Origin of the sequence: Hymenobacter setariae (assembly GCF_007713685.1) — a bacterium.
Classification (GTDB): Bacteria; Bacteroidota; Bacteroidia; order Cytophagales; family Hymenobacteraceae; genus Hymenobacter; species Hymenobacter setariae.
The window spans coordinates 402474-459362 of record NZ_VMRJ01000005.1 but is presented as its reverse complement, the minus strand read 5'-3'; the positions used below and the strand labels follow the sequence as shown (position 1 = coordinate 459362).

At 60.7% G+C, this 56889-nt stretch carries 47 protein-coding genes and 1 other RNA gene (2 of these 48 running past the window's edge); 18 read left to right on the top strand and 30 right to left on the bottom strand.

Going from position 1 to position 56889, the window contains the following annotated elements:
• From FNT36_RS20495 to FNT36_RS20475, 5 genes are all read right to left on the bottom strand, one after another.
• Positions 1–2257, bottom strand: the 5' portion of a protein-coding gene (locus FNT36_RS20495) for a S9 family peptidase (RefSeq protein WP_233636106.1). 83 nt of this gene lie to the left of the window's left edge; 2257 of the gene's 2340 nt are visible here — the first part of the coding sequence; the start codon lies at positions 2255–2257; its stop codon lies beyond the left edge, outside the window.
• A 142-nt stretch (positions 2258–2399) separates the two neighbouring features.
• A complete protein-coding gene (locus FNT36_RS20490) occupies positions 2400–3989 on the bottom strand; it encodes a serine hydrolase (protein WP_144851558.1) in 1590 nt (529 codons plus the stop codon).
• A 27-nt stretch (positions 3990–4016) separates the two neighbouring features.
• Positions 4017–5846 (bottom strand): DUF885 domain-containing protein, encoded by a 1830-nt coding sequence (locus FNT36_RS20485; protein WP_144851556.1) that lies wholly within the window; start codon positions 5844–5846, stop codon positions 4017–4019.
• A 133-nt stretch (positions 5847–5979) separates the two neighbouring features.
• Positions 5980–8154, bottom strand: coding sequence for a M3 family metallopeptidase (locus FNT36_RS20480; RefSeq protein WP_144851554.1), 2175 nt, complete (start codon positions 8152–8154; stop codon positions 5980–5982).
• Between the two features lie 103 nt (positions 8155–8257).
• A complete protein-coding gene (locus FNT36_RS20475; protein WP_144851552.1) occupies positions 8258–9748 on the bottom strand; it encodes a M28 family peptidase in 1491 nt (496 codons plus the stop codon).
• Positions 9749–9947: 199 nt separating this feature from the next.
• Here FNT36_RS20475 and bshA point away from each other — a divergent pair, with 199 nt between their 5' ends.
• A complete protein-coding gene (gene bshA / locus FNT36_RS20470; RefSeq protein ID WP_144851550.1) occupies positions 9948–11084 on the top strand; it encodes an N-acetyl-alpha-D-glucosaminyl L-malate synthase BshA in 1137 nt (378 codons plus the stop codon).
• 137 nt (positions 11085–11221) lie between these two features.
• Here the strand turns inward: bshA and FNT36_RS20465 are convergent, their stop codons facing one another.
• On the bottom strand, positions 11222–11752 hold the full coding sequence (locus FNT36_RS20465) for a 5' nucleotidase, NT5C type (RefSeq protein ID WP_144851548.1): 531 nt from the start codon (positions 11750–11752) through the stop codon (positions 11222–11224).
• Between the two features lie 45 nt (positions 11753–11797).
• Entirely contained in the window at positions 11798–12334 is a 537-nt protein-coding gene (locus FNT36_RS20460) for a DUF7935 family protein (RefSeq protein ID WP_144851546.1), read from the bottom strand.
• 223 nt (positions 12335–12557) lie between these two features.
• Between FNT36_RS20460 and FNT36_RS20455 the strand changes: the two genes are divergently transcribed.
• A complete protein-coding gene (locus FNT36_RS20455; protein WP_144851544.1) occupies positions 12558–12905 on the top strand; it encodes a HesB/IscA family protein in 348 nt (115 codons plus the stop codon).
• A 309-nt stretch (positions 12906–13214) separates the two neighbouring features.
• On the top strand, positions 13215–14591 hold the full coding sequence (locus FNT36_RS20450) for a sigma 54-interacting transcriptional regulator (RefSeq protein WP_144851542.1): 1377 nt from the start codon (positions 13215–13217) through the stop codon (positions 14589–14591).
• Positions 14592–14709: 118 nt separating this feature from the next.
• Here FNT36_RS20450 and FNT36_RS20445 read toward each other — a convergent pair whose 3' ends face one another.
• From FNT36_RS20445 to FNT36_RS20410, 8 genes are all read right to left on the bottom strand, one after another.
• On the bottom strand, positions 14710–15540 hold the full coding sequence (locus tag FNT36_RS20445) for an amidohydrolase family protein (RefSeq protein WP_144851540.1): 831 nt from the start codon (positions 15538–15540) through the stop codon (positions 14710–14712).
• A gap of 12 nt (positions 15541–15552) precedes the next feature.
• Positions 15553–16710: a hypothetical protein gene (locus FNT36_RS20440; RefSeq protein WP_144851538.1), complete on the bottom strand. Its 1158-nt coding sequence runs from the start codon at positions 16708–16710 to the stop codon at positions 15553–15555.
• Positions 16676–17812: an aminotransferase class I/II-fold pyridoxal phosphate-dependent enzyme gene (locus FNT36_RS20435; protein WP_144851536.1), complete on the bottom strand. Its 1137-nt coding sequence runs from the start codon at positions 17810–17812 to the stop codon at positions 16676–16678. Before FNT36_RS20435 ends, FNT36_RS20440 begins: the two co-directional genes overlap by 35 nt.
• A gap of 204 nt (positions 17813–18016) precedes the next feature.
• Positions 18017–20092: an 8-amino-7-oxononanoate synthase gene (locus FNT36_RS20430; RefSeq protein ID WP_144851534.1), complete on the bottom strand. Its 2076-nt coding sequence runs from the start codon at positions 20090–20092 to the stop codon at positions 18017–18019.
• Between the two features lie 49 nt (positions 20093–20141).
• Positions 20142–21416 (bottom strand): hypothetical protein, encoded by a 1275-nt coding sequence (locus FNT36_RS20425; RefSeq protein WP_144851531.1) that lies wholly within the window; start codon positions 21414–21416, stop codon positions 20142–20144.
• 51 nt (positions 21417–21467) lie between these two features.
• Positions 21468–22364 (bottom strand): hypothetical protein, encoded by an 897-nt coding sequence (locus FNT36_RS20420; RefSeq protein ID WP_144851529.1) that lies wholly within the window; start codon positions 22362–22364, stop codon positions 21468–21470.
• A 186-nt stretch (positions 22365–22550) separates the two neighbouring features.
• Complete coding sequence (locus tag FNT36_RS20415; protein WP_144851528.1) at positions 22551–23372, bottom strand: hypothetical protein; 822 nt, start codon at positions 23370–23372, stop codon at positions 22551–22553.
• A gap of 165 nt (positions 23373–23537) precedes the next feature.
• Positions 23538–24857: a DUF2254 domain-containing protein gene (locus FNT36_RS20410; protein ID WP_144851526.1), complete on the bottom strand. Its 1320-nt coding sequence runs from the start codon at positions 24855–24857 to the stop codon at positions 23538–23540.
• Positions 24858–25030: 173 nt separating this feature from the next.
• Here FNT36_RS20410 and FNT36_RS20405 point away from each other — a divergent pair, with 173 nt between their 5' ends.
• Positions 25031–25222 (top strand): hypothetical protein, encoded by a 192-nt coding sequence (locus FNT36_RS20405; protein WP_144851524.1) that lies wholly within the window; start codon positions 25031–25033, stop codon positions 25220–25222.
• Positions 25223–25243: 21 nt separating this feature from the next.
• Here the strand turns inward: FNT36_RS20405 and FNT36_RS20400 are convergent, their stop codons facing one another.
• From FNT36_RS20400 to FNT36_RS20380, 5 genes are all read right to left on the bottom strand, one after another.
• Positions 25244–26278: a hypothetical protein gene (locus FNT36_RS20400; protein ID WP_144851522.1), complete on the bottom strand. Its 1035-nt coding sequence runs from the start codon at positions 26276–26278 to the stop codon at positions 25244–25246.
• A gap of 95 nt (positions 26279–26373) precedes the next feature.
• Positions 26374–27318: an MBL fold metallo-hydrolase gene (locus FNT36_RS20395; protein ID WP_144851520.1), complete on the bottom strand. Its 945-nt coding sequence runs from the start codon at positions 27316–27318 to the stop codon at positions 26374–26376.
• Between the two features lie 13 nt (positions 27319–27331).
• Positions 27332–27967: a hypothetical protein gene (locus FNT36_RS20390; RefSeq protein ID WP_144851518.1), complete on the bottom strand. Its 636-nt coding sequence runs from the start codon at positions 27965–27967 to the stop codon at positions 27332–27334.
• A gap of 56 nt (positions 27968–28023) precedes the next feature.
• On the bottom strand, positions 28024–28926 hold the full coding sequence (locus FNT36_RS20385; RefSeq protein WP_144851515.1) for a ChaN family lipoprotein: 903 nt from the start codon (positions 28924–28926) through the stop codon (positions 28024–28026).
• A 97-nt stretch (positions 28927–29023) separates the two neighbouring features.
• Positions 29024–31894 carry an alpha-amylase family glycosyl hydrolase gene (locus FNT36_RS20380; protein ID WP_144851513.1) on the bottom strand — a complete coding sequence of 957 codons (2871 nt, stop codon included), beginning with the start codon at positions 31892–31894 and terminating at the stop codon, positions 29024–29026.
• 209 nt (positions 31895–32103) lie between these two features.
• Between FNT36_RS20380 and FNT36_RS20375 the strand changes: the two genes are divergently transcribed.
• The 4 genes from FNT36_RS20375 (at position 32104) to FNT36_RS20360 (ending at position 35317) form a co-directional block, all read left to right on the top strand.
• Positions 32104–33297, top strand: a complete 1194-nt coding sequence (locus tag FNT36_RS20375; protein ID WP_233636105.1) for a Smr/MutS family protein — start codon at positions 32104–32106, stop codon at positions 33295–33297.
• 67 nt (positions 33298–33364) lie between these two features.
• Positions 33365–33811: a hypothetical protein gene (locus FNT36_RS20370; RefSeq protein WP_144851511.1), complete on the top strand. Its 447-nt coding sequence runs from the start codon at positions 33365–33367 to the stop codon at positions 33809–33811.
• A gap of 101 nt (positions 33812–33912) precedes the next feature.
• Positions 33913–34836, top strand: coding sequence for a metallophosphoesterase (locus tag FNT36_RS20365; protein WP_144851509.1), 924 nt, complete (start codon positions 33913–33915; stop codon positions 34834–34836).
• A gap of 136 nt (positions 34837–34972) precedes the next feature.
• Positions 34973–35317, top strand: a complete 345-nt coding sequence (locus tag FNT36_RS20360; protein WP_144851507.1) for a cupin domain-containing protein — start codon at positions 34973–34975, stop codon at positions 35315–35317.
• A gap of 6 nt (positions 35318–35323) precedes the next feature.
• Here the strand turns inward: FNT36_RS20360 and FNT36_RS20355 are convergent, their stop codons facing one another.
• Entirely contained in the window at positions 35324–36751 is a 1428-nt protein-coding gene (locus FNT36_RS20355) for an alpha/beta hydrolase (protein ID WP_233636104.1), read from the bottom strand.
• Positions 36752–36915: 164 nt separating this feature from the next.
• Here FNT36_RS20355 and rnpB point away from each other — a divergent pair.
• Positions 36916–37316: RNase P RNA component class A (rnpB, locus tag FNT36_RS20350), an RNA gene on the top strand.
• 143 nt (positions 37317–37459) lie between these two features.
• Positions 37460–38629: a sigma-54-dependent transcriptional regulator gene (locus tag FNT36_RS20345; protein ID WP_144851503.1), complete on the top strand. Its 1170-nt coding sequence runs from the start codon at positions 37460–37462 to the stop codon at positions 38627–38629.
• A gap of 109 nt (positions 38630–38738) precedes the next feature.
• Here FNT36_RS20345 and FNT36_RS20340 read toward each other — a convergent pair whose 3' ends face one another.
• Positions 38739–39737: an acyl-CoA synthetase family protein gene (locus FNT36_RS20340; RefSeq protein ID WP_144851501.1), complete on the bottom strand. Its 999-nt coding sequence runs from the start codon at positions 39735–39737 to the stop codon at positions 38739–38741.
• A 113-nt stretch (positions 39738–39850) separates the two neighbouring features.
• Here FNT36_RS20340 and FNT36_RS20335 point away from each other — a divergent pair, with 113 nt between their 5' ends.
• On the top strand, positions 39851–40417 hold the full coding sequence (locus tag FNT36_RS20335) for a hypothetical protein (protein ID WP_144851499.1): 567 nt from the start codon (positions 39851–39853) through the stop codon (positions 40415–40417).
• Between the two features lie 211 nt (positions 40418–40628).
• On the opposite strand, the gene FNT36_RS20330 is transcribed toward FNT36_RS20335, so the two are convergent.
• Positions 40629–43055 (bottom strand): alpha-ketoacid dehydrogenase subunit alpha/beta, encoded by a 2427-nt coding sequence (locus FNT36_RS20330; RefSeq protein ID WP_144851497.1) that lies wholly within the window; start codon positions 43053–43055, stop codon positions 40629–40631.
• Positions 43056–43258: 203 nt separating this feature from the next.
• Between FNT36_RS20330 and FNT36_RS20325 the strand changes: the two genes are divergently transcribed.
• The 3 genes from FNT36_RS20325 to ald all read left to right on the top strand — a co-directional run bounded on the left by FNT36_RS20325 (position 43259) and on the right by ald (position 46211).
• A complete protein-coding gene (locus tag FNT36_RS20325; RefSeq protein WP_144851495.1) occupies positions 43259–44029 on the top strand; it encodes a DUF1573 domain-containing protein in 771 nt (256 codons plus the stop codon).
• Between the two features lie 468 nt (positions 44030–44497).
• Complete coding sequence (locus FNT36_RS20320; RefSeq protein ID WP_144851493.1) at positions 44498–45004, top strand: VOC family protein; 507 nt, start codon at positions 44498–44500, stop codon at positions 45002–45004.
• Positions 45005–45083: 79 nt separating this feature from the next.
• Complete coding sequence (ald, locus tag FNT36_RS20315; protein WP_144851491.1) at positions 45084–46211, top strand: alanine dehydrogenase; 1128 nt, start codon at positions 45084–45086, stop codon at positions 46209–46211.
• Positions 46212–46329: 118 nt separating this feature from the next.
• On the opposite strand, the gene FNT36_RS20310 is transcribed toward ald, so the two are convergent.
• The gene (locus tag FNT36_RS20310; protein WP_144851489.1) at positions 46330–46686 is read right to left on the bottom strand and encodes a winged helix-turn-helix transcriptional regulator; all 357 of its coding nucleotides are present in this window, start codon (positions 46684–46686) and stop codon (positions 46330–46332) included.
• Between the two features lie 165 nt (positions 46687–46851).
• Here FNT36_RS20310 and FNT36_RS20305 point away from each other — a divergent pair, with 165 nt between their 5' ends.
• Positions 46852–47724 carry an SDR family oxidoreductase gene (locus FNT36_RS20305; RefSeq protein ID WP_144851487.1) on the top strand — a complete coding sequence of 291 codons (873 nt, stop codon included), beginning with the start codon at positions 46852–46854 and terminating at the stop codon, positions 47722–47724.
• Between the two features lie 76 nt (positions 47725–47800).
• On the opposite strand, the gene FNT36_RS20300 is transcribed toward FNT36_RS20305, so the two are convergent.
• Entirely contained in the window at positions 47801–48664 is an 864-nt protein-coding gene (locus tag FNT36_RS20300; protein ID WP_144851485.1) for a fumarylacetoacetate hydrolase family protein, read from the bottom strand.
• Between the two features lie 69 nt (positions 48665–48733).
• On the bottom strand, positions 48734–49195 hold the full coding sequence (locus FNT36_RS20295) for a type I restriction enzyme HsdR N-terminal domain-containing protein (RefSeq protein WP_144851482.1): 462 nt from the start codon (positions 49193–49195) through the stop codon (positions 48734–48736).
• Between the two features lie 190 nt (positions 49196–49385).
• On the opposite strand from FNT36_RS20295, the gene FNT36_RS20290 reads away from it, so the two are divergent.
• Positions 49386–50156, top strand: coding sequence for an AMP nucleosidase (locus FNT36_RS20290; protein ID WP_144851480.1), 771 nt, complete (start codon positions 49386–49388; stop codon positions 50154–50156).
• A gap of 250 nt (positions 50157–50406) precedes the next feature.
• Positions 50407–51975 (top strand): amidohydrolase, encoded by a 1569-nt coding sequence (locus tag FNT36_RS20285; protein ID WP_317129622.1) that lies wholly within the window; start codon positions 50407–50409, stop codon positions 51973–51975.
• Between the two features lie 112 nt (positions 51976–52087).
• On the opposite strand, the gene FNT36_RS20280 is transcribed toward FNT36_RS20285, so the two are convergent.
• Positions 52088–52606: a DinB family protein gene (locus FNT36_RS20280; protein ID WP_144851476.1), complete on the bottom strand. Its 519-nt coding sequence runs from the start codon at positions 52604–52606 to the stop codon at positions 52088–52090.
• 33 nt (positions 52607–52639) lie between these two features.
• Complete coding sequence (locus FNT36_RS20275) at positions 52640–54052, bottom strand: MFS transporter (RefSeq protein ID WP_144851475.1); 1413 nt, start codon at positions 54050–54052, stop codon at positions 52640–52642.
• Between the two features lie 116 nt (positions 54053–54168).
• Between FNT36_RS20275 and FNT36_RS20270 the strand changes: the two genes are divergently transcribed.
• The gene (locus FNT36_RS20270; RefSeq protein ID WP_144851473.1) at positions 54169–54654 is read left to right on the top strand and encodes a hypothetical protein; all 486 of its coding nucleotides are present in this window, start codon (positions 54169–54171) and stop codon (positions 54652–54654) included.
• Between the two features lies 1 nt (position 54655).
• Here FNT36_RS20270 and FNT36_RS20265 read toward each other — a convergent pair whose 3' ends face one another.
• Entirely contained in the window at positions 54656–55258 is a 603-nt protein-coding gene (locus FNT36_RS20265; RefSeq protein WP_144851471.1) for a nucleotidyltransferase family protein, read from the bottom strand.
• A gap of 180 nt (positions 55259–55438) precedes the next feature.
• Positions 55439–56889, bottom strand: partial view of a xanthine dehydrogenase family protein molybdopterin-binding subunit gene (locus tag FNT36_RS20260; RefSeq protein ID WP_144851469.1) — the 3' portion only. The gene runs 877 nt beyond the window's last position; only the last 1451 of its 2328 coding nucleotides appear in the window; the start codon falls outside the window, past its right edge; its stop codon occupies positions 55439–55441.

The following is a 56889-nucleotide window of genomic DNA, read 5'->3' as shown; positions in this document are numbered from 1 at the left end:
AGTAATCCCAGCGGCGGCGCGTCATGTAGGGCGAGTACTGGCCGTAGCCGTGGTGCGCGTTGGGAAACACTACTAGGTCGTAGCTCTTGTTGGCTTTGGTGAGGGCTTCTACTACGAGCATGGTGTTGTAGGGCGGCACGTTGTCGTCCATGAGGCCGTGGGCCAGCATCAGCTTGCCTTTGAGGTTCTTGGCGAAGGTGGCGTTGGCCTGGTTGTCGTAGTTGGTGGTGCCGTCGGCGTTGGTTTTGAGCAGGCCGATGTAGCGCTCAGCCCAGTCGTCTTCGTAGTTGCGGTTTTCGTGGTTGCCCGATTCTGAGATGCCTACTTTGAAGAAATCGGGGTAGCGGAACATGGCCGCCGCCGTGGCGTAGCCGCCGCCTGAGTGCCCCCAGATACCCGCCCGCTCTAGGTCGATGTAGGGGTACTTTTGGGCTAGCTGCCGCATGCCGCTCACCTGGTCACCTAGGGTATTTTCGGCCATATTGCCGTAGCAGGCATCGTGGTAGCTCTTGCTGCGCAGGGGGTTGCAGCTGCCCTCAATCACGACCACCACAAAGCCCAGCTCGGCCAGCGCCTGGTGGTCGTTGCGGGCCGCCGAAAACGACCAGTTGCCCACGCCCCCACCCTGCGGGCCGGGATAGATGTAGTTGATAATGGGGTACTTCTTGGTCGGGTCCAGCGCAGTGGGCGTGAACATGAGGCCGTAGAGGTCATCTTTGCCATCCTGGGCTTTCACCGTGATGGGCGTGGGCGCTTTCCAGCCAGTTGCAGTGAGGCGCGAGATATCGGTTTTCTCTAGGGTAGAAATCAGCTTGCCATCGGCCCCGCGTAGTACTGTCGCGCCCGGCTTATCAGGCTGCGAGTAAGTGTCGGTAAAATAGCGGCCTGAGGGCGCAAACGCCACTTGATGGTTGCCGGCCTCGGGCGTGAGCAGGGTTAGCCCCTTGCCATCGAGCCCGATGCGGTAGAGGTGCGCGAAATACGGGTTGCCGGGCTCGCGCCCATCGGCCAGGAAGTAAAGCTGGCGCTTGGCCTCGTCTATTTTCAGCAGCTGTGTCACCACGAAGTTGCCCTTCGTAATCTGGTGCTTCACCTTGCCGCTGCCGGCGTCGTAGAGGTAGAGGTGACCCCAATTGTCGCGCTCTGAGTACCAGATAATCTCTTTGCTCTTAGGTAGGTAGTACCAATTGATGGCGTGCTGACCCGATTCATATTGCGTGGGCACTGTTTCCTCAAACACCTCGCGCACCGCGCCGGTGGCAGCGTCAGCCACGCGCATTTTCTCCTGCTTGTGGTCGCGCGAGGTCGATACGAAGGCCAGTTCGCGACCGTCGGGGCTCCAGTCCACGTCGTCGAAGGTGCCGCTGCTCGAAATATCATCCGAGAGCGAGCCACGGTGCGGGTCGGGGGCCACTTGCAGACGCACCACTTTCGGGCTGTTTACTTCCACAATTACCCGCTCAATCATCGCGATGTCTTTGTCGCCGGGCAGCGGATATTTCCAGGCTTCCAGCTTGGGATGGCCTACGTTGGTGGTCACTAGGTACATGTCGCCCACCTTGCGCTGGTCTTGCCGGAAGGTGGCGATTTTGCGCGAGTCGGGCGACCAGCGCAGCACTGGGGCGTCGCTGTGGGTCCAGCCGGCGTTGTCGGTGGCGTAGCCGTAGTCCTTGGCGCCGTCGGTAGTGAGCTGGGTGCTTTGGCCAGTTTTTGTGTCGCGCACCCACAGGTTGTAGTCCTTAATGTAGGCGGCCAGCTGACCATTGGGCGACTCTACTTCGTTGCGGGCGTTGGGGCTGGCCGGGGCGGCCGGCGTGGCGTCGGGGCTCAGTTGCCCACTGCCTAGGTCGTACTGCCAGCTCTTGCCAGCGGCAGCAAAGGCCACCGACTTGCCATCGGGCGCAAACGTGAGGTCCAGGTACGGCAAGCGGTTGGCCTCGTAGGTTTTGCCGGTGGCCGTGGAAAGCGCGGCGGCCAGCTTGGCGTGGTTGAAGGCGGTGGTGCGGGTTTTGCGGGTGGGGTCTACCAGCACGTATTCGCTGCCTTTGGCTGTGAGCACGCGGTACCAAAATCGGTCATTGGCGAGCCAGTGGGGCTGGCCGGCGGTGCCGTCTACCAGTGCCTGGGTGTGGTAGCCCATAAACCGCTCGGCGCGGGCATAATCTTGGTCGGTGAGCACGGGCCGCGACTGGGCCACGGCCGTGGTAATACTAAAAAGCGCGGCGACGGCCACGAGGCCCGGTACGTATTGGGGCATAAGCTTGGTGGGAAGCAAACGAAAGGTTGGCATTATTCGAAGGCGAAAGGTAGCGCGGTTTGCCTCAGGGTTGCACCAGACAGTCCTACCCCCGGTACTCTCCTTGGGAAGGGGACCGGGGGCAGGTTACGCGGCCAGATGGCTACTCTACCCGCTGCAAGTCCAAGTCCTGGAAGTCGTAGCTGAAGTCGGTAGCGGGCGAAATCGGCTTCAGCTTGATGCCCGAAGCCCGGCCTTGGTCATCGAGGGCGAAGGTGGCGAAGGCATCGGCATTGAGGCTGCGGGCTTTCCAGCGCACGGCGTAGGTGCTGCCGCGGTAGGGCAAGACCTGGCCCACCAGGCGCGGCGCGCGCACCGACCGCAGCCAGAGCTGCTGGCCTTGCTGGTATACGTTCACATCGCCGAGCCAAGCGTCGTGGTAGCGGCCCACGTAGGCCTTGTAGTCAGGCTTTTTGGGCGCGGCTTTCTGAGCGGTAGCCACTTGCTGCCACACGGCGGCTGTTTCCTTGGCATCTCCGGCTTGGTAATCTTTCATAGCATCAGCTAGTAGCTGCACCCGGTCTAGCCCTTTCATACCGAGGTAGTGGTCTTCGATAGTAGTGGAAATTGCCGTGAAGGCCGCGCCGCTTTCCTGATTGGTGAGCACAATAATGCCCAAGTGCAGTTCCGGAATCAGCTTTATTTCGGTTACCATCCCAATCTGGCCGCCGGTGTGCGACACTTCTTTATAACCCCGCACATCGCGCAGAAACCAGCCTAGGCCGTAGGCCGAAAAGTGCGTATTGTAGCTGTAAGGCTTATACTTTTCTGGCACCGGCCCTCCTATTGGCAGAATGGTTTGTGGCGACCACAGCTCCCACTGCGTCTTGGGCTTGAGCAGCGGCGCGGGCGCGCCGGGGCCACCCATTAGCATCAGCAGCCACTTGCTTAGGTCGTTGACGCTGCTGTACATGCCGCCGCACGGCGCCGCGACCGTGCCCCGGTCGCGCTGAATGACTTGCACCTTGCCATTTACCGGGCCGTGGGCGTCGATGACGTTGGTGGGGTCGGGTAGGCGCGCAAAGTCGGTGGCGGTGCGCGTCATGCCTAGAGGCTTCACCAGGCGGGCTTCTACAAAATCGGCCCAGGGCTGGCCCGCAATGCGCGTCACCACTTCGCCCGCCACGATGTAGAGGTTGTTGTCGTAGTCGTATTTGCTGCGAAACGACGACACGGGTTTGAAATAGCGCAGGTTGTGAATTACATCTTTGACGGTAAAGTCGGTGGAATCGGGAAAGAACATCAAGTCGCCCGCGCCCAGCCCCATGCCGCTGCGGTGGCACAGCAGGTCGCGCACCGTGAACTCGGCCGTCACGTAGGGGTCGTACATCCTGAACTCGGGAATGTAGTCGGTCACCTTGTCGTCCCATTTCAGTTTGCCCTCGTCCACGAGCAGGCCTAGGGCGGCCGCTGTAAAGGCCTTGGTATTGGAGGCAATGCCGACTAGCGTGTTGGCGTCCATCGGCTCTTTGGTTTTCAGCGAGCGCACGCCGTAGCCTTTGGCTAGCACTACCTGCCCGTCTTTGACCACCGCCACAGATATGCCGGGCACGTCAAAGGCTTTGAGGGTGCGGGCCACCGCGGCATCTACGGCCGCTACATCGAGGGGCGCCGTGACGGGTGGGGCGGTTTGGGCCAGCGTGGGGCCGGCCAGCAGCCCTAGGGCGGCTAATAGGGGTCGAAGTCGTTTCATAGAGAATGGACGAGAATCCAGAAAAGGCTATTTTATGCGGGTAGCCCAGGCATCCATCTTGCGCTCCAGCACGGCCAGGGGCATGGCACCGCCAGCCAGCAGCTCATCGTGGAAGGCTTTCAGATTGAACTTCTTGCCAAGCTGCTTTTCGTACTTGGCGCGTAGCTCGCGCAGCTTGAGCTGGCCGATTTTGTAGCTCAGCGCCTGGCCGGGCATGGCCATGTAGCGCTCCACCTCGGCCGTGGCCCCCTGCTCGCTGATGAGCTCATTGGCCATCATGTACTGGATGGCCTGCTCGCGGGTCATGCCTTTGGTGTGCAGGCCCACATCTACCACCAGCCGGATGGCGCGGTGCAGCTCGCCGCCTAGCGCGCCGGCATACTGGTAGGGGTCGGTGTAGAGCCCCAATTCCTTGCCCAGGCTTTCGGTATATAAGCCCCAGCCTTCCATATAGGCGCTGTACTGGCTCATCTGGCGAAACTTAGGCAGCGCCTTGTTTTCCAGCTGCAACGCAATCTGGTAGTGGTGGCCCGGAATGGCTTCGTGCAGAAATAGTGACTCCATAGCCGGCTGGGCCACCGTGCTATATTGCGTGGCATCGAGAATGGGCACGTAAAAAATGCCAGGGCGCGAGCCATCAGGAGCGCCTGGCGAATACTGCGCGCTGGACGAGGCAGCGCGAAAGGCCTCCACCGGCCGCACTTCAAAGGGCGTTTTGGGCGTGCGGCCAAATAGCTTACTCAGGTTGGGGGCCATGCGCTGGTGAATAGCTTCGTAGGCGGCCAGCACGTCCTGGGGCGTTTTGAAGGGCCGAAACTTTGGCTCATCCCTCATATAAGCAAAAAAAGCCGGTAGGTCGCCCTGAAACCCAACCTGGGTTTTCACGGCCCCTATCTCGGCCTGAATGCGCTTGACCTCGCGCAGGCCGGTTTGGTATATTTCCTCCGGCGTTTTGGTGGTCGTGGTGTACGTCTGCACGAAGTACTGGTAGGCCTGCGCGCCGCCCGGCAGTGCGCTCAGGCCGGCCGTGGTGCGGGCCTGGGGCAGGTACTCGGTTTTGAGAAAGGTGGCGAGCTTCTGATAGGTGGCCGCCAGGTCGGTGGCAATGGCCTGCTGGTAGGCCGCAGTCAGGCGGGCTTTATCGGCCTCCGCGAAGCTGGCCGGCAACTTAGTGATGGGGCCGTAGAACAAACTTTTGGCGGGGTCGGCTACGGCCAGGGCCTCCAGCTGCGGAATAGTTTTGAGCACCAGCACCTTGGGCAATACCACCCCCGCCTTCATACCGGCCCGAAAATTGGCGATGGCCGAATCGGCCCACACCGGAAAGCCGTGGGCCCGGCCCAGCCAGTTGTCGTAGTCTTTCACTGTTTTGAAGGGCTGCGCCCCCGTGCCCGCCCCCAGCAGCGGCAGCGTATTGGGCAGGCTGAAAAACTGCGCGAAGGGCATCAGCCAGCTATTTTGTTGCAGCTCAGCCAGCTTGTCTGTCAGCAGGTACTCGAAAATGTCGTAGCTCACCCGGTCATCGGCCGAGAGCCCGGCGCGGTTTACCTTGCGTAAGGCGGCCAGGTGCTGCCTATACGACTGCCGCAGTTGCTGGCGAAAGGCATGGGTCTGGTCGTTGGGCAGCTGGTCGTTGTAGCGATTATCGCCCAGGAAAATGCCATCCAAGGGAAACAGCCGGGCCTGCTCCTCCGAGTACGTGTTGAACAAAGCTGCCAGCGGGGCCGAGGCCACGGGCTTGGCTGCCGCGCTGGTGACGGTGGCACTAGTTTTGGCGGGCGGTGCCTGGGCAGCCGCAGGTAGCCCGGCGGCCAGCCAGAGGCCAGCCGCTACGGTGGGTAGTAGTATTGCTTTCATCAGCAGTTAAGTGGGGGTTAGAAAATTCTGCACAATAACGACTAAAAGTTGGACAGTAACGATGAAGTAACTGCCCAAAAAAAGGAAAGCCCCGTCGCCGGGGCTTTCCTTTTCTAAAAACAGATAATTAGCGCTACTTACGCTTCGGGGCAGCCTTGGCACCAGCAGGCTTTTTGGCAGGCGCAGCGGCACTACTCAGCGGGAAGCCGCGCTGCTTCATCAGCGCATCTACCTTGGGGTCGCGGCCGCGGAAGGCGCGGTAGCCCACGGCCGGGTCCACGGTGTTGCCGACGGTATACACGTGCTGGCGTAGGCGAGCGGCCACAGCCTTATCATAGGGCCCGCCGGCCTCGGTGAAGGCACTGAAGCCATCGGCCGCCAGCACCACCGACCACAGGTAGGAGTAGTAGCCCGCCGAGTAGCCATCGCTCGAAAACACGTGACTGAACTGCGGCGTGCGGTGACGCATCACCAGCTCGTGCGGCATACCCAGCTCGGCCAGCGTCTCGCGCTCAAATTTATCGGGGTCGATTTTTTGGTCGCCAGCTAAGTGCAGCTTCATATCGACGAGGGCGCTGGCCAGAAACTCGGTCGTGGCAAAGCCTTCATTGAAGGTGCTGGCCTTGTTGATGCGGTCTACCAAAACCTGCGGAATCGGCTTACCGGTCTGGTAGTGCAGGGCAAAGCGGTTGAGCACTTCGGGCGTGGGCAGCCAGTTTTCGAGCAGCTGCGATGGAAACTCCACGTAGTCGCGCACCACGCTCGTGCCCGAGAGTGTGGGGTAGGTCACGTTGCTCGACAGCCCGTGCAGGGCGTGGCCAAATTCGTGAAACAGCGTGGTGGCATCGGTCCAGGAAATGAGCACCGGCTCGCCGTCCTTGCCCTTCACGAAGTTCGAGTTGTTCGACACAATGGTGGTCACGGGCTTACCGTCGAGGCGCTCCTGCTTGCGGTAGGCGTTCATCCAGGCGCCGGAGTTTTTGCCAGGCCGGGCGTAGGGGTCGAAGTACCAGAGGCCTACCTGCTTGCCGGTGGTTCTGTCGTTTACCTGCCACACCTTCACGTCGGGGTGATACACGGGCACGTCGGGCGCGGGTACAAAGGCAAAGTTGAACAGCTCGCCGGCCACCCAAAACATGCCCTCGCGCATCTTATCGAGCTGCAAGTACTGCTTCACCTCGTTTTGGTCGAGGTCGTAGCGGGCCTTGCGCACCTTCTCGGCGTAGTAGCGGTAGTCCCAGGGCTCGATTTTGAAGTCGGCGGGGGCGCCTTCTTTCTTGGCGAGCGCCAGCATGTCGGCCACTTCTTCGTGCACGCGGGCCACGGCGGGCTTCCACATATCCAGCATCAGCTGCATGGCGGCGTCGGGCGTTTTGGCCATCGTGTTGTCGAGGCGCAAGTGGGCGTGGGTCTTGTAGCCCAGCAGCTTGGCCCGCTCGGCGCGCAGCTGCAAAATCTGGGTAATAATAGCGTTGTTGTCGTGCGCGCCGCCGTTATCGCCGCGGTTCGTGAACATACGCCAGGCCTTTTCGCGCAACGCCCGCTGGTCGGAGTACGTCAAAAACGGGTCGATGCTGGAGCGGGTGTTGGTGATGACACCCGCCGCGGCTACCTGGCGCGTGGTGGCTGTGGTTTTGGCCGCTTCGCGTAGCGAGGCAGGCAGGCCACCTAGGTCCTTGTCGGTCTTTAAGACCAGCACCGAGTCGGCTTCGTCGGCCAGCACGTTCTGCGAAAACTTGGTGAAGAGGCCCGCCAACTGCTGGTTTATTTGCGAGAGCCGCGTCTTGGCCGGGGCGTCGAGCTTGGCGCCCGCCCGCACAAACGCTTTGTAGCGCACTTCTACTAGGCGCTGCTGCTCGGGCGTAAGCCTCTTGGTGGCGGGGTCTTTGTACACCGCTTCGATGCGCTTGAACAGCGCCGCGTTCTGCGAAATCTGGTCGCTGAAGGCCGCCATTTTGGGCGCCATCTCGGTTTCTACAGCGCCGAAAGCTTTGTCATTCAGCGTCGTTTTCCAGACGCCGTACTCGGCCTGCACGCGGTCGAGGGTGCCGCCGCTGCGCTCTAGCGCCACGATGGTGTTGTCGAAAGTGGCCGGCTTGGGGTTATTAGCAATAGCCGCGATTTCAGCTAGGTTTTCGGCCATCGCGGCCTCCAGCCCGGGCTTGAAATCGGCTACTTTTACTTTATCGAAGGCGGGCACGCCGCCGCGCGGGCCGCTCCAGGGCGCGAGCAGCGGGGCCTGATTGGTATGCAGCGTAACCGACGCGGTACCCGCTGCGGGCGATTGCGCCGAGCTGGTTAGAGACATAGAAGTTAGTGCCAGCCCTAGGGTAGCGAGAAACGCGGACCGGCAGTAAAAAGAAGAAAACAGCATAAAGGAAAGTAAATGGCAATCTAGAATGACGCCTAGGCTAGCGCTCCAGCTTGAAGCCAGGCTCGCGGGCAGGCGGCGCGGTGCGGTTGGCCACGGCCCAGCCGGTTAGGTACATCCACTGCGTCATGTGCAGCAGCTTGTTGTAGTCGATGCGCTGGGGCTCGTCGCGCGGGGTGTGGTAGTCTACGTGCAGCACCGAGGTGTACATGATGGCCGGAATACCTAGGCGCGCATACGGCAAGTGGTCGGAGCGGAAGTACCAGCCTTCGGGGTGGGTCGGCTTGTCCCACTCGGTATCAAGCTTGAACTTGGGGCCAGCTTGGTTTGCGGCCAGAGCCGTTTTCACGAGGTCCGACGAGTTCATATGGGGCCGCGTCGAGCCCAGCAGGGCGGCGCTATCGGGGGCATTGCGGCCCATCATCTCGGCGTTGAGCACGGCCACTATGGACGCCTGCGGCACCGTGGGGTGGGCTGAGAAGTAAGTCGAGCCTAGCAGCCCACGCTCTTCCGACCCCTGGTACACGAACAGCGCCGAGCGGCGAGCCGGCTGCTGCTTGAAGGAACGCATAATGGCGAGTAGCGCCGCGCAGCCGGTGGCATTGTCGTCGGCACCGTTATAAATCGAGTCGCCAGCAATAGGCGCGCGCACGCCGTCGTGGTCCTGGTGCGTGCTGAAGAGGACGTATTCTTTTTTCAGTTGCGCGTCGGTACCAGGCATCTTGGCCACGATGTTCACGGACGGATACTGGAAGCTTTCTACCTGCAGGTTGGCGGTGAGTTGCTGGCCGGCCTGCTGCACCCAGCTGGCGGCACCAGCGGGCAGCCAGATGACGGGCGGCGTGCTCACCACCCGGGTACTGGCCGCGCCCGGCAGGCTGTAGCGCCCGCGCTCGTAAATGTGGCTCCAGTGGTCGTAGAGGGCCTGTTGTTTCGGGTCCGACACAAACACTACGGCCACCGCGCCGGCCTTGGTCAGCTCGCCTGCCTGCCCGGCAAACTTGCCAAACACGTAGCGCCGGTAGCTGATGCCATCGGTGGGCGCGCCCGCAATTTGCACAGCTACGGCCTTGCCTTTCACGTCAACATTGGCCAGCTCGGCGGGCGAGCCGGTGCCCACGTACACCAGCGGCGCGTTTATGTTGGCGTTGGTGGGCGCCGTCACCGCACCGTCTTCGTTTAGTTTGATTTCGTGGCTGCCGATGCGTAGCGTGCTGCTTTTGGTGAGGCGTGTGCGCTGCAGGCTAAACCACTGAAAGTAGGTGCCATCGTCGCCGGCTGGTAGCATGCCAGTGGCCCGAATCTGGTCGGCCAGCCACACTGAAGCCTTCAGTTCGTCGAGCGTGCCGCCCTCGCGGCCTCGGAAATGGTCGCCTGCCAGCGCAAACAAGTCACGCTTGATATCCGCTTCTTTAATGGCGCCGATGGCATTGCCCGCGGCGGCAGGCTTGGCGGCAGTAGCCGGCTTGCGCTGGGCCTGGGCAGCCAGGGGTAAGCTCAGCGCTACTAGTAAAGATAGTGTATGCTTCATATTCAGGTGTTAGAGGGGGATTTCTGCAATGTTAAGCAGTAGTTGACCTGGTTGCTTACCAACCCGGTAGCTTACACTAAAAGAAGTTGCTACTGGATTTTTCCAGACCCCGCGCAACCTCTTCCGTTCATCCTCCACCCTTGCGCCGCCAACATCCGCCGTGCTATCCGGTTAGCCACTCGCCTACCTCTCCTCTTCCATGAACATCGGCATTGTTTGTTATCCTACCTTCGGCGGCTCCGGCGTGGTGGCCACCGAGCTAGGCAAAGCCCTGGCCCAGCGCGGCCACCGCGTCCACTTCATCACCTATAGCCAGCCGGTGCGGCTCGACTTTTTCAACGAAAACCTCTTCTACCACGAGGTGTACGTGCCCACCTACCCGCTTTTCCAGTTTCCGCCCTACGAGTCGGCGCTGGCTAGCAAGATGGTCGACATCGTGCAAAACGAAAAGCTCGACGTGCTGCACGTGCACTACGCCATTCCGCACGCCTCGGCGGCCTACCTAGCCAAGCAGATTCTACGCTCTAGGGGCATCACGGCGCCCGTGGTCACTACGCTGCACGGCACCGACATTACGCTAGTGGGCAAGGATGCCAGCTACGAGCCGGTGGTTACGTTCAGCATCAACCAGAGCGACGGCGTCACGTCGGTATCGGCCGACTTGCGACGCGAAACCTACGAATACTTCCCGGTTGAGCACAAGATTGAAGTTATCCCCAACTTCATCGACCTGCAGCGCTTTAAAAAACAGGAAAAAAGCCACTTTCGCACGGCTATCGCGCCTGATGGCGAGAAGATATTGCTGCACACCAGCAATTTCCGCTCGGTAAAGCGCGTCGAAGACGTGCTGCGCATTTTTGCCGGCGTGCGCCAAGTTCTGCCCGCCAAGCTGCTGCTGGTGGGCGACGGCCCCGACCGCACACGCATGGAAAAGCTGGCCCGCGAGCTCGATTGCCAGCGCGACGTGCGCTTCCTAGGTAAGCTTGAAGCTGTAGAGGAGGTCTTAAGCGTCAGCGACTTATTCTTGATGCCCAGCGAAAACGAGAGCTTCGGCCTGGCCGCCCTAGAGGCGATGGCCTGCGAAGTACCCGTGGTGAGCACCAACGCCGGCGGCATCCCCGAGCTGAACGTGCACGGCGTAACCGGAATGCTCAGCAACATCGGCGACGTGGACGACATGGTGAAGAATGCCCTCTACGTGCTCGACGACGAGAATCTGCCGCGCTTCAAAGCTGCTGCCCGCGCCCGCGCCGAGGAGTTTGCCGTGGGTAACATCGTGCCGCTGTATGAGGACTGCTACGAGCGCGCCATGCAGCTAGCGCTGCAAGCCAGCTAGGTACAGTTACTCTTTAACTAAACTAAAAACTGTCATGCTGAGCTTGCGAAGCATCTTATCACGGTTGAGCCAACCTAACTTGATAAGATGCTTCGCAAGCTCAGCATGACAGTTTTTAGTAAGAAGTATATCTCTTTTTAAAGTAAAATATCGGCTACTTCCTGCCAGCCGTGCACGCGGCGGTAGCCGGTGACGAGCGCGTTGTGAGGCGCATCGAATAGCAGCCCTTCGCCGCGAAAATGCTCGAAATTATAGGCGTTGTCGTCGATGAGGTAATTGGCGTTGAGAATGCTTTTATCGCCGCAGAACACGTAGTTGGGCCACGGAATAAAGTCGAAGTGCTTTTGCAGCCACTGGTATTTATCGAGAAAGGAATTGGGAAATTCCATCGCAGCCGTGGCAATAAATAGCTCGTAGCGCTCAGACAAAGCTTTGATTACCCGTTGGCTGTCCTTGATAACGGGCAGGTCGCGGAAGAAGCCTTCGGCGTTGGGATAAGCGCGCAGGGCTGGCTGGTGCTCGGGGGCTACCACGTCGCGCGGGTTTTTGCCGTGCAACGCTTCTAGCGTCAGTTCTAACTGAAAATCACGGCCGTACCATTCTTGGAAGCGGGCAATGGAATCAGCCATTACCTCGTCCATGTCGATGGCAATTCGTTTCTTAGTCATAGGTTCTCTAACTCGGAAAGCGCGTCCTAGGTTGGAAGCGCCAGCTTAAAACAGCCGGGCTGCTTCGCGCTTCACCACGTCGAGGGCGTGGGCGGTGGGGTCGGCAGCGTCGGTCATGAGGCCTTCTAGGATGCGCTTGGCCAGCTCAGTGCCGCGCAGCTGGCCGGGGTTGCTGAGACCGTGAAAAGCGCGATTTATCATCGTCAGCACGTTTTCCTTGGCTTGCTTTACCTGGTCCCAGGCTTCGGGTGTGATGTAAAGCTGCTGCGAGAGATTATGCTCGAACTCGGCCCGGATTTCCTGCTGCAACAGGCGATGGTAGTCAGCCGCCGTTTGGCCGCCGCTGCCCAGCCGCACCAAGATATTATTGGGCGAAATGCGCTCCAGAAACAGCGTTACGCGTTCATAGGCTTGTAGGCGCAGCGGCAGGGTAGTTTTGCTGGTGTCGAGGCGCAGCTCGATGAGGCGGCGCTGCTGCTCTTTTTCGAGGTATTGGCGGAAGAGCAGGAAGATGGCCCCGGCCACAATGATGGCCGGTAAGATAGTTTTGAGTAAATCGAAGAGATAGGTAGTACTGTCCATAAAAGAGCGATAAGCGAGGGCTTATCAAACTAACGAGTAAGTAAGGAGTTGGTTAGGGGTAGCAAGCTAGGCAAAGGTCGGTGATGGCCCAAGTTCAGCTACGCAAATCAATCAAACTTGCGGCGTGAACCGTCGCTTGGTTTCTACTGTTTTACTGACAGCGCAAGAGCTTTCCGCTGGCGTATATTTGTCTTATCTACGTTCTTACTAAATCAGCACCGTTATGGCTATCGCCACCCAAGTTGCGCCTATCGGCCTCACGCCCCGCGCTTTAGTTGAAGTTAAAAATATCATTCAAGAGAAAAGTGTACCGGCCGACTATGGCCTGCGCATTGGGGTGCAGGGCGGCGGCTGCTCGGGCATGAGCTATTTGCTCGGCTTCGACAAAGCCAAGGACAACGACGAAATCTATGACCTCGACGGCGTGCAGCTCATCATGGATAAGAAACACGCCATGTATGTGCTAGGCATGGAAGTCGACTTCCAAGATGGCCTCAACGCCCGCGGTTTTACGTTCAACAACCCCCAAGCTAAGAGCACCTGCGGCTGCGGCTCGTCATTCTCGGCCTAGGTTCAATTTCCGCATTAGAAGTATCTAAAGCCTCTGCCCTCGGGTAGAGGCTTTTTTTGTGCAAAGGCTAGCGAAATTCTCTAAGCAAAACTCCGCTCAGTTGAGGTACACGCCCCAGCGTTTGCGCGCTGCTAAACTCAGCGTAGGGCAACTCAACTACAATAACAGCGAGGTTTTAACAGCTCTCAAAAGCAGGCCAACTTTTTACAGTAGCAAACAAGATTAAACATAGTATTAATAATATGTTTTGACTAATTTTACTACTCGCTGGTACGCTTGCGCTTGCTTTCCTTTTTCGTCGCTAAGCTTATGAAATCCTGTTGGTCGGTGTGGTTTTTGCCTTTTACTCGTCAGCTCGCGCAGCTGGCTGAGGTTATTGTAGAATTGGAAAAAGCGGGCCTCAACCTGCACGCCCACCGACACCCCGATGAGGCGCGGGGCGCGGGCATTTTATTTATGGATGCGGCTTCGTCGCTATCCCAAATCGAAGAAACGCTGGCCGACGTGCGCCGTACGCCGGGCACCAGCGTGCTAGCTGTGAGCCTAGGGCGGCTGCCCGGCCCCAGCACTTGGGCACTGCTGCGCAGCGGCGTGGCCGACGTGTTTTCGTGGGTTGATGTGGAGAACCCCGTGGCAACTGTGACGGACCGCCTGCGCTACTGGCAAGACCTAGACACCAAGGTGGCTGACTTGCAAAGGCGCTTGGTGGGCAGCAGCTCGCGCTGGCGCGACACGCTACGCCAGGTAGTTGACATGGCCATGTCGAGCTGCCAAGTGCTGATAACTGGTGAGAGCGGCACTGGCAAAGAGCTAGTGGCTAGAGAAATACATCAGCTCGACACCCGCCCCACCAAGCGCGACTGCGTGGTAGTGGACTGTACGAATCTCATTCCGGGCCTATCGGGCAGCGAGCTGTTTGGTCACGAAAAGGGAGCGTTCACCAATGCCATCAGCACCCGCGACGGGGCGGTGGCGCTGGCCCACGAGGGCACGCTATTTTTGGATGAATTGGGCGAGCTGCCGCTAGCCTTGCAGGCCGAGCTGCTACGCACCTTGCAGGAAGGCACCTATAAGCGCGTGGGCAGCAACACGTGGCGGCACGCCCACTTCCGGCTGGTGAGCGCCACCAACCGCGACCTGCTGGCCGAGGTGCAACGCGGCACCTTCCGACAAGATTTATACTACCGCGTGTCGGGCTGGACCTGCCAGCTGCCGGCCCTGCGCGAGCGCCGCGAGGACATTGTGCCCCTGGCGCAGTACTTCTTTGCGCAGCTGCGCGGCCCGCGCCAGGTGGTTGACAAGCAAGTGTATGACTTTTTGCTGCTGCGCGACTACCCCGGCAACGTGCGCGAATTGCAGCAGCTCATCACCCGCATTGCCAGCAAGCACCCCGGCGAGGGGCCCATCACTATCGGTGATATTCCGCAGGCCGACTGGCCCGATTTTGCCTGCCTAGGTGCCCCCACACCCACCAGCACCGACCTAGAGGCCGGCGTGACTTCGCTGCTGAACCAAGGCCTGGGCTTGAAGGAAATCAAGGACCAGGTAACTGAAATTGCCAAGCAGGTGGCCATCAGCCACGAGCAGGGCAACCTGAAGCTAGCCGCCCTGCGCCTGCGGTGCAGCGAGCGCATCTTACAAATGCACCAGCGCGAGGAGCCGGCCGGGCAGCTGCGGCTGAACTAAGTATGTATGTATAAAATGCTTGTCATTGTGAGGAGGCACGACGAGGCAATCGCACCCGAACGGCTCGTTTTGGTGCGATTGCTTCGTCGTGCCTCCTCGCAATGACAGTTTTTATATTTCAGCCCTCGCCGCCCACTAGCCACGGGTCGCGCCATTGCTCGGCAGTAGGCGCAGCGGCCACGGCCACGCGCCGCCCAGCCCCCTCTCCTACTGCCGACCGCACGCGCCCGATGAGGCGCAGCAGATTACCCGACGTTACCTTTTGAAAGTCAACCTCATTCAGATGCAGGGCGTAGATTTTGCTTAACTCCACGCCGGGGTGCAGCCAGGGGCCATCGGAGCCGAAAAGGAACTTACTGGCGCCGGCCCGCGCTACGGCACGCTGCAAAATGTCGAAGCGGCGCACGCCGGAGGTATCGGTGTAAATGTTGGGGCAGCGCACCAAGTAGTCGATGAGGGAGGTTTGGGCGCGCCAGTCGTCGGAAAACGACCCTAGGTGCGGAATAATGAAGTTGACGTCGGGATACTGCGTGGCCAGCAGGTCGACCACAGATGTTTCGCCCACCACGTCGTAGAGCACGGGCAGCCGAAAAGCGCGGGCCACGTCGCACACCTCGCGGCTGATGCGGGCGTCGTAGCGGTGCAGCTTGATGCCCACGAAGCCGTATTCTTCCACGGCAGTGCGCACCAGGTCGAGCACCCGGCCGCGGTCGCGCTGGGCATGCACGAAGGCGAAGCCGTAGAACCGCTCGGGCTGCTGCCGCACCAGCTGGGCCACCTGGCGGTTGGCCACAGCATAGTCCGAGTGGAAGGCCGCAAAAATGACCGTGCGCTGAATACCCGCCTCGTCGGCCCAGGCCAGGTAGGGGCGCAGAGGCGCATCGGTGTCCCAAGGGCCGGTGAGGCCGTCGCCGCGCCCGGCGTGGCAGTGGCTGTCGATGAGGAGCATAACGGGCCTAGGCTAGGCACTACGCGTGATGCCTACTACAGCAGCCATGTCACTGCCTGGGGCCTGCGTAGGCAGCGGCTGGCCCGGCGTCAGGATGGCCTTTAGCTGCCAGGGCGTAAGTGACGGGTTGCCAGCTTTCAGCTTGCCGATTTGCCGCAGCAGCTGCGCCGCACGGCGCAACGCGGGGTCGAGGCGGCTGGAGGTGCTGCGGATGCTCTCGCGAAAGACAATTATCGGGGGGGCTAGGGTAGTAAACGGCGGCGCGGCTGAGAGCAGCAACGCCGCATCGTCGGTGGGCTCGAGTAGTTCCCACCAGTTGCCACCGCGCGTACGGGCCCATTTAGCGGGTTCTAGCTGATTGACAATGTAAATACCCCGCACTCGCCCACTGCGCACACCGCCCACTAGCTCGTTGCCATCGACGCGGGCGGCAGCGTCGGGACTGCTCATCAATCGCTGCAAGCTGTATTGTGCATGCACGTCTATGCGCTCGTGCATCACTAGCGTTTCTTGCTCCAATTCCAGTTCGCGCTGGCCTAGCCGTAGTCGGCGCGAGCTTGGCGGGGCGTTGTCGTCCACAGTCTGCTGCCTTTTGCGGCGCTGCTCATCGGCTTGCGCGGTAGCTTTGGCCATATCGTACACCGGCTTTGATACTACTTGCGGCCCTAGGGTCAGCGCGCCAGTCAGCAAGGCGGCGCGGCCTAAGTCTTTGGTACGCTGCCACCAACCTTCGTCCTCCAGTTCGCCTTCGAGCAATATATCATCGAGCAACGGTGTAGTGGCGGCCGGGTACCTGGGCAGGCCAGAGGTCCCAAAGCCATAATCCGCAGCCTCGCCTCGGCTGCGTATCCGCAGCTTGTCGGCGAGTTGGTACTGCCCTAGGTAGCGGTTTAGTACGCGGCGGCAGTTATTGCATAATGGCTCCCCGGTGAGCAGCAAGATGCTCTTAAGCTGCATAGGGAAGCCCGGACGGGCCGCCGCCATGCGGTTGAACCACTGCATAAACTGACGCTCGGGATGCTGCGCGCAGCCGTGGGCGTAGCCGGTGCGCGTGCGGCGCAGAGGCACGCGTAGCACGTTGCCCACCTTGGGGTAGAGAATGGCCAGCGCGGCTGGTGGGGCCACGCGGGCGGGGCTAGTGCGCCGAGCGGGGGCGTAAGTCAGGTTCATGATAACGAGCTAAAAGAGTCGAAGAAGAAAACCAATCTGGCTGGCGGCGCACCGCCTGGCCTAGCACAGTTGCCACCCGCACGATATCGGCCGGCGAGTGGTCGGCGCGCAGGCAAAAAGCGATTTCGGGTACGCCTGGCCGGTGTTCGCCGGCCAGCAGCAGTGTATTGATACCAGCCTGGCGCAGCTGCTGGTGCAAACTCAGGGCGGCAGTGGCACGCGTGGGTACCAGCTTTTGCACCGGAAACCAGCCGCCACCCGGCCGCAGCCCTAGGTGCCTCAGCGCTGCCCGAAACTGACCGATGCGCTGCCCCAGCCGAAACCGGGCGGCCTCGCCGTGGCGGGTATCGAGGCGTAGCGCCTGCGCGGCAGCCCAGGCGTGCCACGCCGACACTGGGCTGGTGTGCACCCGCGTATCGGAGCAGTGCGCGAACTGCCGCAGCCGAGCCGCCCGGCCCGCCAACACAGCTACCGGCACACCGAGACCTTTGGCTAGGGAAGTGATGGTCAGCAACTCGGGGTCAGTCGTTGCCTCATCCAAGCCGGCCCAGGCCAAGCTGCCACTCCCACCCTGCCCTAGGGGCTGGGTAGCTATGGGCTGCCGCCCAAGCACGCCAAACGCTTGAGTATCATCAAGCAGCAATATGGCACCTAGGCAGCCAGTTAGCGCAGCGTAGTACTGCGCCAGCGGTGCAGGGCCGCGGCCAGGGTGGTAGCCATCGGCCACGAGCCAGGGCGTGCGGCCCTGCTGCTGGTAGGCGCATAGTAGCTTCTGCAGATTTGCCACCCCATCGAAGCGCACTACCGGCAACCCGCGCAGCCGCGCTTGCTGGCTACCCCACTGCCCCACCGGGTACAGGCGCCGCTCTAGTAGCAGCACGCCGTTGGTGGGCATTAGCCGAAATACGTCGTGGAATAAGTGCAGCGTAGAGGGTGCCAGCACGCCAGCTTCTAAGCCCTGCCGCCGTGCAACCTCCTGCGCCACTTGCCAGGCTTGGTCGGCTTCACCTAGGGCGGCGGGGCGGCCGGTGCTCAGCACGAGGGCCGGCGGGGGCGGCAGCACCCTAGGGCCGAGGTAGAGCGCAGAAGTGAAGTCGGGCATTGTAATAGAGTGGCGTAATTAGGCTGGTGTTCTCGCTGGGCGTAGTACCCCACCCCCAGCTCCTCCCCTCCGGGAGAGGGGGGCCTGACGTTGGAATGAGCAATTGACAATGAACAATGAGCAGCTTGTCAATTGCTTATTAATAACTGGCTCTCCTCTCCCGGAGGGGAGGGGCCGGGGGTGGGGTCGCACGCCTGAACAGCCTTACTCATTCAGTGCGCGCCGGCGCGGCGCGGCCCCAAATGCCGGCTGCCGCAGCGGTCCCATGCCGCCATTGAGCTGGCGGGTGCGGCGCAGCTGGCCTTGCTGCACCGCGTTTTGGCGCTCGATGAGCTGGGCGGGCTGGAGGTAGCGCTCCTCGTTGTCGGGGGCATTTTGCCGGATGTCGCCTAGGTCGGTGGCGAGGTCCACGCCCGTCACGGCCTTGTAGGCGTGGATGTAGCGCTGGATTTCCTCGCGCCAGTAGTGGGCCCAGTTGGCGGCGTTTGCCGCCCCTACGCTGGGGCCATTCCACGAACCGTAGCGGATGCTCAGCAGCAGCTGCTCGCCAAAGGCGCCTAGGTCGTGGAAGTGCGTGATGTTGGTGGGGGTCCAGCCTTGCAGGGTTTTCATGTTATCGACACGGTCCATCCAGGGCTCGGTGTAGGGCACCATCACGCGGCCACCCAGAAACTCGCGCACCTCGGGCCGGGCCAGAATCCACTGCTGGGTTAGCATTTCGGCGCGGGCGGTCCAGGGCAGGTCACCGTATTGGTTGTGCGCGCCTTCGGCCAGGGTCAGGTGCACTTCGCGCAGGTGATTGAGGATGGGGAAGCCATCGGGAATGACCGTTGTGAAGTTGGCCTGCTGGTAAAACTCGGTGCAAGCCCGCAGCAGGCTATGAAAGCCGCGCAGGAAGAAGGCTCGGTTTTCGGCCACCGCAATGGGCTGCACCCCGCGCCCAATCAGCCCGATGCCGTACTCGTACTGGTACTCCAGGTTGCGGCGGTTCATGGTCAGGCGGTTGCGCTCGTCTTCGATATAGCCCCAGATGATATTGTTGAGGGGCCGCAGCGGGTCGATGGCCAGGTTGGCCAGCGGGTCGGGGCCCGGGCCGGGGCGGCGCACGTTCTGAAAGCGCAAACTCAGGGCATTCATGGTTTGCACCAGCCCGCCTTCCTCGTGCCAATACGACCAGATTAGCTCCAGCAAGGGCGGTGCTTGCAGCTTCGATTTCAAGATGCCGTAGCACAAGTCGCCGCCCCCTAGGTCGATGTCGAGGGCATCCTTGAGCGTTAGCTCCGAGAGCTTGTCCGCGATGATTTTAAAGTACGGCAGCGCCTTGCCGCCTTCGCCCGCTAGCTGCTCTAGGTAGTCATCGCGCAAGGCATTGAGGCTGAAGCCCGGTCCGCCCAGGCGGCGCTGCTCCTCGGTGCTCAGCTGGTGGTTGGGTCGCTGCGCGTTGAGGTTGCCGTGGCGGCTTTCAGTGCCGGAGCTGTCGTCGGGGCTCGGCACCAGGCCGGCCTCCTGCATCAGAAAAAACTCGGTGGCGGCGCGCAGCAGCCCGTAGGAGGCCGACCGGCTAAAGGGCAAGTGCTGGGTCGTGACGTAGGCGCGAGCCGAGCGGTTCTGGGCATTCGGGCCCACGCACAGCACACTGTCGATAAAGCTGCGGTACTGGCTAAAATTGACCGTGCGCCGCCGAATGAGGGACCACAGCATCTGGTCGGGGGTCTCTTCCCGCTTGGCTTCGCTCAGCGACACGCGCACCGGGGCGTGCACATCTTGCTCTTGCACGCGCAGCTTGGCGGGGCCAAAGTCGGAGAAATTGGTGACGTAGGCGCCCGTATCGCTTTCGGCTTCGGCGCGCCGCCCAAACTCACCCCCCACGGTGAAGGTGCCCGGAATGCCCCAGGTGCGAATGTCCCAGGCAATCGTGATGCTGGTTTTGCTGCTGAGCACTACCGTGGGCGACATCAGCTCTACCTCCCGAAAGAGGGGCTTCACCTTAGCCCGCCCGCCCGCGCCGCGGGGCTGCTGTAGTAGCTCACTGGCATGAAAAACCAGCCCGGTAGCGGTCATTTCGTACCCAAACTGGTACTCATCAGCCGGCCGGCTATCGGCTAGGTGGTCAAATGACAACGCCAGGTAATTGGACTCGCGCAGCCAGTCGGCCAGCGACTTACTACCCGGCGTGGGGTTGATGGTGAGTGTGAGGGTCAGGGTGGAGTCATCGCCGAGCGACACCTGCGAGGCGTCAAGGCTGAGCTCGCGGTACACAATAGTTACTTCGGGGTTCATAACGCAGGGAGTGAAGAAGTAAGTGGCTAAAGAATTGGGAAAGCTGCGCCTAGGCGGCCACGCAGTAGTTGCGGGCGCGGTCCAAGGCCCAGTGCGCCAGCATGTGCGAGAGTAGCTGTACCTCGTCTTGGGTTGAAATGCGGCCGTCGGCCTTGGCCTGGCCCACTACCGCAAATACCAGCGAGGGCGCGGCGTGCTCGCGCAAGTAGGGGTGCTGCTGCCAGGTAACGTAGAGGGCGCGTAGCTGCTCGGGGCCGCGCTCGGCCACCGGAAAAATGTCGGCGACCCGCCCGCCGCGCAGCGTGCCCGAGCGGTGGCCCAGCACCAACCGGACGAAGATGGGCAGCACCGCTTCGAGCCGCCGAATGAGGTCGCGCTTGTCAGCGCCTAGGTTGTCGAGGGGGTACAAATCTTCCCACTGCTGGCCCAGCGCCGCCCACTGCGGGTGCGGAAACAGCGCCTGCCCCAGCGCTAAGCTGATTTTCAGGCGTATCCACGGAAACGGGTGCGGCCCGTCGGTGCCGATGCGGAACACGAAATAGCTAGGTAGGCTCACCACGCTCAGCAGCCCGTAGGTGGCCGTGATGCCGAGGTGCCCCACCGCCCAGCAGTCGGAAAGTATCTCGTTGAGCCAGCGGCTGAGTAGCTGCCAAGGCAGGGCTCCTTCGCGGGTGCCGCTGGCGATAACCTGCTCAATGTCTTGCCGAATGGTAGTAGTTAAATCGAGCAGCTCCGAGCCTTGGTGCCCTACCTCATGGATGAGCGACGAGGCAATGCCCGAGCCTATCATGCGCTCGCGCGGAATCTGAATAACGCCCACCGGGCTGAGGTCGCCGCCCGGCAGCCGCGTGCGCGAGCGCCGAATGGCCGCGCCGTGCCCCCGCTCGAGGTAGCAGATGAGCGGCGGCGGCGTGTAGTACTGGCCCGGCAGGGCCAAGGCATCTTCGGCCAGCACGTCGAGGCCCGCCACCCAGGTACCGGTGTTGTGCTCGCTGCGCTGCCCCAGTACATCGGCGAAGATGTCGACCTGGTCGAGCAAGTTATTGAAGCGCAGTTTCAAGAGCACGTAGCGGGCCTGGGTTTCGGCCGCGCTCAGGCGGTAGCTTTCGGCGCTGCGCAGCCAGGTAATGAACGCCTGAAGCTTGCGCCGCAAGTCGAAGGCCACGTGCGCTAGGTGGGCATTGATGGCCGCCTGCGCCGGGGCCGACACGGCTGCCGCCAGCACCATCGGCGTGCTCAGCGAAAACGAGCGCACCGTCTGGAGCCGGCTAAATAAGGCCAGCGTTTCATTGAGCAGAAACCGGGTGTCGGCGGCGGTACGCATTGACGGTAGAGAAGTAAGGAAGCACTTGGGTATACCTAGGCGCGGGCCACGCTATAGCTGAATGACCAGCGTGCGCCCGCGCCGCATCCAGGTGCCGCGGGTGGGGCGGTGCTGCTGGCTCGGCTGGCCATAGTCCTGCTGCTCATCTCCTTGGTCATGGTAGCCTTCCCCACCCGCGGCTTGGGTAGGCTCGTAGCTGCCCCCTAGGTAGCCGTTGCTGCCGCGGAAGGCGGGCTGGCGGCGCGGGCCGTTGCTAGGCCGCCGTGCCCCAGCCCCCGGCATCGAGCGGAAGGTGCCATTGGCATTGCGCGGGCGCAATAGGCCGGGTGCGTGTTGCATGGCCGCGCTCGTGAGGGCCTTGCGAGCAGCCACAGCAGGCGGCACGTTGCGGCTGGGGTTTTGGGCTGCGGCGGCCCCGCGCTGCACTGCCGAGTTGGCGAAGCGTACAAAGGCGCGGGCCGTTTCAAACTCCTGGTCTTCTGGGCTCAGCCCTTCCAGCTCCAGCTCAAACAGGTTGCCGGCCATCGAGCCTAGCTTGCTGCCCAAGGCCGTGCCCAGCGGCCCGCCCACGAAGGTACCTAGGGCCCCGCTCACCATCGGCAACGCTTTCTTGGCCACGGCCTTGAGTGCACCCCCGATGGTTTTGCCAATCGACGACTTGGCAAAACCGCTCACCGCGCTGCCCACTTTCTTCACGAGGCTACCTAAGAATTGGTTGAGCTCCATCTCGTTGCTGACCTCAAGCAGCTCGTGGGCCAGTTCCATTTCGAAGGTCTCGTTGAGCTCGCCGCTCAGCTCGCCGTACGTCTCGAATGACTCACCCTGAGCACTGGTTTCACCCAGGTACTCGGGGCTGAACTCGAAATTTTCGCCGTTGAACTCTTGCTCCATTTCCATCTCTTGGCCGAGGCCTTGCTCAAACTCCTGAGAGAATTCATTTTGGTACATGGTGGTAAGGGTGAAGGTGATTGAAAACGAACTAGCTAGGCACGGCGGCGCGAAGCTCCTACCCTGCCCCATCCTGGCTGTATTAGTATTTTGCCCAAAGCGGCTGGGCAACTGCGGCGCGGCACAGTAGCGCGGGCTTTCAGCCCGCGAGTACCAATCCCTAAGGTGGCAGACTAAAAGTCCGCGCTATGCCCCGTAGAGCACGATGGCCCTGCCCCGGCGCTCCCAGGTACCGGCTTGACCTTGGCACGCACGACCACTCGGGCGTAGCCCGCCGGCGAGCAGGCCGGGCGCATACAGGGGAGCCGAGGCGCCAAGCACCTGCCGCCCTAGGGCGCCAACACCCAGTCGAGGATAGCGGCGCAGCGTGCGGTCGGCGCGGCGGGCTACGTCGGAGGCGAAGCGCACGAAGGCGCGGTTGATTTCCATTTCCTGGCTTTCGGGGCTCAGCATTTCTAGCTCTAGGCCAAAGACGCGCTTGGCGTTGTCGGCTACCCAGTTGCCGGCTTGGCCGCCGGCCCATTGGCCCGCCTTGGTGCCCGCCCAGTTGCCGGCTTTAGCGCCCAGCGGGCCGAGTTTGCCACCTAGGGCGGTGCCGGCTTGGCCACCGTATTTGGCGCCTAGCTGCGGCAGAGTTTGCTTGCCAAAATCGACGAGGTAGCGACCCACGCTTTGCCCGGCCGGCGAGGTCAGCAGCTTGGAAGCCGCGCCTGTGGCCTGGCTCACCAGGTTACCCAAAAATTGATTTAGCTCCTGCTCGTTGTTGATTTCCAGTAGCTCTTGCGCCAGCTCGGCCATTAGTCGCTCCTGCTCGTCTTCCATTTCGTAGCTCTCGCCGCTGAATTCATGCCCGAACTCCTGGCTGTATTCCATTTCCTGGCCGTATTCCAGCTCCTGGCCATACTCCATTTCCTGGCCGTATTCGCCGTTGGTTTCGTAGCTCTCAAACTCGCCATTGGTGGCGGTCCCGGATTCAAACTCCTGAAGGGTTCGGTCGATATTGTGCATGGCTTGGCAAGGGATGCGTGAGAAGATGCTCCCTTGTTTTCAAGCGCAGTGCCAGGAATAAAAAGGCCGTTTCCAGCTACTGAGGGCAGGTGGCTTCCGAAACGCACTTCGGAAACGAATCAAACGGGCCCGCGGGGCGAAATGTATTTCGAGCCAACCAGCACCCTACCCAAGCGCGGCCAACGCGTCGCGGTAGTGCTGGTGCACCTGCTCGCTTTCGTAGGGCACCGTGATATTCTTTTCGGCGGCAGTCATAGCCAAGTCGGCCTGCTGGCGCAGGGCGTGGCGGTAGTCGGGGCGGGTGGTGCGCTGGGCCACCGTGTGCAGTGACGCCAGCAGGCGTAGGTAAATAGCCAAGTCTTCAGCCGCATTGGCGCGCACCTGGTCGAAGGCCGTGGCGAGGTAGCTCGCAAAATTGGGGCGCTGAGCAATAACGCGCACCTGGCCCGCCTCGGCGCGCACGGGGCTACCTAGGTCGCGCCCGGCCAGCAGCGCCAGCAACGACCCTAGGCGGTCGATACACATCACGGCCGTGCTGGTGTCGTTGATGCCTGGCGACAAGGCTTTGAGGCCGATATCCACCAGTTGGCGCAAGCCAAAACCCGCATCCTGGTCGAGCGTGCGCTGATTGCCAATGCTGTAGCAGCTGTTCAGACGTTCGGTATTCTCCTCGCCAACGATATGCTTAGCAGTTGGATACGAAACTATCGACACCAAGGGCGCACCTTTGGTAACGTAGCTGCCGATGGCGCGCTCCATGCGCACGATGGCATCGGTTTCGCAGGCAAAGGCCAGCAGCGCCTCCTCATCAATGCCCATGATGTAGCCCGATTCGTGCGCCTTGATGACGACCCAATCCAGCGGCCCTAGGTCGGCCAAATCGTCTTTTTGGGCGGGCGTGGCATCGTCGCCCAGTTCCTTCGGAAACAGCTTAGTTAAGGTTTTTTCGGTTTCCTGAGCCGCGCCGCCTATTACGTTGGCGGCCTGAATGGATGAGGCGATGTGGTGGATAAAGAAGATGAGCATGCCAATGCTCACCAGCGCCAGCAGCAGCCCAAAGGCTACCGCCAAGCTGGGCACAAAAACCCGCTCATCGCCGCCCCGGATGGTGCGCAGCACCGCCAGGCAATACACAAAAATGCTCACGAAGAAGCCCATCACCACCTGGTTGCTACGGTCGCGCATGAAGTTGCGCAGCAGCCGCGAGGTGTACTGGCTCGATACCTGGGCCAGCGTGGAAAGCGTGAGCGAGAAGATGAGGCCCGCCACCGTTATCATAGAGCCGGCGATGGCTGAGAGCATGCCGCGCGCGCCATCGGCCCCGGCCCCAAATAGCAGCGGGTGGCGCCTGGTCCACTCGTGGCCGATGCTATCGTCGAGGTGCACCAAGAAGTAGGCAGCCAATATGGCGGCTAGCACCATCAGGCTCGGCACAAACCACAGGCTGGAATTGAGGTCCAGCCACCAGCGTTGGAGGCGGCTCATGCGATGGGGCAGCACCTAGGCCGAGCGCGGCTGGTGGGGTGAGGCGAGCGTTTCGGCGCGGCGCAGTTGCTTTTCGTACTATGTTTTTTCATGCTGAACCTGGGCGTTGGGCGGTAGTCCGCCTACGGCACGGTTCAACTTATGTTTACTTTACTTTTCCCCTCCTCCCCCACATGGATATCAAATATCTCTCCGACCCCAAAGGCAACATTACCGGTGTTTTCATTCCCATCGAAGACTGGGAGCAACTCAAGAAGGAGTATAAAATCAGTGAAGATGTGCCGGCCGACTCGGGCGACAAGCTGCAAAAAGGCCTCGCCGATGCGCTAAAAAAGGCGAAGATTGAGCCGGGCGACGAGGCGTAGTCGCCGGGCAACCTAGGTTGGCTACTTGCCGCTCGGCTTTATGGCCCGGCCTTGCTCATCATACTGCCACTGCCGAATGACATGGCCCTGCTCGTCAAAGTCTTGGTAGGTTCCCCACTCCTTATTGTGCAAGCGGTACCCTAGGGAGCGCAACTGCCCATTAGGGTAGTAAAACCTGATGGTCTCTTTCCCGGCAGCCGGCTCGCACTCTCTTTCTTGGCTGAGATACCGCCCGGTTACACCCCAGCCAAACTCTTGAAATTTAACAATTTGCCCTTTCTTGTTGTACATGTAGCGAAAGAAAGGCAAGGAAGAACCACGCCTGCCAGGGTAGTAATAAGCTGAGGTATCGCGCCGAGTGCCTCGGTGATAAACGGCCGCCGATTGCAGCTGTCCCGTGCCAGTGTACCACCTCTCGCGGCCATCCAATCGACCTTTTCGGTAGGTCATGGTGGCGTAGGGCTGGCCATCGGGATAGAAATAGGCCACTGCGCCGTGAAGCACGCCGCGGCGAAAGCGCTCGGTTTTCTGCATCACCTGGTTGGGGTACGGGCTCAGCACCTCCCCACTAGCGTGCCGCGGTGGGGCGGCCAGCTGGTGGGTAAGCGAATCCAAGATATGGACTCTGGTGAGCGCGGTCGGGTGCTGCAATTCCTGAAAGCCATTAGCAGCCCGAAACCGCGCGGTGTAGCCGCAGGGATAAATAAAGGTGGCTTCTTGCGCGGTGCCGAACACCAGCCATTCTTCGCCAACGTCGATGCCCATGTCGCACGAAGTCCAGGTACCTAGGGCCTGCAACCCACCCGCAACAACCACTTGCTGCCGAGGCTCGCCTTTGTAACGCCTCAGCTCTTGAATCTCAGCGGTATAATAGGGCTGCTCAGCATACTTGGTGGGTTGCCGCTGGTAGGCGGCCACGCGCACGATTTTTACCAGCGCCACGTAGTCACTCGCCAGCGCATTTTTGGCTGAGAAGTCATCGGTCATGCACGAACAAGCCGAGGCCGTGAGCCTAATGCCAAAAAGCAACGTCAGGAGGAGTAAGCGCAAAATCATAAGCAGCCGGCTGGTAAGTTTTTAACCTGATGCTTACAGTCGCTTTATTCCATAAACCCGTCTTGGATTCTGACGCGCTTATGCTACGCCAGCCTTCAAAATTGTAATACCCGCCCCTGCTCCGGCAGTATCACCTTTACCCCAAGCACATTGCCTTCAGCCAGCTGCTGCCGAATAAGAGCTTCATTGCCCGGCGTAGGCTTGAGGTGGGTAACCACCACAGGCAGCCCTTGCAAGGACCTAGGGCCCGCCAGCTGACCTAGGGAGGCCAGCTCGTGTAACAGCAGCGCCGGCGTGAGGTGCCCAAACAGCTGCCCCGGCGGCTGCGCATTAGGATAAGATGCCTCAATAAAAATAGCTTTTAGCGCGTGGCGCTGCACCAAGGGCGCCACCGCCAGCCAGAGGTTGTGCAGATTGTGCGTTTTCTCTATTTCATCGGCACCCGTGTCGCCCAGGTACAGCAAATAGCTGCCTTGGCTGCGCACCAAAAAGGCCGCGCTTTGGTAGGATGCGCCGTGGCTGAGCGCGAACGCCTGCACGCTGAGCGTGGTGCTGTCGAGCGGCGTGGGCTGGCCGGGAACGAGGGTGCGCAACTGGTATTTGCCCAGCGCGGGCGCCCGGCCGCCATCAGCAAAGTTGGGCCAGGCCTGCCAGTTGAAGTAGTCCTGCTGCACGGTAGCCAGGCACGCGGCCAAGCCGTAAATAGGTTTTGGCGTGTCGTCCGGGGCGTTGAGCAGCAAGCCCGCCACATGGTCGAGGTGCGCGTGCGAGAGGCAGTAACCTTTGATGTAGCGCGTCAACACCTGCTGAGCCGGAACAGTAAACACGCCATTGGCAATGGCTTTTTCCACGCCGGGGCGCAGGCTACCAGCATCTAGAGCCACGTAGCTAGAGGTGCCGGCCGCGGCCACCAGGTAGGCCGAGAGGTTGCCCTCGGCCAAGCCACCTTTCACTCCTAGGGGCACCACCGTGAAGGCCGGCTGCCCAAAGGCACCTAGGGCCGCCAGCCATCCGGCCAGTAGCAATACACACGTGCGCATAGGCAAGACGGCGCTAGCTAAACTCGTAGGGGTAGCCGATTTCTTGCAGGTCGGTGGCGAGCATCGTCCAGTCCTCTACTTCATCGACCAGAGCCAAAACCTTGGCCTTGGTCACCGGCTCTTGGCGGTAGATGGGCGCCACGGCTTCAGCCGTGACGGGCTTTTTATCCGACTCATCGGTGTAGTACTCCGTGGCCCACTCGGCGTAGGTAGCCGGCTGGCCATCAAAAATGTATAGCAGCTCTTCGGAGCCATCGTCTTCATTCTCTACGATGCCGCGCTGCCAGCCGTGGGCGGGCGTGTACCAGAGGCAAAACGTGGTGCCAATAGAATTGACCGGCTCGCCAAACATGAAATCATCAAACGCTTCGGGCAGACCGCGCGTGACTTGCGCCTTGCTGGGCTGGTCATACTCGTGCAGGTAGCCGTTTATCACGCAGCCTTCAGGGCGAAACAGCACCAGCATCTGGTCGCCTTCGCCGTCGCGCATTTCCATAATCTGCTCGTCGTCGCTCCAGGCTGGGTTGTAGGAGTAGTAGCGGTATTCCCAATCGGGCGAGTTGATGGCGTCGAGCACAGCCAAGGCTTTGCAAAGGCGCTGCAAGTCGGCCGCGGGCGGCAGGGCAGAATAGTCGGAGCTTGAAATCATAGTGCTTTAAAAAATCGTCTGTCAGGCAGCGCGCAGCGAAGCATGACAGACGCGTCTCAATACGTTTTGGTCATGTCCTCGGGCACTACGATGAGGTAGTCGGCCACGTTCATGTTAGTTTGGTCGAGCTGCTGCAACTGGCTTTGCGTCACCACGCTCAGGGTTTGCACACGCAGCGGTTTTTTGCTATCGGCGCGCAGGTAGGCCACAATACCATCGTGATTGTCGGAGTGGTACGAGCCATTGAGGTGCAGCAGCGTCTGGCCGGCACCTAGGCTGCGGTGAATGGTGTAAGCCATGGTGGCATCCTTGAGCGCTTGAGCTTGAATGATGGTGCGCCCACCCCCACCGTGGGCCGTGGCGTCGCCGAACATGGCAGCCATCTTCTTGTAGCCGGGCAGCTCAAAATCGACTTTCAGCGGCAGCGGCGCAAGGTAGGCTTTCTCGTTGGCGGGCAGGGCGTCGAGGGCCGTGAGCGAGCCGCGGGCCACCTGCTGGGCATAGCGGCGCGGGGCATTGGTGGCCACCACGGCTATTTTCTCTTGGCGGGCAAACTGCAAAAGCGGGCGGTAGTCGGTGGCATAGTTAGGCCAAGGGCGGCTCTGGCGCTCGAAGGCCGTGTCGGGCAGGGTGCCGGCGGCGTACTGCGCCACCAGCGGCTGCACGTCGCGCTCAAACATTTCCATCCCTAAGACCAGCTTTCCGGGGCCTTTGAGGCGCTGCAAGTCCTTAGCTACCTGTAGCTCTAGCCAATGGGCCATTGGGTCGTTGTGCTGCTCGCCAAAGAACACCACGTCGGCCTGTGCCAACTGGGTCAGCATCTGGTCGTAGTCGGCGGCCTGGCCCTGGGCCGTGAAGAGACGATAGGCAGGCCGGTCGGCCAGCGTGAAGCTGAGTAGTGGCAGCAACCTCAGCAGCCAGCGGCGCCCTAGGTGGCTGGGAGATGGAAAAATGGACATAAGAGGCAGCGAAGAGTACTTACCCAACAAAGTAAGGCCAAAAAAAGCCCCACTGCCGGGCAGCGGGGCTTGTGAGGTTAACCCAAAAAGGGACAGTTTAGTTGACCAGCAAGCGAGCCGTTTGGGCTTGGTCGCCGGCTTGCAGCTTCACGAGGTACACGCCGGGAGCTAGGCCTTGCAGCGATAGACTCTGCGCCTGCGCGCCCGCCGCTTGGCGGGCCGGGGCCAGTTGCCGGATGGTTTGGCCCAACAGGTTTTGCACTGCGATGGTGGCAGTGGTGCCAGTGGGCAGCTCGTAGGCTACAGTGGTGGTGCCGGCCGCGGGATTGGGCACTAGGGACAGCTTGAATACGGCTGCCGCCTGGGCGCCGGTAGTAGCCAGCGTGGTGCCGGTGGGCTTGGTGAGCTGGCGGCTGGTGTACACGGCGTACTGGCCGGGCTGCAAGGTCATGGTCTGGCTGGTGCTAGCTATGGCCAACTGCTCGCCGGTAAGGTAGTTGTACCAAGTGCCAATCTGTGGAAACGTGACGGTGGCCGTTTGCACGGTCACGTCGAAGTTGCCGACAGTCACCACGCTCAGGTCGGCTCCGGTGAGGCTGATAGTTTTCACTGCCACATTGCCACCTAGGGTCTGGGTGTAGGCTGTGGGGGCGGCAAAGGCGGGCTGCTTTTTGAGGGCAATGAGCGCCCGGTAGGTATCATACAGATGGCGGCGATTGGCGTCCTTGTAATAGTCCCACAAGATGGGTTTGTTGCCGGTGCGCCCGTTCTCGTCGATACTGATGTCGTAGCCCAGCTCGCCAAACTGCCACACCAAGCGCGCACCGGGCTGGGTGAAGAAGAATGCCGCTGCCATCTCGTTGCGTTGCAAGCCAATAGCCTGATTTCTCACGTTGTAGGCGCTGTTACTAATATTGCCGTATTTCTCGTTTTTGAATTGTAGGCGCTCCTCGTCGTGGCTTTCCATGTAGGCTATCACGTTGGGCTGGCCCCAGTTGCGGCCGCCTTGGCTGCCGTAGTAGCCGTAGCTCAGGTCCGAGCCACCTAGGTAGCTCATAGTGGCCTCGTTGTAGTTGCGGTTGAGGTTGCCCCACAGCATCATGCCGTAGTCGCTCAGCACTTTGCCCTCGTCGGTATTGGTGGCGGAGGCGCCGTTGGGAAAGTGCTCCAGAATGGGGTACGAGGTGTTGTCGACGCTCATCTGGTAGTCGTAATAATCCTTCCAGATGTTCACGCGCGACTGGTCGTAGTTGGGGTACGTGGCCTCGGTTTTGGCTGCCTGGCTGAAGCCGCCCGCTAGGTCGTAGCGGTAGCCGTCGATGTGGTACTCCTGAAGCCAGAACTTAATGACCTGCTTGCTGAAGTAGCGCGTGTAGGCGCTCTCGTGGTTGAGGTCATTGTAGACGCTGTAGGGGTGCGGTGCTGAGGTGTTAAACCACGGGTTATCGGCCGTGGGGCCGGTCGTCACGTTGCCGTAGAGCTGCACCATCGGGCTATTACCGGTCGAGTGATTCAGCACCACGTCGAGCACTACCGCGATGCCGCGGCGGTGGCACTCGTCGATAAGTGCCTTGAGGTTGTTTTTGGTGCCGTAATACTTGTCGGGGGCGAAATAAAACGACGGGCTGTAGCCCCAGTTCTCGTTGCCGTCAAACTCGTTAATGGGCATCAACTCAATCACGTTGGCCCCTAGGCGCTGAATGTAGCTTAGGGTATCGCGCAAGGTCTGGTAGTCGTGGCGGGCCACGAAGTCGCGCACCAGCAGCTCATACACTACCATGTTGGCGCGGGCCGGGCGCTGGAAGTTGGTCGTGGTCCAAGTGTAAGCCGCCTCGCCCGGCGATAGCACTGACACCAGGCCTGTGGTTTTGCCCGTGGGGTAGGCTTTCAGATTGGGGTACGTCTCGGCCGGAATGAACTTGTCGTTGTCCGGGTCCAAGATTTTCTCGCAGTACGGGTCCGCGATGCGCAGCTGCCCATCTACCAGAAATTGATAGGCGTATTCCTGGCCCGGCGTCAGGCCATCGACCTGCACCCACCAGCGGCCGGTGGCGGCGTCGGTGTCCACGGTCGCCGTTTTCTTTAGCAGGCCAGCCTCCGATGTTTGCCAGTTGTTAAACTCGCCCAGCACGTAGATGTAGCTCTTCTTGGGCGCCGTCAAACTCAGAATAGCCGAGGTGCCGCCGTTGAGGTAGGTAATGCCGTCGGCTTTGGCACCGGCGGGCAGCGGCGCGGTGGTCACGGTGGGCGGTACCAGCACGGTAGCCGTGGCCGTAGACGTCACGTTGCCATCGTTGCCACTGACTACTAGCGTGTTCATACCAAACTGGTTGATGGTGACGTTAGCCGAGAGCGTAGTGGTGTTGGCCTGCTGGGCCACCTGGGTGCCGTTGAGCGTGAGGGTGAGCGTAGCGGCTACGTTGGCCGTGGCCGTCACAGCAATGGCGGTGCCGGCGGCTACCGTCGTGGTAGCGCTGGGGCTGGTAAAGGCCACTTGCAACCCTAGGTTCACATAAATGTCGGTGTTGCCGACGCCCTTGCCCTCGGGCGAGCCATTGGCCCCGCGAAACACCATGGCCAGTTGCTTCACCGTTTCGGTCGAAGACGCCAGGCCGGGGTAAAACGTGCGCGGCGTAAAGCTGATGGTGTATTTGTGGTTACCGATGTCCGTCATCTTCTCGGCGGCGGTGGGCGTACCAAAGCCAGTGGGGTTTACCACGTGCTGCCAATTGCTGGGCGAAGTGCTCAGGTTGGTAATTACCCCCGTGTAGATGTATACATCACCCGTGTAGTTGGCCAGGCCCGCATTGCCCAAGGTGGCATCGTAGGTGATGGTGATGGGCGTGGTATCGGTGAAATATGCCGGGCTCACGCTTACTGGTGAGACAGCTTGGGCATGGACTGCCGAAACCCAGCCGGCCAGCAACACGGCCAGCCAGCCTAACCCCCAGAGTCGAGGTTTTTTCATAATAGTAGTGGGTGGGGAAAAGATAAAAGGCCCGCCGGCGCAAGCGGCCAACCGGGCTTAGGAATGGCTAAGGTACAAGCTGATTTGCATTCCGAAATCGATTCCGAACAAACACCCTCGGGCTGCCGATTCTAGGGCCGGCGCTGGGCCGGGCGCCTACCTTTGTGCCCAAGCTGCGTATCCGTAGCATTCGCATTACATTGAATATTATGAACGTTGGAGACCGCGTCCGTCTGCTCACCGGCACCGAAGAAGGTATCATCACCCGCGTGCTCGACAGCGAGCTAGTAGAAGTAGCCATTGATAACGACTTCACCATTCCGGTGCTGTTGCGTGAGCTTGTGCCCGTAGCTGCCGAGGAAGGACAGGCCTTCCGCCGCCCCGCTCCCGAGCCCACCCGCCCCGCCACCGGCAGCAAAAAAAACAAGCCCCTAGGTGGCCAGGCCAAGCCCCCACGCCCCGGCGTGCCCGCCCCTACCCCCGCCAAAGCGCAGAGCGCGGGCCCCAGCGCGGCCATGCCGCCGCGCCCGGCCGCGCCCCCCACGCTGCCCCCCGCAGCCAAAGGCTTGTATCTTGCCCTGGTGCACCAAGCCCCCGAGCTACTGGCCCTGCACCTGGTCAACAACACGGAGTCCGAAGTAGTGTATACCTACGGCGAGGAGCGCCAGGGCAAGTACCGCGCCCTGGCCGCCGACAAGCTCAAGGCCAAAGCCGCCAGTGCCCCACTGGCCCACCTGCACCTCAAAGACTTTGAGCAGTGGCCCGCCGTGGTGTTTCAGCTCCTGAGCTTCAAGCTAAACAGCGATGCGGCCTACGACCTGCTCACCAAGCGCCAGTCGTTCAAGGCCAGCACCTTCTACACCAGCCGCCGCCCGGCGCCGGTTATTGGTAAAGAGGCCTACCTGTTTCAGCTCGACGAGCGACCCGCCCCGGCCCTCAACCCCGAGCGCCTAGCCCAGGCCGAAGCTTCCCTCGAAGCCGCTGCGGCGGGCCCCGCGCCTGCCCTCGATGCCAAGCAGGCCAATGTACTCCAGCAGGCCCTAGGGGGCGACAAGCCCGCGCCAGTGCCGGCAGCCATCGCGCCCGCACCGCCCAAGCCGGCGGCCGCCATTGTGGCCCCGCCCCACGAGTTTGACTTGCACATCGAAGCCCTGCGCACCGAAGGTGCCGAAGGCCTCAGCAACACGGCCATGCTGCGCCTCCAACTCGATGCCTTTGAGGACGCCCTGAGCCGCGCCTTGGCTACTAACATGCACGAAATCATCTTCATCCACGGCGCCGGCAACGGTACGCTGCGCAAGGAGATTCACCGCCAACTGAGCCGCAACAAGGATATCAAATTCTTTGAAGAAGCTCAAAAAGAGAAGTTTGGCTACGGCGCCACGCTGGTGCGGCTGAAGTAGGCTAGGCGCTGAACTCACTGGTTGGCAGCGCGTATACTTACTACTACCCTACCCACCCTTCCTACCCATGAAAGCCTTGTTTTTTTCCCTTGCCGCCAGCCTGTTGGCTGGGGCTACTTCTGCTTTGGCGCAGTACCAGCCGGGCGTGTACACTAGCAGCCAGGAGTACGTCGAGAATAGCCCCTCGCAGCCGGGCGCCGTTAGTGACCTAGGTGCCGCTCACCCCTACATAGAGGTAGTGCACGCTAATACCTACGCGGTGCACCGGGTGCCCCGCACGCACGCCTGGGGCTATGTCAATAAGCACGGCCAAACGTTTCGGCTAGTTGATAATAAGCCTTATAAGATTCAGCCCCAGCAAAATGGCCTGGTGATATATAGCCGCCAGCGCCCCATTCAAAATGGGCGCTACACGCAGGTTATCACCGAGCATTTTTATAGCGAAGGCCTCGATGGCAAGCTTCGCCCCCTGACTAAGCGCGCCCTGCGGCAGCCGCTGGCCATGGCCCAGTAAGCGACCACGCAAGCCGCACATACGAGTCCCTTTTAGCGGAGCTTTGCCCACCTAGGACGAAGCTCCGCTAAAGTTTATTTTGAGTTAGTTTTCACCCTGGCATGTACGACCTCATTGGCGACATTCATGGCCACGCCGATGAGCTGCGGGCCCTACTACACCACCTAGGCTACCGCCCCGATGCTGCGGGTGTACCACACCACCCGGCGGGCCGGCAGGTTATTTTTCTGGGCGACTACATCGACCGCGGCCCCAAAATCCGCGAAACCTTGCAGCTGGTGCGCAGCATGGTAGACGGCGGCGCGGCGCTCGCCATCCTGGGCAACCACGAGTACAATGCCTTGGCTTTTTGGCAGGCTTACCCCACGGGCGGCCACATTCGGCCGCACTGGCCCTGGCATATCAAGCAGCACTACCGCACCATCACGGAGTTTAGCACGCCCGAGCTTTTCAAAGAGTGGCAAGACTACCTAGGGTGGTTTCTCACGCTGCCGCTGGCCCTAGAGCTACCTGGCCTGCGCGCCGTGCACGCCTGCTGGGAGCCCCGGCACCTAGACTACCTGCGTGGTGAGCTGCCGGACCTGCGCCTCACGCCCGAGTTCATGCTGCGGGCCGGCCACCGCGGCTCGCCCGAGTACGAAGCCACCGAAACCACCCTCAAAGGCCGCGAGGTACGCCTGCCCAAGGGCGTCAGCTTCTTCGACAAAGACGGCCACCCGCGCGAGCTAATGCGCGTGCGCTGGTGGCAAAACCCCGCCACGGCCCCTAGCTACGCCCATTACTACCTCGAAGACCTACCCGAGCTACAGGGCCAAGCCGTCGATTTTGCCAACCTAGACCCCTCTTACTACCAAGACGATACGCCCGTATTCTTCGGCCATTACTGGCTGCGCGGCACGCCACAACTGCTGCAGCCCCACGCCGTGTGCCTCGACTACAGCGTAGCCAAGGGCGGCCAGCTCGTAGGCTACCGCTGGGATGGCGAGCAAGTGCTCAGCGCGGATAAGCTAGTGTGGGTGGAGTAGAAATACGATTGTCATGCAGAGCGCAGCGAAGCATCTTGCGTGCTGCACTAATCTCAAAAACGCCAGGATTTACTGCACCACGCGAGATGCTTCGCTGCACTCTGGATGACTAACATAAGATTAAGCCTAATTAACAATGCCCCACTCTACTCCTGCCTTCAGCCCTGCCGCCGACCTAGCCTGGGAAACCACTGGCCCCGGCGTGCGCCGCACTCTAGTAGCTTACAACGACGACTTGCTTTTGGTAAAGGTAGAGTTTGAGACCGGCGCCGTGGGTGCCCTGCACCAGCACGTGCACAGCCAGATTTCCTACATCGAAAGCGGCGAATTTGAAGTGACCGTGGGCGACGAAACCCGGGTGCTACGGGCCGGCGACACCTTCTACGCCGCCCCCAACGTGCCGCACGGCGTGGTGGCCCGGCAGGCAGGCACGCTGCTTGATTCCTTTAGCCCCATGCGACTCGATTTTTTACCCGCTTAACTCTGCTTAGTTGGCCCGCTTAGCGGGTGGTGCCAGGCCTGCCTGTTGCGTCAGCCATTGCACCAGCAGCTGCAACTCGACGGGTGAGAAGGTCTCTGGATTGTCAAACAACGACTTTTCCTGCCCGGGCACATTGGTTTGGAAGAAGTGATTGACCTGCGGTATCGTCTTTACCGTCACGTGTTGATTGTTAGCCTGCTGTAGCTGGGCTTGCAACGCCGGCAGCTGGGTGGCAGCGGGTGTTTCGGCGTCCTGCTCGCCAGTGAGGGCCAGCACGGGCATCTTCAGCTGGCGCAAGTATGGAGTAGGGTCTTGGGCCAGGATATCGTGCATAATGTGCTCTAGGTAAGTGGGCGCGTAGTACGCAACCTCCTCCGCGCTCACCCCAAAGGCGGGTGCTTCGCGCTGCATTTGGGCGAGGGCCGCGGCACTGTCGGGCACCGCCGCCGCAATGGCAGTCAGCCTGTCGTGCAGCCGGATGTACTTCTCCACGCCCGGCTTGTCGGCCGCGCTCGCGGCGGCAAGCCGGGCGTGAAAATTAGCCCGCATCCGCGCCTGGTATAGCGTAGCATTGGGCTGGCCGATGCCACCTAGCAGCACTACGCCGGCCAGCGTGGGGTCTTGCGCGGCTACCTGCACTGCCTCTAGCGAGCCTTGGCTGTGCCCCAGCACGAATATCGGCCCTAGATGCAAGCGGCGGTCGGCCCGCAGGGCGCGCACCGCGGCGGCCGCATCGCGCGCAAAGTCAGTAGTGCCCGCCGTGGCGTAGCGCCCAGTCGAGGCCCCTACCCCCCGCTCATCGTAGCGCAACACGATGAAGCCCTGCCGCGTCAGCGCATCGGCGGGCACCAAAAAGGACTTGTGGCCAAACTCCTCACTATCGCGATTGTGCGGCCCCGAACCCGAAATAAATACGATGGCTGGCCCGCGCTGGCTCGGCGGCGCCGTAATGGTGCCCGCTAGCGTCACCCCTGGTGCCCCACCCGCAAACGTGATAGGCAGCTCGTGATAAGGCACCGGCCGACTAGGCACCTGGGTGCGCACAGGCTGTAGCTTGGCTAGGCGTGCGGGCGCTACGGGACTCAGCCGCAGGGGCAACCGCTGGCCCGCGGCCAGCAGGTAGCCGGTCAAGCCCAGCGTGTCGGTAGTGCGACGCGCTATGTAGCTGCCCGGCAGTGCCCCAATACGTAGCCGCAGGCTATCGCCGACAGAAGTAATCTGGTCTACCTGCATGGCGTGCAGCCCTAGGCTGGGCAGGGCAACCGTCGGTTTGCGCGCAGGTGGTTGCTGCTGCGCCGCAAAATCGACCAGCACCAAGGCCGGACTGCCATATAAATTAATTGTACCCGCCCACGTGCCCCTAAACGAAGAGACCGGTGAGGCCTGCCCGAAGCTACTGGTGCTCCACAGCCCAACCAAGCAAGTAATGAGCACGCGCCATTGCCTTGCCGAGCAAATTGGCTTTGGGAGAATACGTATTGGCAACGACATACAGGTAGGGAGTGATTCTTAGGGCGTTCACTGCTTAAGATGTCGCAAGTAACGCATTTGCACATACTAGCTAGCCGCACGCCGCCAAACGCCGTACCTTTGCCTCTGCAGTGAGCCACCCCACCGCCGCGCCCAACGCAAATGCGGGCGGGGAGGAAAGTCCGGGCTACGCAGGGCACCCTGCTTCCTAACGGGAAGGACTGGCCAATCGGGCCAGGACAGCCAGTGCCACAGAAAATAACCGCCCGCAAGGGTAAGGGTGAAAAGGTGCGGTAAGAGCGCACCAGCGGCTGGGTGACCACGCCGGCTGGGTAAACCTCAGGGGTTGCAAGACCAAATAAGCAGACACGTCGCGCTCCTTGGAGAGCGGCACCGGGCGGCCCGCTCGGGTTTGCGGGTAGGTCGCTGGAGCCTAGGGGTGACCCTAGGCCTAGATAAATGGTGGGGCCGCCGCCGGAGGAAACTTCGAAGGGCGTGACAGAACCCGGCTTATCGGCTCATTGCCTAATTTCGGCGGCTGCTTTCGCAAGAAGGCAGCCGCTTTTTTAGTGATTAACGTTTAGGGTCTAGTGACTAATGGGTGGCCCCTCTCCTTTTAGCGCTGGCGATAAACTATTAATCACTAAATATTAAACGTTAATCACAAGCAAAATGCCGCGCATCCTCACCATTGACGACGAAAAAGCTATCCGCTTTGCCCTCAAGGACATATTAGAGCTGGAAGGCTACCAGGTAGACCAAGCTGAAGACGGGCCCACCGGCTTGGACCTGCTCATCCAGCAGAAATACGACGTGGTGCTGTGCGACATTAAAATGCCGCGTATGGACGGCCTAGAGGTCCTGGAACGCGCCCGCACGCTGGCTCCCGACGCGGCCTTCATCATGCTTTCGGCCCACGGCAACATCGAGTTAGCAGTAGAAGCCACCAAAAAAGGCGCCTTCGACTTTCTGCCCAAGCCCCCCGACCTCAACCGCCTGCTCGTGACCGTGCGCAACGCCTTGGACAAGAGCAAGCTCGTTACCGAAACCAAAACGCTCAAGAAGAAACTGGCCGTGAGCACCGGCAAGGGCTCCGAGATGATAGGCACCTCGGCCACCCTAGGGGCCGTGCGTAAGGCCATCGAGAAGGTAGCGCCCACCGATGCCCGCGTGCTCATCACCGGCCCCAACGGCGCAGGCAAGGAGATGGTAGCCCGCCAGCTACACCAGCTCAGCCCGCGCGCCAATGGCCCGCTGGTGGAGGTAAACTGCGCCGCCATCCCGAGCGAGCTAATTGAAAGTGAGCTATTCGGCCACGAAAAAGGCTCGTTCACGTCGGCCGTAAAGCAGCGCATCGGCAAGTTTGAGCAGGCCGACGGCGGCACACTCTTTCTGGATGAAATTGGCGATATGAGCCTCTCGGCCCAGGCCAAGGTGCTACGCGCCTTGCAGGAAAGCAAAATCACCCGCGTGGGCGGCGAGAAGGAGATTTCGGTGAATGTGCGCGTGCTGGCCGCCACCAACAAAGACTTGCTACAAGAAATTGCCGACAAGAACTTCCGCGAGGACTTGTACCATCGTCTCTCGGTTATTCTCATCAAAGTACCAGCTCTCAACGACCGCCGCGACGATATTCCGGACCTAGTACAGAAATTTTTGCAAGACATTGCCGCCGACTACGGCGACAAGCCCAAGAAAATTTCGCCCGCCGCCCTCAAATATCTCCAAGGCCTCGACTGGCGCGGCAACATCCGCGAGCTGCGCAACGTGGTCGAGCGCCTAGTTATTATGAGTGACACCACCATTGAAGAGGCTGACGCCAAATCGTTTGCCGGGAAGTAGGTGGTTATCTTAAACCTGTCATGCTGACGCAGGAAGCATCTTATCACGCAAGGTTCTGACTTGATAAGATGCTTCCTGCGTCAGCATGACACATTATAGGCAGCTCTAATCACACTAGCTGGCTGCACCCGCGAATATCTGAGTTATCCATGCGCCCCAGCACCTCAAAAGCACCGTTGGCGTGCCGCCGGGCCAAGTCTTTGGTCTCGATGAAAGCACAAGAATCGACGTTGGCTAGGTCGATGACATTGATGGCACCATCCACGCGGTCCTCCCCTACCGAAAACGGGTCGGCGGGGTCGCGCAGCAGTACTTGCAGCTGCGGCGGCGCATAAAATAGGCCGTCGCCGGGCGAGTACGCCTGACTCAATAGCTCAGTCATGCCATACTCAGAGTGAATGGGCGCGGGTCCAAACGCTTGTTGCAGTTCCTGGTGCAGTTCCTCGCGTATCATCTCGCGGCGGCGACCTTTCATACCACCCGTTTCGAGCACCGTGATGCCTTGCAGCTCGGGCGCGGCGCCTACTTCGGCTGCTAGGTCGAGCAGCGCATACGTAACGCCGAACAGCATCACGCGGCGGCCCGGCTGCGCCTTGGCCTCTCCTAGGGCCCGCAGCAGGCCGGCGTGGTCGCGCAAGAAAAAGGCTTCTTGCGTTTGCCCCGAACGCTGGGCAAAATCAGCCACCATTGCCACCAGCGACGACTCGCCTTGCTCTAGATAGGAAGGCAGCAGCCCCAGAAACGTCCAGCTAGTGAGCGGCCCATAGGCAGCTTCGAAAATGCGGGCCGCATTAGCCCGGTATAGCGCCGGCTCGCGCACTAGGTGGCGGCTGCGCTGCTGCAAGGTGGTACCACTGCTCCTGAACTCCTCCTGCGGCTGCCACTCGGCTGGGTCGGTGCGCACGTCGTGGGTTTTGAAAAACTCGATGGGCAAAAACGGAATATCTGTCATCCGGGTCACTGGCTCGCGGGGGCCTAGGGCCGCCAAATACGCGGCATAAGGTGGGCAGTGCTCGGCCTGGTAGGCGTATAGGCGCAGGGCGGCCGCTTCGGCGGTGGCCGCCGTAAGCTGAGGCAGTTGCCGGAGGTAATCGGCGCGGAAACTCATAGGAAACTAGCGGGGTTATGGAAGCTCACAACAATCGGGCGGGTCACATCGTTGTCGAGCAGCGTATCTTCGGCACCAGTCACGGGCGGTATTACTATAACTTTCTCTTGCGTATGAATCTGCGACTACTCCGAGTGGTGGGGCTATTGAGTATGGGAGCGCTGGGCCTTACCAGCTGCCTCCAAGAGCCAAGCTATCCCGACACGCCCGAAATAAGCTTTAATAATATTCGCCAGCAGCGCTTTACTGTAGCCAATTCTACTGTACCCATCGACTCGGTGTACATTACGGTAAACTTTCAGGATGGCGATGGCGACCTGGGCCTAAACACTGTCGAAGCACAGTCTGCACCTTACGGCAGTAAAGACCGAGCGGCTGTCAATTACATTAATACGGCTTTTATTAAGAACGTCAACGCAGGTGGGCGGTTCGATTCGGCGCGCATTTTCTACAATTACTTGCCCAAGCGCGACTTATACAGCCTCTTCGACCACCTCTCGCCTACCACCGACAACCGGAAGGCTCCGCTGCGGGGCACGCTCACGCGGGCGTATGGCTTCTACCTAGGCTCGCCGTATTTGCCCGGCCAAGAAATTAAGTTTAAGGTCAGCATCTACGACCGCGCCCTGCACCAAAGCAACGAAATCGAAACGACCAGCCTGGTCATTCCGCAGCGCTAGGTTCCTTTACCTTCTGATAATGAAAGCCCGCCAGTAGACCTGGCGGGCTTTTTTGGGTACCTAGGGCACGTAAATAACTCTCAAAAAGGCCTGTCATGCTGAGCTTGCGAAGCATCTTCTCACGTTGGGTTTCTGCCCCTAGCGTGAGAAGATGCTTCGCAAGCTCAGCATGACAGGCAGAGTAGTGTGTAGACTAAGGTAGGACCTAGGGCTAATAAATAGCGGCAAACTGCTGGGGGTCGACCTCGCGCATCATGTCGTACACCACGTCGAAAACATCCTCCACGTTGGGCTTGGAGAAATAGTCGCCGTCGGAGCCGTAGGGCGGGCGGTGGGCCTGGGCCGAGAGGCAGCGCGGGGCCGAGTCGAGCAGTTGGTAGGCATTCTGGTTGTCGAGCACCTGCTGCATCATGTAAGCGGTGGCGCCGCCGGGTACGTCCTCGTCGGCAAATACCACGCGGCCCGTTTTGCGCAGGCTGTCGGCAATGAGCTGGTCGGTGTCGAAGGGCAGCAGCGTCTGTACGTCTATCACTTCGACCGAAATGCCTACCTCGGCGAGCTGTGCGGCGGCGTCGAGCACGATGCGGCACATCGAGCCGTAAGTGACGATGGTAATGTCTTCACCCTGGCGCAGCACCTCGGGCCGACCTAGGGGCAGGGTAAACTCGCCCACGTTGGTGGGCAGCTTTTCCTTAAGGCGGTAGCCATTCAGGCATTCGATTACCAGCGCCGGCTCGTCGCTACGCAGCAGTGTGTTGTAGAAGCCCGCCGCTTGGGTCATGTTGCGCGGCACGCACAGGTGCATGCCCCGAATCGAGCCGAGTATCATTTGGATGGGCGAGCCCGAGTGCCACACGCCCTCTAGCCGGTGGCCGCGGGTGCGCACTATCAGCGGCGCCTTCTGTCCGCCCTTGGTGCGGTACTGCAAGCAAGCTAGGTCATCGCTTAGCGGCTGCAAGCCATACAGCAGGTAGTCAAGGTATTGAATCTCCGCGATGGACCGCAGCCCGCGCAGCGCCGTGCCAATGCCCTGCCCAATAATGGTGCATTCGCGGATGCCAGTGTCGGTCACGCGCAGGTCCCCAAACTTAGCTTGCAAGCCCGCAAAAGCCTGGTTCACATCGCCGATGTAGCCCACATCTTCGCCGAATGCTAGTACCCTAGGGTCGCGCTCGAAGTTGGCCGTGAAGCAAGCTTGCAGCACCTCGCGGCCATCCACCAGTGGGGCATCGGCGGCGTACTCGGCGGGCACTTCTTCGATGTTGCCCACTGCCTCGTCGCTCTGGCTGAAGAGGTACGAGTTGTAGTGGTCGGCGCTGTTGGCCAGGCACTCTTCGAGCAGGCGCTGAGCAGCGCGGCGGCCAGCGGTAGGCCGGTTGCCGCGCACTTGGCGCAGTGCCTTGCGCAAGGTGCGCACGATGTCGGCCCGGATGGGCGTCACGTTGGTTTGGAAGCTCTTGACCAACTCGGCCAGCTGGTTTTCGGCCCCGTTGTCGGCCACCAGTTGGTTGAGCACTTTCACGGCCTCGTCGCGCTCCTCTTGGATGGGATTGAAGTACGCGGCCCAGGCAGCGGTGCGCGCCTGCTTGATGGTGGCAGCGGCCGTTTTCTCGATTTGGGCCAGCTCATCGGCCCCCGCGATGCCCTCGGATAGCAGCCACTCGCGCATTTTGGTCAAGCAGTCGTGCTGCTCTTCCCAGCTCAGGCGCTCCTTCGACTTGTAGCGCTCGTGCGAGCCGCTGGTGCTGTGGCCCTGGGGCTGGGTCACTTCGGTTACGTGCACCAGGGTGGGCACGTGGGCCGCCCGGCAAATGGCGGCGGCTTTTTGGTAGGTGTCAAGCAGCGTGGGGTAGTCCCAGCCGCGCACTACGTAGATTTCAAATCCGTCTTGGCCCTCGCCTTCGCGCTGAAAACCAGCGAGCAGGGCCGAAATATTCTGCTTGGTAGTCTGGTACTCGGCGGGCACCGAAATGCCGTAGTGGTCGTCCCACACGCTCACCAGCATCGGTATTTGCAGTACGCCAGCTGCGTTTAGGGCTTCGAAGAACATGCCCTCCGAGGTGCTGGCGTTGCCGATGGTGCCGAACGCGACCTCGTTGCCATTCACCGAGAAGTCGCTGTACTGGTGCAGCTCGGGATTTTGGCGGTAGAGCTTGCTAGCGTAAGCCAGGCCCACGAGGCGCGGCATTTGGCCGGCAGTGGGCGATATATCGGCCGACGAATTTTTGGCCTGAGCTTGATTTTTGAACTTGCCATCCTCGTCGAGCTGGCGGGTGGCAAAGTGGCCGTTCATGCAGCGGCCAGCAGTGGCGGGGTCGGCCTCTGCGTCGGGGGTGGCGTAGAGCTGGGCGAAGTATTGCTCCCAGGTCAGCTCGCCGATGGCCACCATAAAGGTTTGGTCGCGGTAGTAACCGGCGCGGTGGTCGCCGGCCCGAAAGGCGTGGGCCATGGCCAGCTGGGGCAGCTCTTTGCCATCGCCAAAAATGCCAAATTTGGCCTTGCCCATAAACACCTCGCGGCGGCCGGCCAGCGAGGCGTAGCGGCTTTCCCAACCTAGGCGGTAATCGTGGAGAATGTCGGCTTTGGTGAGCGCAAGAAGGGCCGGGGCTTCAGTAGCAGCAAGCAGGGGCACGGACATGGCGGAGCAGGTTGAGTGAGCGGGTGGGGAAGGGTAGAATGCGGCTGCAAATCTACGGAAGCGGCCGGGGGCAGCCCGTATATTTGCTTATGGCACCCGGCCTAGGTGGGGTGTGAGGCCACCGGCCGGGCATTTGCCTTAAAGCCAGCAACGGGCCCTTTTTGTTCATCCTACGCGCCGGGCACAGACTCGGCACCTTGGCTATGCGCTACGTTTCTACACTTATTTTCTGCTTGTTAGCTCTGGCGAGCCGTGCCCAGGGCGTGCTCACCTTCGAGCGCACCGACCACGACTTTGGCAAGGTGCCCGAGGGCACACTAGCCAGTTATGAATTCAAGTTTAAGAATACCGGCAACCAGCCCATCGTCATTGCCAGCGCCCAGGCCAGTTGCGGCTGCACTACCCCCGACTGGACCAAAACGCCGGTACTGCCCGGCAAGTCGGGCGTTATCAAGGCGGTGTATAACAGCGCCGGCCGCCCCGGCGTGTTTGCCAAGACCGTGACCGTGGTCAGCAATGCCACCGAGGGCACCAAGGTGCTCAGCCTCAAAGGCACGGTGCTCAGCAAAGAAGAACTACGCGCCGCCCTCACGCCGGCTCAGCTTGCGGCCTCGCCGCGCCTAGTGCTTGAGCGCAGCACCTACGACTTTGGCCGCATCGAAGCCGGGCAGCAGCCAGTGGCCCGCATTGGCATCAAAAACACTGGCCCCAAAGAGCTTGTGCTAAGCACTATTTCGTCGCCCTGCTACTGCGTGGGCTACCGCGGCGTGCCGCCCACCATCAAGCCCGGCCAGAGCGCCGTGGTTGAGCTGGTATACTCACAGCGTAACGTTGGCGCAGCTATCGAAGAAGTAAAGCTGGCTTCCAACGACCTGCACGGCGATGCCAAGCTCACACTCAAAGCCAACGTGGTGAAGGACCTAGTGCCGACAAGCTTAGTGAAAGAAAGCGGGGCGTCCGTACCGTTTAAGTAAGAGCGCCTTGCATGCGTCTCGTGCCTTTGCCTTAACAGAAAAGCCTTGCCAGTGTGGCGAGGCTTTTTTGTTAAAAGCCATCTAGCCCATACGTATCAGCTGCTTCCTCCTCGTCTGTTTCGTCCCAATCTTCTTCAACGTACCAGCCACGCCAGCCTACGGGCTCAGGATAAAGAGTTTGATACTCTAGCTGGGCTGCGGGGCTAAGTTTTTCCCACCATTCTACAAACTTCCAAGAATAATTTTCTCCTGCTCCCATTCGCCATAGAATAGCGTGGTATTTCAGGATACTTAAGCCACAGCGGCAGCATGGCATTGCGTAGCTCTATTTCTGTTGCAGTGTTCATAGGTGATTGAGAAAATAGATTGTTGCTAGTTTTTTAGAGCATAGGTAACAGGCTAGCGGAGCTTATGCAAAACAATTCATGTACGTACATTATTTTTGCATGTATACTATCTATTTCAATCATGGACCCTACCACTCTTCCGGCTTATACGGCGCCCGCTGGCACTGGCATCGGCCACGTGCATTTGCAAGTCACGGACTTACCTCGGGCGCTGGCGTTTTACCGCGACCTCCTAGGCTTTGAGGTAATGCTGCTAGCCGGTGGGCAGGCGGCCTTTTTATCGGCGGGTGGCTACCACCACCACATTGGGCTTAATACCTGGCATAGCCGGGGCGGCAGGCCGGCCCAGCGTGAGGGCGTGGCGGGGCTCTACCATGCTGCCATCTTGTACGCTACGCGGGCCGAGCTGGCTACCATCGTGAAGCGCTTGATACAGGCGGGCTACCCGCTGCGCGGAGCCTCCGACCACGGCGTGAGTGAGGCCATTTACCTCGATGACCCCGATGGCAACGGCCTAGAGCTGTACTGGGACCGCCCGCGGGCAGAGTGGCCCACCACGCCCGACGGCAAGCTGACGATGTATACCCACCCACTAGATATGCAAGGCCTGCTGCGCCTGGCCGAGTAAGCACGGGCTGCCCAAGCAGGCGCACCCGCGGGCGTATCTTTGCGGCAGGATTCTCGTCAACTTCTCCCCTCCTACCCTTATGATTATCGGTGTTCCGAAGGAAATTAAAAATAACGAAAACCGCGTAGGCCTAACGCCCGCCGGTGTAGCTGAGCTGCGCAAGCACGGCCACTCGCTTTTCGTGCAGGCAAGCGCGGGCGAAGGCTCGGGCTTCAGCGATGCGGAGTACGAAACGGCGGGCGCGACGCTGCTGCCGACCATCGCCGATGTATACAAGCAGTCGGAGATGATTATCAAGGTGAAGGAGCCGATTGCTGAGGAGTACCCGCTCATCAAGGAAAACCAGCTGCTGTTCACCTACTTCCACTTTGCCAGCGGCGAGGAGCTGACCCACGCCATGGTAGAGCGCAAGGCCATCTGCCTGGCCTACGAAACCGTGGAGCTGCCTTCGCGGGCGCTGCCGCTGCTCATCCCGATGAGCGAGGTGGCCGGCCGCATGGCCCCACAGGAAGGTGCTAAGTACCTAGAGAAGCCTCTGAAAGGCCGCGGCATTCTCCTAGGTGGTGTGCCCGGCGTGAAGCCCGCGCACGTGCTCGTGCTGGGTGCTGGCATCGTGGGCACGCAAGCCGCGAAGGTGGCTGCTGGCCTGGGCGCGCAAGTAACGGTGATGGACATCAACCTGAACCGCCTGCGCGAGCTCGACGACTTTATGCCCAAAAACGTGGTGACGCAGTACTCGAACGAGTACAACATTCGCGAAGCCATCAAAACAGCCGACCTCGTGGTAGGCGCTGTGCTGATTCCGGGTGCCAAGGCTCCGCACCTCATCACCCGCGACATGCTCAAGACCATGCGCCCCGGCACGGTGCTCGTGGACGTGGCCGTGGACCAGGGTGGCTGCATCGAGACCTGCAAGCCCACCACCCACGAAAACCCGACCTTCATCATCGACGATGTGGTGCACTACTGCGTGGCTAACATGCCGGGCGCCGTGCCCTACACCAGCACGCTGGCCCTCACCAACGCCACCCTGCCCTACGCTGTGCAGCTTGCCAACCTAGGCTGGCAAGAAGCCTGCCGCCGCAACGCAGCACTGCGCCTCGGCCTAAACGTGGTGCACGGCGACGTGGTGTACCAAGGCGTAGCTGAAGCCTGGGGCCTGCCGCTCGTAGACGTAGACTCGGTGCTGGAAGGCGCTGCTGTGTAAGCAATTGTTGCGCGGACTTTGTAGTCCGCGTTTACCTGCTTGCACACTGACAAACGCGGACTACAAAGTCCGCGTAACCAAAAAAGGCCTGCTGGAGGAGCGTCCGGCAGGCCTTTTTTTATGCTTCCACTGCGGGTCCCATAATTTTCTTGCGGTGGTTCTTCCCCCAGTCACGCAGGGCAAAAATGACGGGGTCGAGGCTATCGGCGTAGGGCAGCACCTCGTAGGTCACGAGCACGGGCGGGCCTTCCTGCACGGTGCGCCGGATGAGCTGGTGCTGCTCTAGGTCCTTCAACTCCTTGGCTAGTACCTTGGAGGAAATGCCAGGAATGCTGCGCTCAATATCGCGAAAGCGCTGGTGTCCAGTAGCTAGCGCTACTAGTATTAGCAGCTTCCACTTGCCACTAACTACTTCAAGGGCATCGCGTAAGGAGGGGAGCGTGGTGAGGCAGTGCCCCATGCTGGTGGCTGGCATAAGCGGAGTGGTTACGTGGAGGTGAGCACTTACCTAGAGGTAGCTGCTAACTTTTAGTAAGTAAAGATAACGACCTTTGCAGTGTCATCGGGGTAAGGCTCCTGCCCGGCCCGGTGCTTCTTCATTACTAAAGTCGGGGCTGGCGCCCCACGTTTCTATTTCATCATGAGCAACATTCTTGTAACCGGCGCTACGGGCGGCCTAGGTAAGGCCGTAATTGAAAACCTACTGAAAACCGGCAGTCCCGACCAGCTTTCGGTGCTGGCGCGCGACCCCGCCAAGGCCGCCGACCTGCAAGCCCAGGGCGTCACCATCAAACAGGGCGACTACAACGACTACGCCTCGCTGGTGGCTGCCTTCAAAGGCATAGACAAGCTATTCCTGGTGTCCGGCAACGACGTACCCAACCGCGTGCCCCAGCATACCAACGCTATCAATGCGGCCAAAGAGGCTGGCGTGAAGCACGTAGTATACACCAGCTTCCAGCGCAAGACCGAGGATGGCTCGTCGGCTGCCGCCTTTATCGCCGAAGCGCACCTCATCACCGAAAAGCTGCTAAAGGAGTCGGGCCTGACCTACACCATTCTCAAGAATGCGCTGTACCTAGAGGTGCTGCCGCTGTTTATGGGCCCGGTGCTCGAAACCGGCACTATCTACCTGCCGGCTGGTGAGGGCAAAGTCCCCTTCGCTAGCCGTGCCGACATGGGCGCCGCTGGCGCGGCCGTGCTCACTGGCACCGGCCACGAAAACCAGAGCTACGACATTGCTAACAATACGTCGTACTCTTTCTATGACATTGCCAAGATACTGAGCGACTTGTCAGGCAAAACCACTCAGTACGTTTCGCCCGATGCCGAGGAATTTGGCACAGCGCTGGTAGCTGCGGGCGTGCCCGCTGGGGCCATCCACATGACAGCGGGCTTCAGTGTGGCCATCGCGCATGACGAATTTGATTTCCCCAGCACCACGCTGGAAAAGCTGCTTGGCCGCAAGCCCGAGTCGGCGGCTGAGTTCCTGAAAGCCGCTTACAAGCTGTAAGGCTGACTGACGCGACCTAGGACACAAAAAAGCCTCCGCAGCGGATTGCGGAGGCTTTTTGTGTCCTAGGTATTTATTACTCGCCTAAGCGAAACGGCACGATGCGCTGCCGCTGCCCCCCAAGCTCGCCGATGCTCAGCTCCACCACATCGCCGGCTTGCAGAAATTGCGGCGGGTGCAGCCCCACGCCCGAGCCAGCCGGGCTGCCCGTGGTAATAACGTCGCCGGGCAGCAGCGTCATAAACTCGCTCACGTAGCTGATGAGCTTGGGCAAGGTAAATAGCATGTCGGCCGTAGTGCCATTTTGCCGAGACTCGCCATTGACTGTGAGCCAGATGGATAAATTCTGCGGGTCGGGCACCTCGGCGGCAAGCGTGAGGTACGGACCTAGGGGCGCGAACGTATCGGCGCTCTTGCCCTTGGTCCACTGCCCGCCGCGCTCTAGCTGAAACGCCCGCTCGCTGTAGTCATTCAAGATGGTGTAGCCCGCCACGTAGCCGAGCGCCTCGGCCTCTGGCACGTAGCGGGCGCGGCGGCCGATGACAAACGCCAGCTCGGCTTCGTAGTCGAGCTTGGTGGCATTGCGGGGCAGTATCACCTCGTCATTGGGTCCGCAGATGGCAGAAGGCGCTTTCAGAAAGAAAACCGGCTCGGCGGGCGTACCTAGGCCAGTTTCGGCGCCGTGCTGGCGGTAGTTGAGCCCGATGGCAATGAGCTTGGAGGGCCGGGCTACGCAGGGACCGAGGCGAGTCTCGGCGGGCACCATAGGGCACGCCGTGGCTTGGGCGTCGAGCCACGCCGCGAGGCGCGTGAGGCCGTCGGTAGCAAAGAATTTCTCGTCGTAGTCTTCCCCAAAAGCCGACACGTCGAGCGAGAGGCCGGCGGTAGTTAGCACGCCCGGCTTTTCCTGGCCCACGGGGCCAAAGCGCAATAATTTCATACTGCCTACTACGGCCGGCTGGCCGCCTGCGATGGGGCGGCGCGGTATCTCGGGCTGGTTTTTCCGCCGCTAGCTGGCCGAGGCTTCCGCATAAGTTGGGATGTCAGCCAAGCGCTCATTTACCCCGCGCTCAAAATCGACGCGCCAACAATAATGCACTAAGCCATTGCTGAGCAGCAGGAAGGGGGCGCGCATCGTTTGGTTGTAAGTGGCCACTTGCTGGGCCACGGCGGGCGTGATGGCCACGCTAGGGCGCTTGCACTCGACTAGCAGCAGCGGGCGGCCGTCGGGGCCCAGGGCCACGAGGTCGGTGCGCTTTTGGCGCTGGTTGTAGCGGTGGCCGCGCTCTAGGCTCAGTAGGCCGCGGGGGTAGCCTAGGTGCGTCATTAGGTACTGCGCCACGTGCTGCCGTACCCACTCCTCGGGGGTCAGCACCACGTACTTGCGGCGCAGTTCATCCCAGATTTCGGGGATGTTTGCAGAATTTTGCCTAATTTTGTAGTCGAAAGGCGGCAGGTCCAACGCTTGCATCACCTCCAAAGGTATGGGTTTGGCAGTCGCATTTCGCCTGGGTTTCGTACCCATCGCGCCGCCATACCCTACCGGGTAGGCGGCTTTTTTAGTTTAGTGCGTTGTGCTCAGCTGCTGGTGCTCAGGCCCTATCAATTGACTACAAAACGCTATCAACCAACCTCTAAGCACCAACAACAAAGCACTACATATGAAGACCAAAGAAGACATTGTAAACAACTGGCTGCCACGCTACACGGGCGTGGCCCTGAACGAGTTTGGGCAGTACATTCTGCTCACCAACTTCAGCAACTATGTGTACATGTTTGCCGAGCAGTTTGGCGTAGAGGTGCGCGGCACCGACAAGCCCATGCAGTCGGCTACCTCGGGTGGCATCACCATCATCAACTTCGGCATGGGCTCGCCGATGGCCGCCACGGTCATGGACTTGCTGTCGGCCATCAAGCCCAAGGCGGCGCTGTTCCTAGGTAAGTGCGGCGGCCTCAAAAAGACCAAGCTCGGCGACTTGGTGCTGCCCATCGCAGCCATTCGCGGCGACGGTACCAGCGATGATTACCTGCCCAAGGAAATCCCGGCCCTCCCCTCTTTCCGCCTGCAGCGCGCCGTGTCTTCGATGATTAAGAAGCACGAGCTCGACTATTACACCGGCACCGTGTACACCACCAACCGCCGCGTGTGGGAGCACGACCAGGAGTTTAAGGACTACCTGCGCCGCGTGCGCGCCCTGGCTGTGGATATGGAAACGGCGACCATCTTCGTGGTGGGCTTCATGAATGACATTCCGCACGGCGCGCTGCTGCTCGTGAGCGACAACCCCATGACGCCCGAGGGCGTGAAAACGGCTGAGTCGGACTCCAAGGTGACTACCAACTTTGTGAAGCGGCACCTAGAAATCGGCATTGAGTCGCTGCTGGAATTGAAGAATTCGGGCGAATCGGTGAAGCACCTGAAATTCGAATAGACCGCAGCTTGTAGCGGATTTAACGACTTTCGCAGATACGCCCGGCTGACCAGGTGTCGGTTGAGCTACTTACATTTTGTAAAGATTTTGGCGGCCCTTTCTCTTTAGAGGAAGGGCTTAGCTTTGCCCCTAACCGGAACTTAACAAACCGTTTTGTACTATGAGGGGCATTTATAAACTTGGGAGTACTCTTGGCCTGGGCGTGACCCTAAGTGCTACCAGCTGCCACGCACCGCGTGAAAGCGTTGATTTGCTGATAACTAACGCCACAGTATATACGGTCGATTCTACTTTCAGCAAGGCACAAGCGTTTGCGGTGCGCGGCGGGCGCTTTGTAGCCGTAGGCACTACGGACGACCTAGCGGAGCGCTATCAGGCCGCCAAAACGGTGGATGCGGGCGGGCAATTTATTTACCCCGGCTTTTATGATGCGCACTGCCACTTCTACCGCTATGCCCTAGGGCTGCGCTCGGCCAATTTGGTGGGCGCCGCGTCGTGGGCCGAAACGGTAGGGCGCCTCTCGCAGCACCGGCAACAGCAGCCCGGCGCGACGTGGCTCACTGGCCGCGGCTGGGACCAAAACGACTGGCCCGGCCAGCGCTTCCCCACCAAAGACACGCTCGACGTGCTGTTTCCCAACGTGCCCGTTTTCATTATGCGTGTAGATGGGCATGCCGCGTTGGCCAACCAAAAGGCGCTCGACCTGGCGGGCATTACGGCGCGCACGCCCATCAGCGGCGGCGTGATTGGGCGCGATGCGCAGGGCCGCCTCACCGGCCTGCTCGTAGACAACGCGGTGAAGCTGGTGGCAGCCAAAATACCCGAACCCAGCCCCGCTGAGGCCGACGCGGCCCTGCTGCAAGGCCAGCAAAACTGCCTGGCCGTGGGCCTCACCAGCCTCGCCGATGCGGGCCTCAACCGGGAGGATATCGAGCGCATGGCCGCGCTACAAAAAGCCGACAAGCTGCACCTGCGCCTGTATACCATGCTCAACCCTACTCCCGAAAACAAGGCGTACTACCTACCTAGGGGCCCGTATTTCAGCGACAACCTCACTATTTCATCTTTCAAGGTGTACGCCGATGGGGCGCTGGGCTCGAGGGGGGCGTCGCTGCTAGCGCCCTATACCGACCGGCCCGCCGAGCGGGGCTTCTTGCTGCAAAACCCTGGCTACTACCGCAGCCTGGCCAAGGAACTAGCGGCCACCAAGTTTCAGATGAACACCCACGCCATCGGCGACTCTAGCAACCGGCTGCTGCTCGACATCTATGGCGCAGCTTTGAAAGGGCAACCCGACCGGCGCTGGCGCATCGAGCACGCGCAGGTAGTAAGCCAGGCCGATATGCCCAAGTTTGGCCAGTATCATATCGTGCCCTCGGTGCAGCCCACACACGCCACCTCCGATATGTATTGGGCCAGCGAACGCCTGGGCGCCCAGCGCTTGCAGACAGCTTACGCTTACCAGGAGTTGCTGAAGCAGTACGGCCAAGTGGCCCTAGGTTCCGATTTTCCGGTCGAGGACATTAATCCGCTCTACGGCTACCACGCGGCCGTGGCGCGGCAAGATGCTAAGAACTTTCCGGCGACCGGCTTTCAGATGACTAATGCCCTCTCGCGCCCCGACGCCCTGCGCGGTATGACGACTTGGGCCGCCCACGCCGCCTTTGAAGAAAAGCGCAAAGGCCAGATTAAGCCCGGCATGCTGGCCGACTTTGTGGTGCTAAAAACCGACCTGCTGACCGCGCCCAAAGAGCAGTTGCGCAACGCGGCGGTGCAACAGACTTGGATAGGCGGCAAGCAGGTATTTGTGCGGAAGTAGAAGCAAAATGATTACACTTCTACAATTGTCATGCTGACGAAGGAAGCATCTTATCACGCAAAGCTCTGACGTGATAAGATGCTTCCTTCGTCAGCATGACAATTGTGAAATACTAGCGCTTGGGCGCTTCGTCGGCCGAGCCGCCGTAGATGGCGGGCACCGGAATGTCGAGCAGGCGCAGGTAGACGCTCAGCTGGCCGCGGTGATGGATGAGGTGATTGAGCACCATCGTGCGCACCACGGCCGTGCGGGGCAGCGACAGCAACGTTTTGTCGCCGTGCGTGAGGCTCCAGATGTCGTTAAATGCGTCGTCGCTCACATCGGCCAGGGCCTTATGCAGGTTTTCGGCGTTGAGGTCAAAGCGTGCCAGCACGTCGGCCGCGGTGGCGGGGTTGTCGGGCATCTTATTGGCAGCCAAGTCAAATGCCGAGCCCTGCAACGACAGCTCTAGGAAGCCGATGAGGTTGGCCATGTGGCCGGCCAGCGTGCCCAGGCTCATGCTTTTGGCGTGGGGCTGCCAGCCAAATTGCTCGGTGGGTACCCGCTCCAGCACGCGGCGCGTGATGGCTAGCTCATGCTTTAATTCGTGGCCGAGCGCGGTTTGCAAATTGGGTTGGGGAGGATGAATCATGGCGCAAAGGTCGGCACGCTTTCGCGACGCGGCCTACCGAGTGGTTAGCGGGGTGTTTGCTACCGGCGAGGCGGGCGGGGGCGGCAGCACGGTGCCGCCAGCGGGCTCTTCGCGCAGCTTCTTCCCGCGCAGGCGCAGCAAGAAAACCAGACCTAGGGCGAAGAAAACAATGAGCGCCAAGATACTGTAGCGCATCGAGCCAAACCACTGGCTGATAATGCCCCAGGTAGCCGTACCGATTACGATACTCAGCTTTTCGGTCACGTCAAAGAAGCTGAAAAAAGCGGCCGTATTCGGCGTGTTTTCAGGAATAATCTTGGAATACGTGCTGCGCGAAAGGCTTTGGATGGCGCCCATGGTGAGGCCGATGACCGAGGCTAGGGCGTAGAAACTCCAGCCCGCCTGCACAAAGTAGCCGGCTACGCAAATGCCCATCCAGATAATTACCGACCATGACAGCGCCCGTGTATTGCCGATGGCCTCTGAGAGCTTGGCAAACAGGTAAGCGCCCGCAATGGCTACTACTTGCAGCAGCAAGATGGTGATAATGAGCGCGTCGTCGGCTAGATGCAGCTCGTCGGTGCCAAAGAGTGTGGCCACGTACATCACGGTTTGCACGCCCATGTTGTAGGTGAAGTACGCGAGCAGAAACTTTTTGAGATTGGGCAGCTGCTCCAATTGCCGCCACACCTTGGCTAGCTCGTGAAAACCGTTGAGCAGCCAGCCTTTATCGTCGGGGCCGGCCTGAGTACTGCGGCCGGGGTCGGCGGGCAGGGTGAAGAACGGGATTTGGGCGAAGCCGGCCCACCAGATGCCCGTGAGCAGAAACGAAATCTGCGCGGCCCGCTCGCTCGTGAGCCCTACTTTATCGTGAAACTGGTTAATGACCAAGCAAATGACCAGCAGAATAACCGACCCCACGTAGCCCATCGAGAAGCCTTTGGCCGACAGCGAGTCAAATTTTTCCTCGCTGCTGATTTCGGGCAGGTAGGAATTATAGAACACGATGCTGCCCGAAAACCCTACAGTGGCCAGGATAAACACGAACGTGGACTCGGTAAGCGTGGCGGGCGTGAAGAAGAACAGCCCGGCGCACGAGGCGGCCCCTAGGTAGCAGAAAATTTGCAAAAACAGCTTCTTCCGCCCCGAAAAGTCAGCCAGCGACGTTAGAAACGGGCTAATGAGCGCAATCAGCAGAAAGGCGGCCGAGATGGCGTAGGTGAGCAGCGACGAGCCCGGCACTTGAAACCCAAGAAAATCGACCGGGCTCTGGCCGCTGTCGGTGTGGGTTATCTTTTTGATAACGCTCGACCAGTAAATCGGAAAAATTGAGCTGGTAATCACGAGCGGGTACACCGAGTTGGCCCAGTCGTAGAAAGTCCAGCCGGTGGTGATGCGCTTGTTGTCTTTTTCGACGGCCGGCGCGGCGGTAGCGGTGGGGGTCATGCGTAGAAGGAAATTGGCAGGTGCCAAGATACTAGCGTTTCCTAGGTAGCGTGGAAGAACGCCGCTGCCGGTTAGTCAGAACCGACGAGCCAGTAAGTTGCTTACTTTCGGCCTTGATGAAGGCGATACTCCAAAAAACAACTCGCTGCTGGCTGCCGCTGGGCGCCGCGCTGCTCCTAGGTACTGCGGCGCGGGCGCAAGTGCTGCCCGGTTTGGTGGGCCAGTGGGAGGCCTATGAAATCGGCTTTACCGTGAGCGAAACGGTGCCCGACTCGGTGCGCGAGCGCCTCAACGACCCCCAGACCGCCGACCTCAACCACGGCATTGCCGAGGGCACTGCGCAGTTGCGAGTAGAATTTCGGGCCGATGGCGGCTACCGGTTCACGGTCATGCGCGGCGAGGAAGTAGTGCAGAACGAAATAGGCTCTTACTCTGTGAGCAAGAACCGCTTGCAAGCCAGCAGCCCCACCAGCCGCAACGGCTCGTCGTTCGATGGCCATCAAATTCGCAAGCTGAGCCGCCGCGTGCTGGTACTGGCTTTTCCGGTAGGTGAGGATATGCCGGGCGTTGAAGAAGAGATAGAGTACCGGCGGGTAAAATAGGCTACCCTAGGGCAGCGTATTGTGCCTCGGTATCTACATCGGTAGCGCCGCCGGGGAAATCCACCGTGGGCAGGTGGGCATACTGCTGCAATAGCTCTCGTGCACCAGCTGCCCCGCGCAGCGCCAGCAATTGCGGAAATATCTCACGGCTGAACAGCGCCGGCACACCTTGGGTGCCAGCGTAAGCCGAAGCCACTACGGGCTGCCCGGTAGCCTGAAACTGTACAATCAGCTCGCCAATAACTTCGGGCGTGAGCAGGGGCTGGTCGCAGAGCATGACGACTACGGCATCCACTTTAGCCGCTTCGGCCGCGGTTTCGAGCTCGGCTAGGCCCGCGGCGATGCTGCCACCCATGCCATCGGCCCAGGCATCATTGCGCACCACGTGGAAAGGCAGGCCGTCGATTTCGGGCAGCAGCTCGTCGTGGAGGGCGCCGGTCACAAGCACTAGCGGGCGGCAAGGCGAAGCCGTGGCTACCTCGGCGGCGTGGCGCAGCAGCGTGCTGCCCTGGTAGGGCAACAACTGTTTGGGGCGGGCGAGGCGCGAAGACGAGCCGGCGGCCAGGAGTATCAGGCCAACGGTAGCGGTGGGGTCGTGGTGCATGGGGTAATTAGTTGAATGAGTACGAAGCCAGCATTTGGCCTACGCTCTTACGTAAAAACCCCACCCCCGGCCCCTCCCCTCCGGGAGAGGGGAGCCTTTCATTCTCTAACGTGAGAGTCACTAGGCTCCCCTCTCCCGGAGGGGAGGGGCCGGGGGTGGGGTATCATGGGCAGCGAGTACCTAGCTCGGCAATCCAGCCATCAGCACCTTATCGGGCGTGAGAGGCAGGTCGCGCAGGCGCTTACCGGTGGCGTGGTACACGGCGTTGGCCACAGCGGCGGCCACGCCCACCATCGCAATTTCGCCGATGCCCTTCACCCCCATCGCGTTGATGTAGGGGTCGTGCTCTTCCACAAATTCTACCGTCATGTTCGGGATATCGGCATTCACGGGCACGTGGTAGCTGGCTAGGTCGGCGTTGGTGTAACGCGAGTAGTGCGGGTCGCGCACGGTTTCCTCCATCAGGGCCGAGCCGATGCCAAAGATAGCGCCACCAATAATTTGGCTACGAGCAGTTTGGGCATTCAAGATGCGGCCAGCGCCGATAACGCTCACCCACTTTGACACCCGAATGGTGCCTAGGTCCATATCGACGCGCACCTCGCAAAAATGCGCCCCAAAGGAGTGCATAGAGTGGTGGCCGGCCTGGTCTTTTTGGGTGGGGTCGGCGTTTTTAGCGGCGGCCGCGTCTTCATAGCCCGAGCCGTATTTGCCCTGCGCCATGCCCTCAATGTCAGTGATTTCGCCGCGCTTCATCAGCTCGCCAAAGGCCTCGCCTTTCTTCGGGTCTTTCTTGAGGAATAAGCGGCCTTTCTCCACGGTCACGTCTTCGGGCTTGGCCCGGTAGAGTGGCGATTTTTTGTCGATAACAGCGGCCTTGATAAGCTTTTGCCACACGTCCTGGCAAGCCAGGAAAATACTCGACGACACCGTGCCGGCCGCTACCGAGCCGCCCGAGTTGGGGGCCGTCGGCAGTTGCGTATCGCCTAGCTCGAAGCGCACTTTCTCGATGGGCAAGCCCAGCGAATCGGCGGCCACTTGGGTCATTACGGTGTAGGTGCCGGTGCCTAGGTCGGTGGCGCCGGCCTGCACCACGGCGTGGCCGTCGGCGTAGAGGCGGGCGCGGGCCGTGCCCTGCGAGTTGTGCACGGGGTAGCTAGCCGAGGCCATGCCCATGCCCACGAAGTAGCGGCCGTCGCGGGTGGCGCCAGCCTTGGGGTTGCGCTTACTCCAGCCAAACAGCTCGGCGCCACGGGTGTAGCACTGCTTCAGGCTCTTGCTGCTCCACTGCTGGCCGGTGCCGTAGTCGTGGTCGGCGTAATTGCGCAGCCTGATTTCGATAGGGTCCACGCCTAGGCGGGCGGCTAGGTCGTCCATCGAGCACTCGATGGCAAACGAGCCGGGCGCCTCGCCAGGGGCCCGCATAAAGGTGCTGGTCATCACGTTGGCCCGCGCCAACTCGTAGCTGCTCTCGAAGCTCGGTGAGGCATAAAGCAGGTCCACAATCTTGGAGTTGGGCTCGGCGTAGTTGTCCCAGGGCGAGGTCGTGGACTGCTTGGTGTGGATGAGCGAGGTGATTTTGCCATCGGCCGAAGCTCCTAGCTTCATTACCTGGCTCTGGTCTTCGCGAT

What these genes read in the sequence shown, in the direction of transcription:
- FNT36_RS20490 (WP_144851558.1), bottom strand. Translation starts at nt 3,989, where the DNA reads ATGAAACGACTTCGACCCCTATTAGCCGCCCTAGGGCTGCTGGCCGGC.
- FNT36_RS20485 (WP_144851556.1), bottom strand. Translation starts at nt 5,846, where the DNA reads ATGAAAGCAATACTACTACCCACCGTAGCGGCTGGCCTCTGGCTGGCC.
- FNT36_RS20480 (WP_144851554.1), bottom strand. Translation starts at nt 8,154, where the DNA reads ATGTCTCTAACCAGCTCGGCGCAATCGCCCGCAGCGGGTACCGCGTCG.
- FNT36_RS20475 (WP_144851552.1), bottom strand. Translation starts at nt 9,748, where the DNA reads ATGAAGCATACACTATCTTTACTAGTAGCGCTGAGCTTACCCCTGGCT.
- bshA (WP_144851550.1), top strand. Translation starts at nt 9,948, where the DNA reads ATGAACATCGGCATTGTTTGTTATCCTACCTTCGGCGGCTCCGGCGTG.
- FNT36_RS20465 (WP_144851548.1), bottom strand. Translation starts at nt 11,752, where the DNA reads ATGACTAAGAAACGAATTGCCATCGACATGGACGAGGTAATGGCTGAT.
- FNT36_RS20460 (WP_144851546.1), bottom strand. Translation starts at nt 12,334, where the DNA reads ATGGACAGTACTACCTATCTCTTCGATTTACTCAAAACTATCTTACCG.
- FNT36_RS20455 (WP_144851544.1), top strand. Translation starts at nt 12,558, where the DNA reads ATGGCTATCGCCACCCAAGTTGCGCCTATCGGCCTCACGCCCCGCGCT.
- FNT36_RS20450 (WP_144851542.1), top strand. Translation starts at nt 13,215, where the DNA reads ATGAAATCCTGTTGGTCGGTGTGGTTTTTGCCTTTTACTCGTCAGCTC.
- FNT36_RS20445 (WP_144851540.1), bottom strand. Translation starts at nt 15,540, where the DNA reads ATGCTCCTCATCGACAGCCACTGCCACGCCGGGCGCGGCGACGGCCTC.
- FNT36_RS20440 (WP_144851538.1), bottom strand. Translation starts at nt 16,710, where the DNA reads ATGAACCTGACTTACGCCCCCGCTCGGCGCACTAGCCCCGCCCGCGTG.
- FNT36_RS20435 (WP_144851536.1), bottom strand. Translation starts at nt 17,812, where the DNA reads ATGCCCGACTTCACTTCTGCGCTCTACCTCGGCCCTAGGGTGCTGCCG.
- FNT36_RS20430 (WP_144851534.1), bottom strand. Translation starts at nt 20,092, where the DNA reads ATGAACCCCGAAGTAACTATTGTGTACCGCGAGCTCAGCCTTGACGCC.
- FNT36_RS20425 (WP_144851531.1), bottom strand. Translation starts at nt 21,416, where the DNA reads ATGCGTACCGCCGCCGACACCCGGTTTCTGCTCAATGAAACGCTGGCC.
- FNT36_RS20420 (WP_144851529.1), bottom strand. Translation starts at nt 22,364, where the DNA reads ATGTACCAAAATGAATTCTCTCAGGAGTTTGAGCAAGGCCTCGGCCAA.
- FNT36_RS20415 (WP_144851528.1), bottom strand. Translation starts at nt 23,372, where the DNA reads ATGCACAATATCGACCGAACCCTTCAGGAGTTTGAATCCGGGACCGCC.
- FNT36_RS20410 (WP_144851526.1), bottom strand. Translation starts at nt 24,857, where the DNA reads ATGAGCCGCCTCCAACGCTGGTGGCTGGACCTCAATTCCAGCCTGTGG.
- FNT36_RS20405 (WP_144851524.1), top strand. Translation starts at nt 25,031, where the DNA reads ATGGATATCAAATATCTCTCCGACCCCAAAGGCAACATTACCGGTGTT.
- FNT36_RS20400 (WP_144851522.1), bottom strand. Translation starts at nt 26,278, where the DNA reads ATGATTTTGCGCTTACTCCTCCTGACGTTGCTTTTTGGCATTAGGCTC.
- FNT36_RS20395 (WP_144851520.1), bottom strand. Translation starts at nt 27,318, where the DNA reads ATGCGCACGTGTGTATTGCTACTGGCCGGATGGCTGGCGGCCCTAGGT.
- FNT36_RS20390 (WP_144851518.1), bottom strand. Translation starts at nt 27,967, where the DNA reads ATGATTTCAAGCTCCGACTATTCTGCCCTGCCGCCCGCGGCCGACTTG.
- FNT36_RS20385 (WP_144851515.1), bottom strand. Translation starts at nt 28,926, where the DNA reads ATGTCCATTTTTCCATCTCCCAGCCACCTAGGGCGCCGCTGGCTGCTG.
- FNT36_RS20380 (WP_144851513.1), bottom strand. Translation starts at nt 31,894, where the DNA reads ATGAAAAAACCTCGACTCTGGGGGTTAGGCTGGCTGGCCGTGTTGCTG.
- FNT36_RS20375 (WP_233636105.1), top strand. Translation starts at nt 32,104, where the DNA reads ATGAACGTTGGAGACCGCGTCCGTCTGCTCACCGGCACCGAAGAAGGT.
- FNT36_RS20370 (WP_144851511.1), top strand. Translation starts at nt 33,365, where the DNA reads ATGAAAGCCTTGTTTTTTTCCCTTGCCGCCAGCCTGTTGGCTGGGGCT.
- FNT36_RS20365 (WP_144851509.1), top strand. Translation starts at nt 33,913, where the DNA reads ATGTACGACCTCATTGGCGACATTCATGGCCACGCCGATGAGCTGCGG.
- FNT36_RS20360 (WP_144851507.1), top strand. Translation starts at nt 34,973, where the DNA reads ATGCCCCACTCTACTCCTGCCTTCAGCCCTGCCGCCGACCTAGCCTGG.
- FNT36_RS20345 (WP_144851503.1), top strand. Translation starts at nt 37,460, where the DNA reads ATGCCGCGCATCCTCACCATTGACGACGAAAAAGCTATCCGCTTTGCC.
- FNT36_RS20340 (WP_144851501.1), bottom strand. Translation starts at nt 39,737, where the DNA reads ATGAGTTTCCGCGCCGATTACCTCCGGCAACTGCCTCAGCTTACGGCG.
- FNT36_RS20335 (WP_144851499.1), top strand. Translation starts at nt 39,851, where the DNA reads ATGAATCTGCGACTACTCCGAGTGGTGGGGCTATTGAGTATGGGAGCG.
- FNT36_RS20330 (WP_144851497.1), bottom strand. Translation starts at nt 43,055, where the DNA reads ATGTCCGTGCCCCTGCTTGCTGCTACTGAAGCCCCGGCCCTTCTTGCG.
- FNT36_RS20325 (WP_144851495.1), top strand. Translation starts at nt 43,259, where the DNA reads ATGCGCTACGTTTCTACACTTATTTTCTGCTTGTTAGCTCTGGCGAGC.
- FNT36_RS20320 (WP_144851493.1), top strand. Translation starts at nt 44,498, where the DNA reads ATGGACCCTACCACTCTTCCGGCTTATACGGCGCCCGCTGGCACTGGC.
- ald (WP_144851491.1), top strand. Translation starts at nt 45,084, where the DNA reads ATGATTATCGGTGTTCCGAAGGAAATTAAAAATAACGAAAACCGCGTA.
- FNT36_RS20310 (WP_144851489.1), bottom strand. Translation starts at nt 46,686, where the DNA reads ATGCCAGCCACCAGCATGGGGCACTGCCTCACCACGCTCCCCTCCTTA.
- FNT36_RS20305 (WP_144851487.1), top strand. Translation starts at nt 46,852, where the DNA reads ATGAGCAACATTCTTGTAACCGGCGCTACGGGCGGCCTAGGTAAGGCC.
- FNT36_RS20300 (WP_144851485.1), bottom strand. Translation starts at nt 48,664, where the DNA reads ATGAAATTATTGCGCTTTGGCCCCGTGGGCCAGGAAAAGCCGGGCGTG.
- FNT36_RS20295 (WP_144851482.1), bottom strand. Translation starts at nt 49,195, where the DNA reads ATGCAAGCGTTGGACCTGCCGCCTTTCGACTACAAAATTAGGCAAAAT.
- FNT36_RS20290 (WP_144851480.1), top strand. Translation starts at nt 49,386, where the DNA reads ATGAAGACCAAAGAAGACATTGTAAACAACTGGCTGCCACGCTACACG.
- FNT36_RS20280 (WP_144851476.1), bottom strand. Translation starts at nt 52,606, where the DNA reads ATGATTCATCCTCCCCAACCCAATTTGCAAACCGCGCTCGGCCACGAA.
- FNT36_RS20275 (WP_144851475.1), bottom strand. Translation starts at nt 54,052, where the DNA reads ATGACCCCCACCGCTACCGCCGCGCCGGCCGTCGAAAAAGACAACAAG.
- FNT36_RS20270 (WP_144851473.1), top strand. Translation starts at nt 54,169, where the DNA reads ATGAAGGCGATACTCCAAAAAACAACTCGCTGCTGGCTGCCGCTGGGC.
- FNT36_RS20265 (WP_144851471.1), bottom strand. Translation starts at nt 55,258, where the DNA reads ATGCACCACGACCCCACCGCTACCGTTGGCCTGATACTCCTGGCCGCC.